This is a genomic window from Sphaerisporangium sp. B11E5 (assembly GCF_039871875.1).
Classification (GTDB): Bacteria; Actinomycetota; Actinomycetes; order Streptosporangiales; family Streptosporangiaceae; genus Sphaerisporangium.
The window spans coordinates 169,661-227,331 of record NZ_JBDPMD010000003.1 but is presented as its reverse complement, the minus strand read 5'-3'; the positions used below and the strand labels follow the sequence as shown (position 1 = coordinate 227,331).

General features: G+C 71.2%; 50 protein-coding genes (2 of these 50 running past the window's edge). 34 read left to right on the top strand and 16 right to left on the bottom strand.

Features of this window, described 5'->3' with window-relative positions; genetic code table 11:
• The 6 genes from ABGB17_RS04995 to ABGB17_RS04970 form a co-directional block, all read left to right on the top strand.
• Positions 1–682, top strand: partial view of a hydroxymethylglutaryl-CoA synthase gene (locus ABGB17_RS04995; RefSeq protein WP_347626573.1) — the 3' portion only. 557 nt of this gene lie to the left of the window's left edge; 682 of the gene's 1,239 nt are visible here — the last part of the coding sequence; the start codon falls outside the window, past its left edge; it ends in the stop codon at positions 680–682.
• A 2-nt stretch (positions 683–684) separates the two neighbouring features.
• Positions 685–924, top strand: a complete 240-nt coding sequence (locus ABGB17_RS04990; protein WP_347626571.1) for a phosphopantetheine-binding protein — start codon at positions 685–687, stop codon at positions 922–924.
• Complete coding sequence (locus ABGB17_RS04985; RefSeq protein WP_347626569.1) at positions 921–2,201, top strand: beta-ketoacyl synthase N-terminal-like domain-containing protein; 1,281 nt, start codon at positions 921–923, stop codon at positions 2,199–2,201. Before ABGB17_RS04990 ends, ABGB17_RS04985 begins: the two co-directional genes overlap by 4 nt.
• Positions 2,202–2,226: 25 nt before the next feature.
• The gene (locus tag ABGB17_RS04980) at positions 2,227–2,628 is read left to right on the top strand and encodes a DUF3224 domain-containing protein (RefSeq protein WP_347626566.1); all 402 of its coding nucleotides are present in this window, start codon (positions 2,227–2,229) and stop codon (positions 2,626–2,628) included.
• A 133-nt stretch (positions 2,629–2,761) separates the two neighbouring features.
• Positions 2,762–3,859 (top strand): NAD(P)/FAD-dependent oxidoreductase, encoded by a 1,098-nt coding sequence (locus ABGB17_RS04975; protein ID WP_347626565.1) that lies wholly within the window; start codon positions 2,762–2,764, stop codon positions 3,857–3,859.
• A gap of 7 nt (positions 3,860–3,866) precedes the next feature.
• Entirely contained in the window at positions 3,867–4,409 is a 543-nt protein-coding gene (locus ABGB17_RS04970; protein ID WP_347626564.1) for a DUF1697 domain-containing protein, read from the top strand.
• A gap of 81 nt (positions 4,410–4,490) precedes the next feature.
• Here the strand turns inward: ABGB17_RS04970 and ABGB17_RS04965 are convergent, their stop codons facing one another.
• Both ABGB17_RS04965 and ABGB17_RS04960 read right to left on the bottom strand, forming a co-directional pair.
• Entirely contained in the window at positions 4,491–5,573 is a 1,083-nt protein-coding gene (locus ABGB17_RS04965; protein WP_347626562.1) for a hypothetical protein, read from the bottom strand.
• A 47-nt stretch (positions 5,574–5,620) separates the two neighbouring features.
• A complete protein-coding gene (locus tag ABGB17_RS04960) occupies positions 5,621–6,844 on the bottom strand; it encodes an MFS transporter (protein WP_347626561.1) in 1,224 nt (407 codons plus the stop codon).
• A gap of 126 nt (positions 6,845–6,970) precedes the next feature.
• Here ABGB17_RS04960 and ABGB17_RS04955 point away from each other — a divergent pair, with 126 nt between their 5' ends.
• Positions 6,971–7,906: a LysR family transcriptional regulator gene (locus ABGB17_RS04955; RefSeq protein WP_347626560.1), complete on the top strand. Its 936-nt coding sequence runs from the start codon at positions 6,971–6,973 to the stop codon at positions 7,904–7,906.
• Between the two features lie 138 nt (positions 7,907–8,044).
• Here the strand turns inward: ABGB17_RS04955 and ABGB17_RS04950 are convergent, their stop codons facing one another.
• Entirely contained in the window at positions 8,045–8,269 is a 225-nt protein-coding gene (locus tag ABGB17_RS04950) for a DUF397 domain-containing protein (protein WP_347626559.1), read from the bottom strand.
• Complete coding sequence (locus ABGB17_RS04945) at positions 8,251–9,087, bottom strand: helix-turn-helix transcriptional regulator (protein ID WP_347626557.1); 837 nt, start codon at positions 9,085–9,087, stop codon at positions 8,251–8,253. Before ABGB17_RS04945 ends, ABGB17_RS04950 begins: the two co-directional genes overlap by 19 nt.
• A 244-nt stretch (positions 9,088–9,331) precedes the next feature.
• Here ABGB17_RS04945 and ABGB17_RS04940 point away from each other — a divergent pair, with 244 nt between their 5' ends.
• Both ABGB17_RS04940 and ABGB17_RS04935 read left to right on the top strand, forming a co-directional pair.
• Complete coding sequence (locus tag ABGB17_RS04940; RefSeq protein WP_347626556.1) at positions 9,332–9,634, top strand: hypothetical protein; 303 nt, start codon at positions 9,332–9,334, stop codon at positions 9,632–9,634.
• Positions 9,631–10,035 carry an ATP-binding protein gene (locus ABGB17_RS04935; protein ID WP_347626555.1) on the top strand — a complete coding sequence of 135 codons (405 nt, stop codon included), beginning with the start codon at positions 9,631–9,633 and terminating at the stop codon, positions 10,033–10,035. Before ABGB17_RS04940 ends, ABGB17_RS04935 begins: the two co-directional genes overlap by 4 nt.
• Before the next feature lie 218 nt (positions 10,036–10,253).
• Here the strand turns inward: ABGB17_RS04935 and ABGB17_RS04930 are convergent, their stop codons facing one another.
• Complete coding sequence (locus ABGB17_RS04930; RefSeq protein WP_347626553.1) at positions 10,254–11,681, bottom strand: fatty acid--CoA ligase family protein; 1,428 nt, start codon at positions 11,679–11,681, stop codon at positions 10,254–10,256.
• Between the two features lie 226 nt (positions 11,682–11,907).
• On the opposite strand from ABGB17_RS04930, the gene ABGB17_RS04925 reads away from it, so the two are divergent.
• The 8 genes from ABGB17_RS04925 (at position 11,908) to ABGB17_RS04890 (ending at position 21,764) form a co-directional block, all read left to right on the top strand.
• On the top strand, positions 11,908–13,377 hold the full coding sequence (locus tag ABGB17_RS04925; protein ID WP_347626552.1) for a DHA2 family efflux MFS transporter permease subunit: 1,470 nt from the start codon (positions 11,908–11,910) through the stop codon (positions 13,375–13,377).
• A gap of 112 nt (positions 13,378–13,489) precedes the next feature.
• A complete protein-coding gene (locus ABGB17_RS04920) occupies positions 13,490–14,704 on the top strand; it encodes a cytochrome P450 (RefSeq protein WP_347626550.1) in 1,215 nt (404 codons plus the stop codon).
• Positions 14,705–14,710: 6 nt separating this feature from the next.
• Complete coding sequence (locus ABGB17_RS04915; protein WP_347626549.1) at positions 14,711–16,087, top strand: carboxyl transferase domain-containing protein; 1,377 nt, start codon at positions 14,711–14,713, stop codon at positions 16,085–16,087.
• Positions 16,088–16,169: 82 nt separating this feature from the next.
• Complete coding sequence (locus tag ABGB17_RS04910) at positions 16,170–17,087, top strand: DUF6039 family protein (protein WP_347626547.1); 918 nt, start codon at positions 16,170–16,172, stop codon at positions 17,085–17,087.
• The gene (locus tag ABGB17_RS04905) at positions 17,084–18,859 is read left to right on the top strand and encodes an amino acid adenylation domain-containing protein (RefSeq protein WP_347626545.1); all 1,776 of its coding nucleotides are present in this window, start codon (positions 17,084–17,086) and stop codon (positions 18,857–18,859) included. Before ABGB17_RS04910 ends, ABGB17_RS04905 begins: the two co-directional genes overlap by 4 nt.
• A gap of 11 nt (positions 18,860–18,870) precedes the next feature.
• Complete coding sequence (locus ABGB17_RS04900) at positions 18,871–19,818, top strand: chlorinating enzyme (protein ID WP_347626544.1); 948 nt, start codon at positions 18,871–18,873, stop codon at positions 19,816–19,818.
• A gap of 20 nt (positions 19,819–19,838) precedes the next feature.
• Complete coding sequence (locus ABGB17_RS04895) at positions 19,839–21,005, top strand: alpha/beta hydrolase (RefSeq protein ID WP_347626543.1); 1,167 nt, start codon at positions 19,839–19,841, stop codon at positions 21,003–21,005.
• A gap of 75 nt (positions 21,006–21,080) precedes the next feature.
• The gene (locus ABGB17_RS04890; protein WP_347626542.1) at positions 21,081–21,764 is read left to right on the top strand and encodes a Crp/Fnr family transcriptional regulator; all 684 of its coding nucleotides are present in this window, start codon (positions 21,081–21,083) and stop codon (positions 21,762–21,764) included.
• A gap of 78 nt (positions 21,765–21,842) precedes the next feature.
• On the opposite strand, the gene ABGB17_RS04885 is transcribed toward ABGB17_RS04890, so the two are convergent.
• From ABGB17_RS04885 to ABGB17_RS04870, 4 genes are all read right to left on the bottom strand, one after another.
• Positions 21,843–22,556 (bottom strand): PIG-L deacetylase family protein, encoded by a 714-nt coding sequence (locus tag ABGB17_RS04885; protein ID WP_347626541.1) that lies wholly within the window; start codon positions 22,554–22,556, stop codon positions 21,843–21,845.
• A 275-nt stretch (positions 22,557–22,831) separates the two neighbouring features.
• Complete coding sequence (locus ABGB17_RS04880) at positions 22,832–25,759, bottom strand: LuxR C-terminal-related transcriptional regulator (protein ID WP_347626539.1); 2,928 nt, start codon at positions 25,757–25,759, stop codon at positions 22,832–22,834.
• Between the two features lie 137 nt (positions 25,760–25,896).
• The gene (locus ABGB17_RS04875; RefSeq protein ID WP_347626538.1) at positions 25,897–27,114 is read right to left on the bottom strand and encodes a hypothetical protein; all 1,218 of its coding nucleotides are present in this window, start codon (positions 27,112–27,114) and stop codon (positions 25,897–25,899) included.
• Between the two features lie 130 nt (positions 27,115–27,244).
• Positions 27,245–27,979, bottom strand: a complete 735-nt coding sequence (locus ABGB17_RS04870; RefSeq protein WP_347626536.1) for a LuxR C-terminal-related transcriptional regulator — start codon at positions 27,977–27,979, stop codon at positions 27,245–27,247.
• A gap of 125 nt (positions 27,980–28,104) precedes the next feature.
• Between ABGB17_RS04870 and ABGB17_RS04865 the strand changes: the two genes are divergently transcribed.
• The 4 genes from ABGB17_RS04865 (at position 28,105) to ABGB17_RS04850 (ending at position 35,099) form a co-directional block, all read left to right on the top strand.
• The gene (locus tag ABGB17_RS04865; RefSeq protein WP_347626535.1) at positions 28,105–29,211 is read left to right on the top strand and encodes a LuxR C-terminal-related transcriptional regulator; all 1,107 of its coding nucleotides are present in this window, start codon (positions 28,105–28,107) and stop codon (positions 29,209–29,211) included.
• Between the two features lie 71 nt (positions 29,212–29,282).
• Positions 29,283–33,944 (top strand): M48 family metalloprotease, encoded by a 4,662-nt coding sequence (locus ABGB17_RS04860; protein WP_347626533.1) that lies wholly within the window; start codon positions 29,283–29,285, stop codon positions 33,942–33,944.
• Between the two features lie 52 nt (positions 33,945–33,996).
• Positions 33,997–34,539 (top strand): RNA 2'-phosphotransferase, encoded by a 543-nt coding sequence (locus ABGB17_RS04855; RefSeq protein WP_347626531.1) that lies wholly within the window; start codon positions 33,997–33,999, stop codon positions 34,537–34,539.
• 104 nt (positions 34,540–34,643) lie between these two features.
• The gene (locus tag ABGB17_RS04850) at positions 34,644–35,099 is read left to right on the top strand and encodes a DUF488 domain-containing protein (RefSeq protein WP_347626530.1); all 456 of its coding nucleotides are present in this window, start codon (positions 34,644–34,646) and stop codon (positions 35,097–35,099) included.
• Here the strand turns inward: ABGB17_RS04850 and ABGB17_RS04845 are convergent.
• On the bottom strand, positions 35,077–35,934 hold the full coding sequence (locus tag ABGB17_RS04845; protein WP_347626529.1) for a hypothetical protein: 858 nt from the start codon (positions 35,932–35,934) through the stop codon (positions 35,077–35,079). The two genes, ABGB17_RS04850 and ABGB17_RS04845, sit on opposite strands and share 23 nt — an antisense overlap.
• 955 nt (positions 35,935–36,889) lie before the next feature.
• Between ABGB17_RS04845 and ABGB17_RS04840 the strand changes: the two genes are divergently transcribed.
• The 8 genes from ABGB17_RS04840 (at position 36,890) to ABGB17_RS04805 (ending at position 45,489) form a co-directional block, all read left to right on the top strand.
• The gene (locus tag ABGB17_RS04840) at positions 36,890–37,570 is read left to right on the top strand and encodes a zinc-binding dehydrogenase (RefSeq protein WP_347626528.1); all 681 of its coding nucleotides are present in this window, start codon (positions 36,890–36,892) and stop codon (positions 37,568–37,570) included.
• Positions 37,567–38,355: an SDR family oxidoreductase gene (locus tag ABGB17_RS04835; protein ID WP_347626527.1), complete on the top strand. Its 789-nt coding sequence runs from the start codon at positions 37,567–37,569 to the stop codon at positions 38,353–38,355. The genes ABGB17_RS04840 and ABGB17_RS04835 overlap by 4 nt, the downstream gene beginning before the upstream one ends.
• Positions 38,346–40,229 carry an IlvD/Edd family dehydratase gene (locus tag ABGB17_RS04830; protein ID WP_347626526.1) on the top strand — a complete coding sequence of 628 codons (1,884 nt, stop codon included), beginning with the start codon at positions 38,346–38,348 and terminating at the stop codon, positions 40,227–40,229. The genes ABGB17_RS04835 and ABGB17_RS04830 overlap by 10 nt, the downstream gene beginning before the upstream one ends.
• Positions 40,230–40,367: 138 nt before the next feature.
• On the top strand, positions 40,368–41,429 hold the full coding sequence (locus tag ABGB17_RS04825) for a LacI family DNA-binding transcriptional regulator (protein WP_347626525.1): 1,062 nt from the start codon (positions 40,368–40,370) through the stop codon (positions 41,427–41,429).
• A gap of 163 nt (positions 41,430–41,592) precedes the next feature.
• Complete coding sequence (locus ABGB17_RS04820; protein WP_347626524.1) at positions 41,593–42,339, top strand: hypothetical protein; 747 nt, start codon at positions 41,593–41,595, stop codon at positions 42,337–42,339.
• Between the two features lie 75 nt (positions 42,340–42,414).
• A complete protein-coding gene (locus tag ABGB17_RS04815; RefSeq protein ID WP_347626522.1) occupies positions 42,415–43,572 on the top strand; it encodes a mandelate racemase/muconate lactonizing enzyme family protein in 1,158 nt (385 codons plus the stop codon).
• A 25-nt stretch (positions 43,573–43,597) separates the two neighbouring features.
• Positions 43,598–44,497: a fumarylacetoacetate hydrolase family protein gene (locus ABGB17_RS04810; protein ID WP_347626521.1), complete on the top strand. Its 900-nt coding sequence runs from the start codon at positions 43,598–43,600 to the stop codon at positions 44,495–44,497.
• The gene (locus ABGB17_RS04805; protein ID WP_347626519.1) at positions 44,494–45,489 is read left to right on the top strand and encodes a Gfo/Idh/MocA family oxidoreductase; all 996 of its coding nucleotides are present in this window, start codon (positions 44,494–44,496) and stop codon (positions 45,487–45,489) included. Before ABGB17_RS04810 ends, ABGB17_RS04805 begins: the two co-directional genes overlap by 4 nt.
• Positions 45,490–45,534: 45 nt before the next feature.
• On the opposite strand, the gene ABGB17_RS04800 is transcribed toward ABGB17_RS04805, so the two are convergent.
• From ABGB17_RS04800 to ABGB17_RS04780, 5 genes are read right to left on the bottom strand one after another with little or no spacing between them, the layout of a single operon-like run.
• Entirely contained in the window at positions 45,535–47,862 is a 2,328-nt protein-coding gene (locus tag ABGB17_RS04800; protein WP_347626518.1) for a glycoside hydrolase family 3 N-terminal domain-containing protein, read from the bottom strand.
• A 35-nt stretch (positions 47,863–47,897) separates the two neighbouring features.
• Positions 47,898–48,860, bottom strand: coding sequence for an aldo/keto reductase (locus tag ABGB17_RS04795; protein WP_347626517.1), 963 nt, complete (start codon positions 48,858–48,860; stop codon positions 47,898–47,900).
• Position 48,861: 1 nt separating this feature from the next.
• Positions 48,862–49,752 (bottom strand): SMP-30/gluconolactonase/LRE family protein, encoded by an 891-nt coding sequence (locus ABGB17_RS04790; RefSeq protein ID WP_347626516.1) that lies wholly within the window; start codon positions 49,750–49,752, stop codon positions 48,862–48,864.
• A complete protein-coding gene (locus tag ABGB17_RS04785) occupies positions 49,752–50,771 on the bottom strand; it encodes an NAD-dependent epimerase/dehydratase family protein (protein ID WP_347626515.1) in 1,020 nt (339 codons plus the stop codon). Before ABGB17_RS04785 ends, ABGB17_RS04790 begins: the two co-directional genes overlap by 1 nt.
• Positions 50,772–50,802: 31 nt before the next feature.
• Positions 50,803–51,168 carry a tautomerase family protein gene (locus ABGB17_RS04780; RefSeq protein ID WP_347626514.1) on the bottom strand — a complete coding sequence of 122 codons (366 nt, stop codon included), beginning with the start codon at positions 51,166–51,168 and terminating at the stop codon, positions 50,803–50,805.
• A gap of 245 nt (positions 51,169–51,413) precedes the next feature.
• Here ABGB17_RS04780 and ABGB17_RS04775 point away from each other — a divergent pair, with 245 nt between their 5' ends.
• Positions 51,414–52,292 carry an NAD(P)-dependent oxidoreductase gene (locus ABGB17_RS04775; RefSeq protein ID WP_347626513.1) on the top strand — a complete coding sequence of 293 codons (879 nt, stop codon included), beginning with the start codon at positions 51,414–51,416 and terminating at the stop codon, positions 52,290–52,292.
• On the opposite strand, the gene ABGB17_RS04770 is transcribed toward ABGB17_RS04775, so the two are convergent.
• A complete protein-coding gene (locus tag ABGB17_RS04770) occupies positions 52,282–53,349 on the bottom strand; it encodes a LacI family DNA-binding transcriptional regulator (protein WP_347626512.1) in 1,068 nt (355 codons plus the stop codon). The two genes, ABGB17_RS04775 and ABGB17_RS04770, sit on opposite strands and share 11 nt — an antisense overlap.
• A 382-nt stretch (positions 53,350–53,731) precedes the next feature.
• Between ABGB17_RS04770 and ABGB17_RS04765 the strand changes: the two genes are divergently transcribed.
• The 4 genes from ABGB17_RS04765 to ABGB17_RS04750 form a co-directional block, all read left to right on the top strand.
• Positions 53,732–55,108 carry an ABC transporter substrate-binding protein gene (locus ABGB17_RS04765; protein WP_347626511.1) on the top strand — a complete coding sequence of 459 codons (1,377 nt, stop codon included), beginning with the start codon at positions 53,732–53,734 and terminating at the stop codon, positions 55,106–55,108.
• A 39-nt stretch (positions 55,109–55,147) separates the two neighbouring features.
• On the top strand, positions 55,148–56,101 hold the full coding sequence (locus tag ABGB17_RS04760) for a sugar ABC transporter permease (RefSeq protein ID WP_347626510.1): 954 nt from the start codon (positions 55,148–55,150) through the stop codon (positions 56,099–56,101).
• Positions 56,094–56,882 (top strand): carbohydrate ABC transporter permease, encoded by a 789-nt coding sequence (locus tag ABGB17_RS04755; RefSeq protein ID WP_347626509.1) that lies wholly within the window; start codon positions 56,094–56,096, stop codon positions 56,880–56,882. The genes ABGB17_RS04760 and ABGB17_RS04755 overlap by 8 nt, the downstream gene beginning before the upstream one ends.
• A 66-nt stretch (positions 56,883–56,948) precedes the next feature.
• On the top strand, positions 56,949–57,671 hold the 5' portion of the coding sequence (locus tag ABGB17_RS04750; protein ID WP_347626508.1) for a cellulase family glycosylhydrolase. 648 nt of this gene lie beyond the right edge of the window; the window shows 723 of its 1,371 coding nt (coding positions 1–723); its start codon is at positions 56,949–56,951; its stop codon lies off the right edge, out of view.

Below are 57,671 nucleotides of genomic sequence, written 5' to 3'. Positions count from 1 at the left end.
CGAGACGATGGACTCGGCGCGCCCGGCCCCGACGTTCGACATCGCCGACTCCGACCGCTCGCTGTTCGCCTACCTGGACTGCCTGACCAACTGCTTCGAGGACTACCGCTCCCGCGTCGAGGACGTGGACTTCGCGACCACCTTCGACTACCTGGCCATGCACACGCCGTTCGCCGGCATGGTCAAGGCGGCGCACCGCAAGCTCATGCGGGAGTTCGCCGGCACGCCGCCCGCGCAGGCCGAGGAGGACTTCACCCGCCGGGTGCTGCCCTCGCTGACCTATCCGAGCATGGTCGGCAACCTGTGCTCGGGGTCGGTGTACCTGGCGCTGTGCAGCCTCATCGACCACGCGCCTCTGGACGGCGGCGCCCGCGTCGGCCTGTACTCCTACGGCTCGGGGTGCTCCTCGGAGTTCTTCAGCGGCCTCGTCGACCACCGGTCGGCCGAGGAACTCGCCGCGATGCGCGTCGGCGACCACCTCGCCGGACGCTGCGAGCTGACGTTCGAGGAGTACGCCGGCCTGCTGCCCGCCAACCTGAGATGCCTGGTACCCGAACAGGACAGGCGTGTCGACGTCGAGGCGTACGAGGGCATCCTCGACCGGGCCCGCGCCGGCCGGGACCTTCTGGTCAACACCGGCACCAAGGACTACCACCGGACCTACGAATGGCTATCCATATGACTGTGAACGAGGACGTCATCTTCGCGGCCGTCAAGCGGAACGTGCTTGCGGTGCTGCCCGACCTGGACCCCGATCAGGTCACCATGAGGGGCACGCTGACCGACCTCGGCGCCAACAGCGTCGACCGGGCCGACGTGGTCACCATGACCATGGAGGACCTCGGGCTGGTGATACCGATCTCCGAGTTCCAGGAGGTGCACGACATCGCGTCGCTGGTGGCCCTCCTGAAGAGGCACTCGTGAAAGTGGTCGTCACCGGCATGGGCGTGGTCTGCTCCATCGCGGGGTCGGTGCCCGAGTTCGCCGTGGCGCTGCGCGAGGGCCGCTGCGGCATCGGGCCGGTGCCCGGCGACGGCGACGGCGGGCCGCGGCTCGCCGCGACGGTGAAAGGGTTCTCCTTCGCCGGCGCGGTCGCCGCGCTGACCTGCCTGCCCGAGGAACTGCGCCAGGGAGCGGCGCGGGCCGCGCACCGCTCCCCGGAGGCGCTGCAGATGGACCTCGTGTCGGCGATGCAGGCCTTCGGCCACGCCGGGCTGCACGAGAACGCGCCGCCCGCCGACCGGATGGGCCTGGTCGTCGCCGGCCACAACCTCAGCTCCGGCTACGTGCACGACATGGTGCCGAAGTACCAGGACCACCCGGAGTACCTCCCGGCCAGCTTCGCCATCCAGTACATGGACACCGACCGCGTCGGCCGGCTGAGCCAGGTGCTCGGCATCAAGGGCGAGGGGTACACCGTCGGCGGCGCCTCGGCCAGCGGCAACGTCGGCATCGTCAACGGCAGCCGGCTCGTGGAGGCCGGCGCCGTGGACCTGTGCCTGGTCGTCGGCGCCACCACCGACCTGTCGCCGATGGAGAAACGCGGCTTCGCGACGCTCGGCGCCGTGGCGGGCGCGGGCACCGACGAACCCGAACGGGTGCGGTGCCGGCCGTTCGACGAACGGCACGAGGGTTTCGTCCCCGGCCAGGGCTCGGCGTGTGTCGTGCTGGAGAGCGAGGCGTCCGCGCGGGCGAGGGGCGCGGAGGTGCTCGCCGAACTGGCCGGGTACGACCTCAAGCTCGACGCCAACAGCCTGCCCGACCCGAACGAGGACGGCGAGGCCAAGGTCATGACGGGCGCCATGGAGATGGCCGGCGTCGAACCCGGGCAGATCGACTACGTCAACGCGCACGCCACGGCGACGCCCCTCGGCGACGAGATCGAGGTGCGGGCCCTCGGCCGGGTGTTCGGCCCGGACATCGGCAAGCCGTGGGTGAACTCCACCAAGGGCCTCGTCGGGCACTGCATGTGCGCGGCGGGCGTCGTCGAGGCCGTCGCCTCGATCATCCAGCTCCGCGACGGATTCGTGCACCCCAACCTGAACCTGCGGCGGCCGATCGACGACGGCTGCCGCTTCGTCCGCGGCGCCGCCCAGCCCGCGGACATCCAGTACGCCCTGTCCAACAGCTTCGGCTTCGGCGGCTTCAACACGAGCATCGTGCTCCGGCGGCCGTCGCATGCGCCCGGCACTCACGGGTAGGGCGCGACCAACGGAAGGAGAGACAATGGCGACCCAGAGCAAGGGCACCTATCAGATCACCGGCTGGGACGAGAAGCCCTACTCGGAGGAGAAGGGCCAGGCCACGCTCGCCAAGGCCCACGTCACCAACACCTTCGACGGCGACATCAAGGGCGACGGCGTCGCCGAGTACCTCCTCGTCTACCCCAAGGGCGAGGGCGACGCCAGCTTCATCGGCCTCCAGGAGGTCAACGGCACCGTCAACGACCGCAAGGGGTCGTTCGTGCTGGCCATCGAGGGCTCGTTCGCGAACGGCCAGGCCAAGGGCGACTGGACGGTGGTCGACGGCTCCGGCAAGGGGGAGCTCGAAGGCCTCAAGGGCAAGGGCGGTTTCGTCTCCACCTCGGGCGGCGCCGTCGACCTGCACCTCGGCTGGACCATCGTCTGACCGCGCGCACCTGGGTACGCGGGGCCGTTGCGCCCCGCGTACCCGCATGTCGGGGGGTGCTCAGTGTTGAGCAGACCCTTCGGTGCCGCCGGGGTGACGATGGCACCACGACCGTACGAAGGGAACCTTGACCATGGCTGAGCGCACAGAGGTGGTCGTCGTCGGCGGCGGACAGAGCGGACTCGTCGCCGGCTACTACCTGAAGAAGGCCGGCATCCCGTTCGTCATCCTCGACGAGGAGCACCGTCTCGGCGAGGCCTGGCGCCGGCGCTGGGACTCGCTGGAGCTGTTCACCATCGCCGAGTACTGCGCGCTGCCCGGCCTGCGCTTCCCCGGCAAGAAGAACCACTTCCCCGGCAAGGACGAGATGGCCGACTACGTCGAGGCGTACGGCCGCGAGTTCGACCTGCCGGTCCGGCTCGGCACCAAGGTGACCTCGCTCGACCCGATCGACGGCGGCGGCTACCGCCTGGAGACCACCAACGGCGTCTACGAGGCGTCACAGGTCATCCTCGCCACCGGCGCGTACCGGCTGCCCCGCGTCCCCGACCTCGCGGCCGGGCTCGGCGACGACGTCTTCCAGATCCACACCGGCGCCTACCGCAACGCGTCCCAGGTGCCCGGGCAGACCGTCGTCGTGGTCGGCGCCGCCAACTCCGGCGCGCAGATCGCCCCCGAACTGACCCGCACGCACCGCGTGCTGCTGTCCCAGGGTTCCCACCTGCCCGCCTTCGGCCGCAAGTTCCTCGGCAAGGGCCTGCACTGGTGGGGCGACAAGTTCGGGCTCATCTCCAAGCCGCTCATCGGCGAACGCGACCGGCTGCACAAGAAGACCATCCTCGTCGGCCCGAGCCTGAAGAAGATCTCCCGCAAGTACGGCGTCGAACTGGTCGGCCGCACCATCGCCTGCGAAGGCCGCACCGTCCGCTTCGACGACGGCCGTTCCGTGGAGACCGACGCCGTGGTGTGGGCCACCGGCTTCCGCTACGACTACTCCTGGGTCCACGTCCCCATCCACGACGAGACAGGCACCCCCGTACAGGAACGCGGCCTCACCAAGGCACCCGGCCTGTACGTCCTCGGCATGCAGTGCCAGTACTCCTACGGTTCGGCGCTGATCTGGTGGGTAAAGGACGACGCGTCCTACCTGGTCGACCGGATCGAGGACTACCGCCGCCGCGGCCCGTCCCGGCACGCCGCGACAGCAGGAGCCCCCGTCCAGAGAGGGTGAGCCGCCGATGGCGTCCAACCGCCAAGTAGCCCTGCTGCGCGGCATCAACGTCGGCAAGAACAAACAGGTCCCCATGCCCGCCCTGCGCGAACTCATGGAGTCCCTCGGCTTCGACGACGTCAAGACCCACCTGCGCAGCGGCAACATCGTCTACACCACCGGCAGTTCCCCCGCCGCCGCCGCCAAGAAGATCGAGGCGGCCCTGGAGAAGGACATGGACGTCAAGTCCGCCGTCCTCACCAGAACCCACGACGACCTGGCCGCCATAGTGAAGTCCGACCCCCTCGGCGACGTGGCCAAGAACCCGTCCCTCTACCTGGTCACCTTCCTGTCAGAGAAGCCCCCCGCCAAACCCCTGAAAGACCTCGACCCCGACGACTACACCCCCGAGGTCTTCAAACACGACGGCCGCGAGATCTACACCTGGTCTCCCGACGGCGTCCGCAACGCCAAACTCACCTACCAGTACTGGGAAAAACTCCTCGGCATAACCGCCACCGCCCGCAACTGGCGCACCGTGACCAAACTCCTGGACATGACCTCCACCTGACCGCGGAACCGTCGTTGATGCGCCACTCCTGTGGAGTCGATGGGCCGGGCACGAGAGGCTGAGGTGCCGGCACGACCTGCTTCAGGGAAGGTTGCGGAACACGCCCGAAGCTCTGCCGATCACTCCGGTGGCCAGCAGCGGGCCGCCGGGGACGGCCGACAGCGAGGTCAGTTCGCCGCCGGACGGAACCCTGGTCCAGTGGCCGGAGGCGTCGCGGTGGACCAGGGCGGAGTCGTAACCGTTGATGTCGGTGGAGCCGAGGAACCAGTGGCCTCCCTTACCGTCGGGGACGGGGGGGAGGTCACGGGTCATGCGACCGGCCTTCGTGGAGGTGTCCTCGCTGCGCCAGCCGGAACCGGTCTGGGAGAGCAGGAAGGACGCAGCCCCGATCTCCCCGGTGATCCAGATGCCGGACGGGTCGGCGGTGATGGCGGTCAGCCGGGGACCGGCCGGGTCGGGCGGGAAATCGTCGGACGGAGGTGGGGCCGTCGGTAGCGCCGAGGTCACGTCGACTCGGGTCCAGGCCTTGCCGTCGAAGTGGTGCACCCAGGGAGCGTCGCCGTCGAGGGCCCAGACGTCGGAAGCAGACCGGGCGCTGACCCGGAAGGTGCGGAAGGAGATGTTCTGTTCCGACCAGTCGGCGCCGTTGTAGTGCCAGGCCTTGTGGTCGCCGAAGACCCACACGTCGTTCTCGGCGATGACGGCGAGGCTCTCAGCGGCAACGGGCAGTTCCTGGACGATCGTCCAGGTGCGTCCGTCCCAGCGCAGGACGGCGGTGTTACTCTCACCCTCGGCCAGGGCCCACATGTTGAAGGGGGCGGACGCGGCGATCGGGCCGATGTCGCCGCGTTTTATGGGGAAGTTGTTTTTCTTCCAGTGGTCGCCGTCCCAGTGGAAGGCCGTGGGGCGGTGCGGGCCGTCGACCACCGGGAGCCAGGCGCCGAGGCCGAGGATGTCCCAGCCGAAGGCCCAGGCGTCGTGCCGGCCGGTGGCGATGACTCGCCCGTAAGCGACCGACGAGTGGTCGGCCACCAGTTTCCAACGGTCGTTGCCGGCGTCCCGAAGGGTGGCCCACCAGAGCCACAGGCCGGCGGCGGCTGCGACCGCCGCGACGGCGGCTGCCCACCCAAGCCACATACCGGTGGCGGGCAGCTTCATGAACATGATCGAAGCCTATGCAGGCCGTCAGAACGGCGCATGAGTGTTTGTACTCAGGTGGATCGCCGATCACTTCCAGGCCGGCGGGGGAGCAGCAGTGGGGTCGCCAGCAGGAGTACGCCGGCCAGGACGATGGCCGTGCGGGGGCCGAGCAGGGTGCCCAGTACGCCCCAGACGGCGGTCAGGAGGGCGGTCGTGGCTTTGGTCGTCACCGACCAGGCGGACAGTGTGCGGGTGACCCGGTGGGGCGGGGTGCGTTCGAGGCGGTAGGTGGCGTGCACGGGGTTGAAGACGCCGCAGCAGAAGATGAGGCCGAGTTCGACGCTCATGACCAGCAGCAACCCTCCGGTGCCCGGCCCCACGAAGGCCAGGCCGGTGGGCCAGAGGGCGCGTAGCGTCCCGGCTGTGACCAGGACCCGGTACTGCCCGAACCGGGCGACGAGCGGCCGGGCCAGGCGCGAACCGAGCAGGCCGCCGATCGCGGGCGCGGCGAAGGCGAGGCCGTACTGCCACGGTGCGAACCCCAGGTGGCCGAGCAACAGGACGGCCAGCAGGGCGTCGGTGGCCATCACCAGGCCGTTGAACACGGCGGTGTTGAAGAACAGCGGACGCAGCGTCGCGTCGGCCAGGATGTACCGCCAGCCGTCGAGCAGGTCCCCGGCCCGCATGCGCGTGGCCTCCCGGCGCTCGGGCGGCGGCTCCTGGCCGCCCATGGCGCGGATGCCCAGGGCCGAGAGCAGGTAGCTGACCGCGTCGGCCGCCACCGTCGCCACCGGGCCGAGGAGTCCGATCGCGGCGCCGCCCAGCGGCGGTCCGATGACCGTGGCCGTCCAGGATGTGGACTCGAACCGGGCGTTGGCGACGAGCAGGTCCCCGGCCGGCAGCAGCGCCTTCAGGTACGCGCCGGAGGCGGCGCGGAAGGTGATGTCGGCCGCCGCGACGACGACCGAGACCAGCAGGAGCTGGACGAAGGACAGCACGCCGAGCGCGAACGCGGCGGGGATCGTCAGCAGCGCCGCGAACCGCACCAGGTCCGTCCCGATCAGCACCGGCCTCTTGCGGCGGAACTCCACCCACGGGCCGAGCGGCACCGCCACGGCCGCGCCCGCCAGAGCCCCCACGAAGGACAACGCCGCGACCTGCGCCGGCCCGGCGTGCAGCACCTGGACGGCGATCAGCGGGAACGCGCCGAAGGCGAGCCACGTGCCGAGCGCGCTGGTCCCGTACGCCCCCCAGAGCCACCCGAACCGCCGCCCCAGCCGGTGCCCGCTCCGCATGCCCGCCGCCCCCGCTCACACAACCGATCCGCGATCGCGAGCATCAAAGCGCGTGCCGTACCAGGAGATCAAACAACCGCGAGGCCACCTGGCCACAACCAACGGTTGTGTCAGTAGGGTGTCCGCGTGGACCTCGACACCGTCAGGACCTTCGTCGCCGCCGCCGACGCGGGCCAGTTCCAGGAGGCCGCCGCCGAGCTGGGCGTCACCCAGCAGGCCGTCTCCAAGCGCATCGCCGCGCTGGAGCGCGACCTCGGCGTGCGGCTGTTCACCCGCACCCCGCGCGGCGCCGAGCTCACCATCGACGGGCAGGCGTTCCTGCCGCACGCCCGCGACGTGCTGCGCGTCGCCGAGCGCGCCGTCGCGTCCGTCCGCACCGGCCGCCGCCCGCTGCGCGTCGACATGATCGCCTCCCGCAGCGCGGCGTCAGGCCTGATGCGCGCCTTCCACCGCGCGCACCCCGAGATCGACCTCGACGTGGTGATGCTGCTGGACATCGAGACGGCCGTCGCCGCCATCCGCTCCGGCGCCATCGACGCGTCCTTCCGCGCCGTCACCATGCCCGGCCGCCCCCTCCCCGAGGACATCAAATCCACCCGAGTCCTCGACGAGCCCCTCCACCTCCTCACCGGCCCCGCCCACGCCCTGGCGTCCGCCCGGTCGGTCCCTCTGCCCCAGCTCACCGCCCACCGCATCTGGATGCCCGGCATCGTCCCCGGCACCGAATGGGCCGCCTACTACGACGCCCTCGTCGCCGAGTTCACCCTCACCATCGAGGCCACCGGCCCCAACTTCGGCTCCGACGCCCTCCTCGACACCATCGCCGACACCCCCACCCTGGCCACCTTCATGGGCGAACAAACCCGCCTAGTCTGGCCCACCACCCACGGCCTACGCCGCATCCCGATAACCACCCCCACCCCCGTCTACCCCCACTCCCTCCTGTGGCACCGCGACAACCCCCACCCCGCCCTCCCCACCCTCCGCACCCACCTCGCCACCACAGCCCCCGCCCCCGGCACCCCCGGAACCTGGACGCCGGCCTGGGCCACTCCACGCTGAACGCCGCATCGCAGCAGGGTGCTGAAGTGTTCACTGAACCACCGGCTCGGGTGTGCCAAGGCTTGGACGAGCCTGCCGGTGCCCTGGACCACCTCGCCGGACAGCATGCGTGAACTGTGTGGGCTGAGGGGGATGGACTCAGGCTTCGAATGTGCCGTCCTTGACGCTGTTCACGAAGGCTGACCACTCGGCGGGAGTGAAAACCAGTGATGGGCCGTCGGTGTTCTTGCTGTCGCGGACGGCCACGCGGTGAGGGAGGTTGCCGGCGACCTCGACGCATTCACCGCCGTTGTTGCCACTGCGGGAACTCTTCCTCCACACGGCCTGGGAAAGGTCCGTGGCGGTCAGGCGGTTGGCTTCCATCGCTCTACTGCTTCCTTGATCATTTGCAGAGATTCGCCAGGGCGATACGCCTCTGTGTTGAGTCTGTCATATCGGTCCAAGATGGACATGACGAGATCGGGCTCCGCTGACACCTCGCCCCTACCTGCGGAGTCAACCGACACGGTCGTCGGAGCGTCCGCCAGTTCCGCGATGACGAATGCCGACGACAGACCGTCCGTGCATGCGGTGTCGTAAGGAACGAGCTGAACTGTGACACGGCGACGAGCTGCGACGGCCGCTAGATGGCTGAGCTGCTCATGCATGACCTTCCGGTCGCCTATAGGGCGATTCAGCACCCACTCATCCATGAGCACACGCAACTCTGGCGGGTTGTTCGGGTTGAGGGCTTCTTGACGTCGCATGCGGGTGGCTACCTGTTCCTCGACCTGTTCTTCGGGCATCGAGAAGCGCCCGAGGAAGACGGCTCGTGCATAGTTCTCCGTCTGGAGCAGGCCGGGAATCAAGAAGGGGGCCCAGATACGCAGCACGGTGGCCCCAGGCTCGATCTCCTCCAACCAGCGGCGGAACCATTCCGGCCCGGAGGGAGCCTGGCGGACTCGTCGGTGCAGCCGGACGAAGTGATCGCCGTCAGGTAGCGCGAAGACGCGGTCGCACGCCTCCGCGAAGTCGAGTTGCGGGTTGCGACTACCGGCTTCGATGTGTCCTACAAGGGACGGTGAGCACCCGATGCGCTCAGCCAGCCGTCTCTGCGACCACCCCCTTGCCTTGCGGTACGTGGCCAGCTCACGCCCGAAGCCGGCGACGGGGGACGCGCTGGGATCGGGGTCGTTGACCATGATCGACTCCAAGCGTTTCGTGAAGATGCTGGTGACGCACGCTTACAAATTGATGACACCCTATACATGGCCAGCGGTTATCTGTCGCCGAACTGTCCTTCAATCTCTTGCTCGCGGCGAGTGCTATCACCGGCATCCTAGGCGTACACCAGGCAGGCCGCCACGGAAGTCTCGTTAGGAACTCGACAACTCGCTCACATAGATGGAGTCGATAGTGACAGATCAGGATCTAAGGCGTCATCATATGCGCAAGAAGAGCGGCACACCGTCGACCACTGTGCGCCTCTCTGGGGCGGAGAGGGAGCAGCAGTACCACCACCTGGTTCGGCTGGCTTGGAGCCTGAACAGGCGAGGGCTGCGAACCTCGATCGATCTGCCGTTGCGGTCCGAGCCGGTATTGCTCGTTCAGCGGATGTCTTCTCCGCTGCGGGTCATGGCTTTCTCCAGCAAGGGGAGGTGGGTCTACACCTGGGGACGCGGCGACGGTCAGCGGGTGTGGGTGCTGAGTGACGACGCGGCCGACCGTGTCTGGGAGGCGGCGCAGTGAGGACCATTGACCCAGTCGGCTCTGTTGAGCTTCTCGGCAAGCTCAGCTCGGTCTCCATCGCACGGGCCTATGTCCGCATGGTGCTGTGGCAGGCAGGGCGTTGCGAGGTGAATGACGTCGAGCTGCTGGCTGGGGAACTGGTGGCCAATGCGGTGAAGTATTCGGAGTCGGGGCGCAGGCTGGGTGGCGCGGTGAGGTTGCGGGTGTTCGACGACGGAGAGACGGTGCGGGTGGAAGTGGTCGATGAGGGGTCGGCCGAAAGTGCGCCGCGGGATCCGGTGCCGGTTGACCTGCTGAGCGAGAGCGGTCGTGGCTTGTGGCTGGTCCGGGAGCTGTCTTCGGCGTGGGGGTGGGAGCAGGCCGGTACGCATCGAACGGTTTGGTTTGAGATCAGGTGGTGACTCGCTTGCCTGGCGCTGACGGTGTTCGGCAGTGCGAGCCAAGTCCGTTGCGGCCGGTGGGGGCCACGCCTGTCGGGCGGGAGGTGTGACCGTGGCGTGCGCGGCGGTGGGGTGTGGGTGCGATGAGGGCCGCCCTAGAGAAAACTGCGCCGAAGGCACCATTTCAAAGGGCGACAGCGGTGGGGCCGGGGGAATGGGATGCGTAGTGCCGGTGTGGACTAGTTCGGGGACAGTTGCCGGCGGAGTTCCCGCTTCAAGGTCTTGCCGATGGGGCCGCGGGGGAGGGAGTCGACCAGGGTGATTCTGGCTGGGCGTTCGTGGGGGGCCAGGTGGGTGGCGGCGGTTTTTTCCAGGGATTTGAGGTCGGTGGCGGTGCGGAGGATCACGGCGGCGGTCACGCCGTCGGGGCCGTGGACGGCGGCGGCTTCGGCTACGGCGGGGTGCCAGAGGAGGGCGTGTTCCACTCGTAGGGAGGAGACCAGGGGGCCGTCGGGGGTGGGGATGGTGTCGGAGGCGCGGTCGAAGAAGTGGAGGTTGCCTTCGGGGTCGAGGTGGCCCAGGTCGCCCATTTTGGTCCAGCCGTCTTGCCAGACCTTCGCGGACGTTTCCGGGTCCTTGTAGTAGGAGCGGTGGGGGGCGGCGGAGCGGAGGCGGATCTCGCCGAGTTGGCCGGGAGGGAGTTCCTCGCCGGTGGGTGAGGTGATGGTCAGGTCGGTGCCGGCGCTCGGGGTGCCCAGGTGGTCGGTCAGCGGGGTGCCAGGGGGGATGGGGCGGCTGACGAAGGCGGGGGCGGATTCCGTGGAGCCGTAGCCGAGGACGATCGTGGTGGTGGGGAGGGCTTCGGAGAGGGCGGACACCGTGGCCATCGGGACGGGGGCCGAGCCGAGCATGAGGATCTTCAGGCGGGTCAGGTCGTGGCGTTCGTGCAGGGCCAGGGCGACCATGCGGGTCGCGGTGGAGGGGGGCACTATGGCCATGGAGACCTGGAGCTTCTCGATCGCCTGGGCGACGGTCTTGGGGTCCTGGCGGCTGAGGACGTGGACGGTCGTGGGGGCGGTCATGGCGGTCATGATCGCGCTGTGGCCGGCGTTGGTGCCGATGGGGACGGCGGCCAGGACGCCGTCGACGCCGGTGAACAGGCGGCCGCGGCCCTCGTGGCCGAAGGTCAGGTTGCCGTGGGTCACCGCGACCGGCTTGGGGGTGCCGGTGGTGCCCGAGGTGTAGATGATCTCGGCGAGGTCGTCGTCGCGGGGCGGCGACGGGTGGCCGGCGCCGGGGACGTCCAGGGTGGGCAACGTCTCGGGGGACGCGGTCCAGACGCCGGACGGCGGTGGCTTCACGCCGTCGCCGTGCAGCAGGCCCGCGACCTCGCACCGCTCCATGCGGGCGCGCAGGTCGGCCCGGGAGAGATGCGGGGACAGGGCGACGACCGTGCCGCCGGCCATGCGGACGGCGAGGCCGGCGACGGCGTGGGTGATCCAGTCGGCGTCGTCGTGCAGCAGGGCGACGCGGGACGCGGGCAGGTGCGCGGCGGCGGCTTCTGACGCGCGGAGCCACTGCCCGGACGTCAGGGAGCGGTCGCCGTCCACGGTGAGCGCCACGAGGTCGTCGTCGCGGCCCGCGACCAGTTCCGGCAGGGTCGTCATGCCGTCGATGCTAGGAATCGGCCGCCGCCTCCCGATGCTCACTGTTGAGCAGACCACGTGCCACCGGGGCCGTTAGCTGGGTGATGAATACGCCCGCGTACGCCGGGCATTCGAGCACATCAGGTACTCGGACGACTACGCGAAGGCAGACACGGAATCGTTAGGGAGGCGATGGCCGGTGAGCCAGTCCGACATGAGTAGAGGTGGGCGCGCCGCACCCCAGGAGGTGTCACCCCGCGTCCAGCTCATCGCGACGATCGGCGCGATCCTGGCACTCGCCCTCGCGTCGATCGATGTGTCCGTGGTGGGCGCGGCCATGCCGCGCATCGCCGACGACCTGAACGGCCTCAGCCTGTACGCCTGGGTCGGGGTCTCCTACGCCGTCGCCGCCGCGGTGGTCGTGCCGATCGCGGGCAAGCTCGGTGACATGTTCGGCCGCAAACCGGTGCTGCTGGTGGGCCTCGCGGGCTTCGTGATCGCCTCCTGGCTGTGCGGGTTCGCCCAGACGATGCCCCAGCTCGTCGGTTTCCGCGGCCTCGCGGGCCTGTTCGGCGGCATCCTGATGGCCAACATCTTCACGCTGCTCGCCGACATCTACACGCCTGAGCGCCGCACCCAGATGCAGGGCCTGTTCTTCGGTGTCGCCGGCCTCAGCATGGTCGTCGGGCCGCCGCTCGGCGGGTTCATCACGGACGCCTGGAGCTGGCGGTGGGTCTTCTACGTCAACGTGCCGCTCGGCCTGCTCGCCATCCTCGCGGTGGTCGTCGGCGTGCCGTTCGTGCGTTCCGGCGCGAGCTGGCGTGACATCGACTTCGCCGGCGTCGTCACGCTGGTTGCGGGTGTGGTGCCGATCCTGATCGGCCTCACCCTCACCGGCGACGGCCACGCCTGGACGTCCCCCGAGGTGTTGTCGCTGATCATCGGTGGGGCGCTGCTGCTGGGGGTGTTCTTCCTGGTCGAGACGCGCCGGGCCGCGAACCCGCTCGTGCCGTTCCCCATGTTCCGCACCAACCAGTTCGCCGTCATGGTCGTGGTGGCGTTCTTCTCCGCGTTCGCCATGATGGGCGTCACGTTCTACGTGCCGCTGCTCTACCAGGGCGTCCTCGGCGTCTCCGCGACGCACTCGGGCACCCTGCTCATCCCGATGACGCTCGGCCTGATGCTGGTCGGCCCGATCGCGGGCAAGGCGATGACCGCCATGGCGCACTACCGCTACCTCGCGGTCTTCGCGATGCTGGCCATCGTGGCGGGGTTGTGGATGTTGTCCACGGTCGGCCCGCACACCGGCCAGGTCGTGCCGATCGTCGCGATGGTCCTGATCGGTGTGGGCATCGGCATCGCCTTCCCGATGGCGACCGCCGTGGTGCAGAGCGCGATCCCGATGAGCCAGATGGGTGCGGGGACCAGCCAGATCCAGTTCTGGCGGATGTTCGCCGGCCCGGTGTCGCTGGCCATCCTCGGGTCCATCCTCACCGGCCAGGTCGGCGTGCGGGGCCAGTCCGGCGTCCTCGGTGGCGGCGGCGTGTCGCCCGAGCAGCTCGCGGGCGCCCTGCACGACGTGTTCCTGATCTCCGCGATCGCGGTGTGCGCCGGGCTTGTCGCCACCTTCTTCCTCAAGGAGGTCCCGCTGCGCGACATGTCCATGGCCAAGAAGGCCGCGGGCAAGGGCCGCGAGGGCAAGACGGTCACCGCCTGACGGAACGGCGGTACAGCGGCGGGACGAGAACGTCCCGCCGCTTTCGTGTGCCGGTCGCCCGCGTGCTCAGTGTTGAGCAGACCGGCCGCCGCGCGCGGCCGATGCTGAGGCCATGGACGCTGCCGACATCGACGCCGCGAGGCTCCCCGACACCTATCCCATGGACAGGGCCAGGTCCTGCCCCCTCGACCCGCCCGCCGAGTACGGCCGGTTCCGCGCCGAGCGTCCCATCACCCGCATCACGCTGGACTTCGACGGCAGCGTGGTGTGGCTGGTGACGCGGTACGCGGACGCGCAGACCATCCTCGGCGACCCCCGGTTCAGCTCCGACTTCTCCACCCCGGGGTTCCCGGCGCGGCTCACCGCGAAGCCGCCGGGCCCGGGCACGTTCATCCGCATGGACCCGCCCGACCACTCCCGGCTGCGCCGCATCCTGCAGCCGGAGTTCACCCGCAGGCGCGTCGAGGCGCTGCGCCCGGCCATCCAGGACATCGCGCGGACGCTGGTGGACGACATGGCGGCCCGCACCCCGCCGGTGGACCTGGTGACGTCCCTCGCGCTGCCGCTGCCCTCGATGGTGATCACCGAGCTGCTCGGCGTGCCGTACGAGGACCGTGAGTACTTCCACGAGACCACCAAGGTCATCGGCGACCAGAGCGTGGACCCCCGGCGGCGCATCCAGGTGCGCGACGACCTGAAGACCTACCTGGACAAGCTGGTGGCCGTGAAGGAGGCCGAGCCGGCCGACGACGTGCTGAGCCGTCTCGGCGCCCGCCGCGAGGAGGCCGGGGTGAGCCGCGAGGAGGTCGTGGGCATCGCGACCCTGCTCATGGTCGCCGGGTACGAGACCATCGCCAACCAGATCGGCTCCGGGACCGTGGCCCTGCTGGAGAACCCCGACCGGGTGGCCGAGCTGCGCGCCGACCCCGCGAAGCTGCCCGACGCCGTCGAGGAGATCATCCGCCACCAGACCGTCATCGACTACGGCCTGCGCCGCGCTGCCACCGAGGACGTCGAGGTGGGCGGGCAGCTCATCAAGAAGGGGGACGGTGTCGTGGTGGTGGTCGCCTCCGCCAACCGCGACGAGTCGGTGTTCGAGTGCCCCGACCGGCTGGACTTCGACCGCGAGCGGCACGACCACTTCTCCTTCGGCTACGGCATCCACCAGTGCATGGGCCAGATCCTCGCCCGTGCCCAGCTCGAAGCCGCCTGGTCCACGCTGTTCGACCGTATCCCGGGCCTGCGGCTCGCGATCCCGGTGGAGCAGGTGAAGTTCCGCTTCGACATGTTCGTGTACGGCGTGCACGAGCTGCCCGTGACGTGGTGAACCCCCATGGAGGAGCGTGATCCGAGGGCCCGGCTGGGCGCGTTGTTCGACGAGGGCACCCTGGCGCCGCTGCCCGGCGACGACTCCTGCGGCGTCACCGGCGCCCGGGGCCTCGTGGCGGGCTGCCCGGTCGCCGCGTTCGCCACCGACCCGGCCCGCATGGGCGGTGCCCTCGGCCCGGAGGGCTGCGACCGCATCGTCGAGACCATCGACTTCGCCGTCGCGGAACGGATCCCGGTCGTCGGCGTGTGGCACTCCGGCGGTGCGCGGCTCGGGGACGGTGTCACCGCGCTGCACGGCGTCGGGCGCATGTTCGCGGCGATGGTGCGCGCGTCCGGCGTGGTGCCGCAGATCTCCCTGGTGCTCGGCCCGGCCGCGGGCGGCGCCGCCTACGGGCCGGCGCTCACCGACATCGTGGTCATGAGCGAGGGCGGGCGCATCTTCGTCACCGGCCCCGACGTGGTGCGTGAGGTCACCGGCGAGGACGTGGACATGGAGGTCCTCGGCGGCCCGGAGACGCACAGCCGCCGCAGCGGGGTCGCGCACGTCGTCACCTCGTGCGACGACGAGGCGATGGCCGAGACCCGGCGCGTCACCGCGCTGCTCGCCGACCCCGGCACGTTCCGGCTGGACCACGTCACCGACCGGATCGACCTCGGCAAGCTCCTGCCGAGCAGGCCCCGCCGCGCCTACGACGTCCGCCCCCTGGTGGACGGCCTGGTCGACGGCCCCGGGGTCGAGCTGCACCCCAGGTGGGCGCCCAACATGGTGACCACGCTGGCGCGGCTCGCGACCCGGACGGTCGGCGTGCTCGCCAACAACCCGCTGCGCAAGGGCGGCTGCCTCGACGCGGCGAGCGCGGAGAAGGCCGCCCGGTTCGTGCGGATGTGCGACTCGCTCGGCGTCCCGCTCGTCGTGGTGGTGGACGTGCCCGGCTACCTGCCCGGCGTCAAGCAGGAGTGGGACGGCGTGGTGCGGCGCGGCGCCAAGCTGCTGCACGCGTTCGCCGAGGCCGTGGTGCCCCGCGTCACCCTGGTGACCCGGAAGTCCTACGGCGGCGCCTACGTCGCCATGAACTCCCGGGCGCTCGGCGCGTCGGCGGTCTTCGCGTGGCCGTCCGCCGAGGTCGCCGTCATGGGTGCCCCGGCCGCGGTGGACATCCTCCACCGCAAGAAGCTGCGGGCCGTCCCGGCGGGCCGCAGGGAGGAACTGCGCCGCAGGCTCATCACCCAGCAGGAACGCGAGGCCGGCGGCGTCGCCAAGGCCGTCGAGATCGGCGTGGTGGACGAGGTCATCGACCCCAAGGACACCCGCGGCAGGATCGCCGGCGCGCTGCTCGACGCCCTGCCCTCGCGGGGCCGCCACACAAACATCCCGCTGTGAGGGCCCTGCTCAGTATTGAGCAGGCGGCGCGCGCGGCCCTGGTTAGCGTGACGAACAGCCGAGAAAAGACGGAGTCCAAGCGATGACAAATCCGAGTCCGGTCATACCGCCGGCCGAGCAGCAGACCTCGGTCCCCGCCGCGGACCTCCTCAATTCCGGGAACGCCGGGGTGATCGTCGAGCGTACGGCGCAGCTCAAGAACGGCTTCCACGCCGAGGGCCGCAAGTTCGCCCGCATGATGGCCGAGGTCGTCACCGCCAAGCAGGTGGGCGTCGCGAGCGTGTACGTGTACGAGGAGACGTTCGGCACCAAGGACAAACTGCACTGGCTCATCCACCTCAGCTCCCTGGACGCCTACGAGGCCATGGTGCACATGGGCACCGCCGACGAGGAGTACCGGGAGAACGTGTCCAGGCCGGAGCCCGAGGAGGGCCGCGGCTGGGACCAGATGTTCGTGGACGGCAGCATGCGGGAGACCGTGCTGATGCCGCAGTTCTGGGGCATGTACGGCACCAAGGTGGACGGCGAGCGCGAGCGCAGCACCGCGCAGTACACCCAGCAGGGCCCGATCACCGGGCTGCCCGGCGCCCGCGAGCAGGTGCCGCTGCCCGCCGAGCAGATCCTGCACTCGGGCAACTGCGGCGTGCTGCTGCACCGCACCGCGCTGCTCGACTACGACTTCAGGTCCGAGGGCCGCACGTTCGCCCGCGAGGCCGCCGAGTCCATCAACGAGAACCTCCCGGGCGAGGCCACGGTCTTCGTCTACGAGGAGGCCTTCGGCACCGCGGACCGCATCCACTGGTTCATCCACCTCAAGTCGCTGGCCACCTACTACAAGGTGCTCTCGCTGCACGTGAAGGACGAGAAGGTCCGCGACCTGTACTTCCAGGAGCGCATCGCCCCCGAGCGCGGCGGCGGCACGTGGGCCCGCATGTTCGTGCCCGGCACCATGGCGGACGTCGCCCTGACCCCGCACCACTGGGGGATGTACGCGACATGACCGGCCGATGCCTGCACCAGATCTTCGCCGAGCGCGCCAGGGCGCTGCCCGACAGGATCGCCGTGTCCGCTCCCGGCGAGGAGATCTCCTACGGGGACCTCGACGCCCGCGCGAACCGCCTCGTGCCGCGGCTGCGCGCGCTCGGAGTGGGTCCCGGCGTCCTCGTGGGGCTGTGCGCCGACCGGGGCGTCGAGATGATCGTCGGACTGCTCGGCATCCTGAAGGCCGGGGGCGCCTACGTCCCCATCGACCCCACCTATCCGGCCAGGCGCGTCGAGTACCTGCTCGCGGACAGCGGCGTCACGACGGTCGTGGCGGTGTCGCGGGTCGCCGAGGTACTGAGGGACCGCCCGGTGCGCACCGTCTGGACCGACCGCGACGACCCCGCGCCGGCCGCGGCGGCGGACGCGGCGGAGGTCACCGACCGCGACCTCGCGTACGTCATCTACACCTCGGGTTCGACCGGCGCGCCCAAGGGGGTGCTGGTCGAGCACCGCAACGCCGTGCGGCTGTTCGAGCGGACAGAGCCGTGGTTCGGGTTCGACGAGAACGACGTCGTCACGATGTTCCACTCGGTGAGCTTCGACTTCTCCGTCTGGGAGATCTGGAGCGCCCTGCTGTACGGCGGCCGGCTGGTCGTCGTGCCCACGCGGGTCGCCCGGTCGCCGGAGGCGTTCCGCGAGCTGCTGCTCGCCGAGGGCGTCACCGCGCTCAGCCAGACCCCGTCGGCGTTCCGCCACCTCGCCGCGGCCGACGCCCGCAGGCGCGAGCCGTCGCCGTTCCGCCTGCGCCACGTCGTCTTCGGCGGCGAGCGGCTGGACGTCGAGCTGCTCAGGCCGTGGATCGAGCGCTACGGCGACGAGAAGCCCGAGCTCGTCAACATGTATGGCATCACCGAGACCACCGTCCACGTGACCTACCGGCGCGTGCTCGGCGAGGACCTGCGCCACCCGGAGGTCAGCCCCATCGGCGTGCCCATCCCGGACCTGGACCTGCGGCTGCTCGACGCCGCCGGCCGTCCCGTGCCGGACGGCGTGGCCGCGGAGCTGTACGTCTCCGGTGCCGGCCTCGCCCGGGGCTACCTGGACCGTCCGGGCCTCACCGCGGAGCGGTTCATCGAGACCGCCGCGGGCACCCGGCTCTACCGCACCGGCGACCTGGCCGTGCGCCTGCCGGGCGGCGAGTACGCCTACATCGGGCGCGCCGACGACCAGATCAAGGTGCGCGGCTTCCGCATCGAGCCCCGCGAGGTCGAGTTGTGCCTGGCCGGGGACCCGCGGGTCGCCAGCGCGGTGGTCGCGCCCCGTGACTACGGCGAGGGCGACGTGCGCCTGCTGGCGTTCGTCGTGCCCGCCCCCGGCGCGGAGGGGGACGCCGAGGAGCTGTCCAAGGCCCTCACCGCGCGGGCGGCGGAGGAGCTGCCCGTCCACGCACGTCCGTCCCAATATCACATCATTTCGGAGATACCCATGACCCTGCAGGGAAAGGTGGACCGCGGCGCTCTGATCGACCAGGCGAAGCGGCCCGCAGCCGACGCCGCCGACGCCGTTCCACCCGTCCAGGTCGTGGGGCGCATCGCCGCGGACGTGCTGGAGCGCGACGACGTCCCGCCGGAGACCGACCTCTTCGATCTCGGCGCGACCTCGCTCGCGCTGACCCGCATCATCGCCCAGGTGAACGACCACTACGGTCTGGCGCTCACCGGCGCCGAGCTGGAGGAGGCGTCGGTGGCGAGCCTCGCCGCCTGTGTCGAGGAACGACTGAACGCGTAGAAGGGATCATCATGCAGGACACCCGGACACAGGCCGGATTCGCCATGACCCCGGAGGAGCTGGCGAGCTTCCACACCCAGGGCTACTTCGGGCCCTTCAAGGTGTACGAGATCGACGAGATGCGGGCCACGTGGCGGCGCGAGCGGCTGCGGCTGATGGACCGCAGCAACGCCGTCTACCAGGAGGAGGCCGCGGCCTCCGGCAACACCAACATCTCCAACTACGACCGGCACCTGGACTCGGCGTTCCTCGCCGACCACATCAGCCGCCCGCAGATCGTCGACCGCGTCACGAGCGTGCTCGGCCCCGACGTGCTGTGCTGGCGCACCGAGTTCTTCCCCAAGTACCCCGGCGACGAGGGCACCGACTGGCACCAGGCCGACACCTTCGCCAACGCCTCGGGGCAGCCGCAGATCGTCTGGCCGGAGGACGAGGAGTTCGGCGGCACCATCACCGTCTGGACGGCGTTCACCGAGGCCAACGAGGAGACCGGCTGCCTGCAGTTCATCCCCGGCACCCACCGGACGATGTTCTACGACGAGACCAAGAAGATGCACTACGACCCGGACAAGATCAACGCCGAGGAGAAGGACGGCGTCCGGCGGGGCTTCTTCGGCTACGACTACCGCGAGCTGCAGAAGGACCCGGACTGGAAGCCCGACGAGTCCCAGGCCGTCTCGATGGTCATGCGGCCCGGTGAGGCCATCCTGTTCTGGTCCACGCTGATGCACGCGTCCCTGCCGCACTCCGGGCGCACCGACGAGATGCGGCTGGGGTTCGCGTCCCGGTACGTGCCGACCAAGGTGCGGGTGTACCCGGACACCGACGAGATCGAGGAGTACGGCGGCCGGGTCAGCCTGGACCGCTACGGCTCCGTCCTGGTCGCCGGCCACAACGACAACCCGCACAACCGCATGGCGACGGCCACGACCACCGGGCACGCTTTCACGACGCGGTGATGCGGGTGACCTCCGAGACGATGGAACTGACACGCCTCGCGGAGGCCGTGCTGTCGGCGCGGCCGCTCGCGGGCGTCCTCGAACATCCGGTGCGCGTGGCCGGTCCGGCTGAGGTCTCCTCCCTGCTCGACCGGATGGCGGAACGGCTTCGCGCACCGGAGTTCCGGGTGACCGGCGACACCGGCGGGCTCGGGGTGTTCGAACGGGTGCTGAGCGAGCACCTCGGCCTCCGGCGGCGCGCCCTCAACACGGACGTGCCGCTGGAGGTCGTCGAGCGCACCGCCGACGAGGTCACCGCAAACGCCTTCGAGGGGTTCGCCGCCCGCGGGGAGGTGACCGTCCCGGGCGGCGGCCCCCCGCTGCCCGCCTACGCGGCGGGCCGGCGCGAGGACCCGGCCGTGGTCGTCGTCACGCCCTGCGGCATGCCGGCCCGGCTGGCCGAGCGGTGGATGCGCTACCTGGCCCGCGACCACTTCGTGGTCACCTGGGAGAGCAGAGGGCTGTTCGGGCACATCGACGGCGCGGGCGCGCTGCCCGCGGACATCGACGCGCAGGCCGGCGACCTGCTGGCCGTCATGGACCACTTCGAGGTCGGCCGCGCGCACCTGATGTGCCTGTGCGGCGGCGCGGTCGTCGGGCTGGCCGCCGCGCACCGGGACGCCGGCGGCGCGGACACGCGGATCGGGTCGCTGAGCCTGTGGCACGGCGACTTCGCCGGGGTGCCCTCGGCGGAGAAGACCTCGCACCAGCAGAACCTGGTGGCCCTCATGCAGATGGGCGCCGAGGGGCCGGACCGGGCCGCCGCGATCCACCCGGTGTTGTGCCAGACCATGTTGTCGGCGGTCCCGCCGGACCTGGCGCACCTGGTGGTCTACCCGTACGCCACGCCCGGGCTGCTGTACCGGTACTGCAAGCTGAACGGCACGATCATGCGGACGGACGTGACGCCGTGGCTGGCCGGTCTCCAGCGGCCCGTGCTGGTGGTCACCAGCACCGACGACGAGACGGCGTGCCCGGACGGGTCGAAGGTGGTGGCCCGCACGCTGCCGGAGGCGATCCTGCACGTCCGGCCGCACGGTGATCATATCTCGCTCTTCAAGGGCGACCCCGATTTGATGTCCCTGCTAGGAGACTTTATCGACTCCCTCCCCGGCCTCAGCCGCACGAGCGGCCGTACCTTCCTGTGACCTATTCCGTTTTTTCTTAGATGAGCGGGTATAGGTGGGTAGCTGGTAATAAGAACCCAGGTCAAAGGTGCGGGCATGACTTCTGTACGGACTGCGCAGTTCAAGGACGAGCTACGGTCTTTCGCGACGAGCGACAAGCTCGGTGCCACTTCGATCAGATATCCGAAAAGAACGCATATCTACAACTGTGGCGATCATGACGCGAACCTCTATCTCGTCGAGAGCGGCCAGGTCAAGACGCAGGCGTACGCCCGCTGCGGCAAGGAGTGTCTATTATCGATCTACACGGCCGGCGACATCTTCGGGGAGTCGTCGCTGCTGGGCTCAGAACGCACCGAGACCGCGACCGTGATGCGCACCTCCTGGGTCAGGAGGATCCCCGCGGCGGGCTTCCGCGCCGCCATGGCCGACCAGAGGGTGCTGGACGGCTTCATCGACCACCTCGCGCGGCGGCTCACCGAGCAGCAGCAGGTCATCACCACGATGGTGACGATGGACAGCGAGCAGCGCCTCGCGGCCGTCCTGCTCCGGCTGTCCAGGAAACTCGGCAAGAAGCGCGCCGACCACCTGCTGGCCATCGAGGACCGCATCACCCAGGAGGAGCTCTCCGGCATGGTGGGCACCACCCGGTCGCGGGTGGGCTACTTCCTGAAGAGGTTCAAGGACGCCGGCCTGGTGCTGCCGGTGTCGGGGCCGTTCCTGCTCATCAACGAGAAGCGCCTGACCGAGTACGTCAACAGCATCGGCGGCTGGTTCTGAGGACCCGGTACGGCGGAGCGCCCTGGAGTCCCGGGACTCCAGGGCGCTCTGTCGTTCTCGCCGCCGTCGCGCGGGCCGTCAGAGGGTGAGCAGCTCGAAGGGGATCGCGGGACGGCCGCCGAACCGCTCGCCCGTGGCGCGGGTGAACCCCTCCAGCGGCCCGCGGGCCGCGCCCTGCGGGAGGCCGAGGCCCGACAGGTAGGCCGCGTGCGCCTCCACCGAGGCCACCGCGGTGTCCAGCGAGTCCGTGACGTCCACCGCGTGCGTCGGGCGGGTGGAGCCGGCGATCGCGGCGTACTTGAGGCCTTTCCAGGGCTCCTCCACGTCGGGGAAGATCCACCGGTTGCCCGCGTCCAGGGCCGCGTCGAGTGCGGCGCGGCCGGTGTTGCGGTGGTCCGGCGAGTTCCACTTGCCGGTGTAGGTGATGTCGTGGTGGGTGAAGGTGACCAGCAGCTCCGGCCGGTGCCGCCGGATCGCCGCCACGAGGTCGCGCCGCAGGCCCAGCGAGTACTCGATGGTGCCGTCGGCGTAGTCGAGGAACTCCACGGACTCGACGCCGCAGATGGCCGCGCTGGCCCGCTGCTCCTCCTCGCGCACCTTGACGGCCTCTTCCGGGGACATGCCGTCGATGCCCGCCTCGCCGCGGGTCAGCAGCAGATAGCCGACGTGTTTGCCGGCCGCCGTCCACGCCGCCACGGCGCCGGCGCAGCCGAACTCCATGTCGTCGGGATGCGCCACAATGGCGAGCGCCCTCGTCCAGTCGTCGGGAACGGGTTGCAGGTTTTCGCTCATGAAGCTTCCCCTGACCACACGAAACAGTGACAAACCTGCTAATTGCCCGCAATCGACCAGGGAACGGATGCACCCTATTGACCCTGATTCGAATTGGGGTCGGCGACCGTGGCGGGTGTCCCGGTGCGGCATGGTTAGGGCATTCTTACCCTGCCGCAGGGAACTCCAGGAAAATAGCGCATCATCGCGGAGGAGAAATGGCGTGCGGCTCTTTCCGAGGCGAATCGGGGGCCGGTCGTCTGGGTGAACAAAAAGAACTTCAACGGTAGGGATTGTTAGGTTTTCTGGTACCCGCCGAGCACGAGGGCGAGATCGCGGCGCGTGGTGACGCCGAGCTTCGTGTAGACCTTCTGCAGGTGGTTGTCGACGGTGCGGACCGACAGCACCAGCGTCCTGGCGATGTCCTTGCTCGGCACCCCGCCCGCCGCGAGCAGGGCCACGTCGCGTTCCCGTGCGGTCAGGGGGACGGTCTCGTGGCCGGTGGCCAGCAGAGGGGTGACCGCGCCCTCGCACCCGGCCCGCAGGTCCATGGCGCGGGCGGTCGCCGCGGCGGCCTGGCGGGGGGAGCCGTCGCGGCGCCAGGCCGCGGCGGCGGTGGTGGCGGCCTCGGCGGCCATGAGGTCCGCACCCATGTCCGCGAGCGTGCCGGCGGCCTCGGTGAGCCGGTCGGGGTCGTTGGCGGCGAGGGCGGACGCCAGGCGCGCGCGTGCCTCCGTCAGGGCGCCGTCGCAGACCTCCGCCAGCTCGGTGAGACGTCCGGAGACCTGGCGGGCTCCACCGAGACGGGCGACGTCGGTGAGGAGCATCGCCTCGGCGGAGGGGCGGCCGGCGTCCCGCGCCGCCGCGGCGGCGGCGGTGAGGATCGTCCGTGCCTCGGCCAGGTGGCCCAGGGCGGCGGCCAGCCACGCCTCGCCGAGGAGGTCCTCGCCCACGAACAGGGGTGTGGCCGGGTAGGCCTGGAGCTCGTCGAGCGCCGCCTGCGCGGCTTCGGTGTCGCCGAGCACGGCCGCGGAGGCGCACAACCCGGAGAGGATGAGTCGCATCGGGCGCACGTGGCCGCGGGCCCGCGCGAGTGCCGCCGCCTCGGCGTACCAGCGCCGCGCGGAGGCCACCCGGCCCGAAAGCCATTCCACCCGCGCCCGTCCTGCCGCGGCCCACATCGCGTGGCCCGTGCCGATGCGTGCTCCGAGGTCGGCTCCGGGGCCCGCCGCGGAGCCGGCGACGCGGGCCGCCGGGCCCGTCGCGTGGCCCGCTCCGAGGCTTTCCGTGCCGCGTGCCGCGAGGGTGCGGGCCTCGGCCAGCCGGCCGTCCTCCGCGGCCGCGAGGACGAGCGGGGTCAGGGGGGTGAGGGCCGCGGCGGCCGGGTGCCGGATGCGCGTCAGGCGGGTGCGCTCGGCCACCACCTCGCCGGACGCGGTCTCCGAGGCGGACACCGCCGCGGCGAGGGTCCACGCCTCACGGGTGCGGCCGAGAAGGGCCAGGCCGGTCGCCTTCGCCGTCGCCGCCCAGAGCCACCCGGTCGCCTCGCCGTCGCGGGGGGCCCGCGGCGGGAGGCTGTCCAGCAGCGCCACCGCCTCGGCGGGACGGCCGGACATCGTGAGGATGGCGGCACGGTCGGCGAGCAGGAGGTCGCGGCCCGCTCCCCGGGGCACGCGGGCGAGGGCCTCGCCGTTGAGCCGGAGAGCCTCGTCGGTGCCCGCGCCCGCGCGGAACAGGTTGCGGGCACGCAGCCGCAGGGCGATCCGCCGTTCCTCGTCCGTGGCCGGTTCGCGGAGTCCCGCCAGCACGGCCTCGGCCTCGTCGCCGCGGCCCGACTCGAGGAGCGCCTCGCCGTACAGGAGCCGGAACGCGTTGGTGCGCTCGGCGGCGGGCACCTCGGCCAGCAGGCCGAGGGCCTCGGTGTGGGCGCCGGCGCGGCAGGCCTCCTCCGCGGCCCGGAGGAGCAGGTCCGCTCCGGCCGTGCCGGTGGCCGCGAGCCGCCACGCCGCGGCGCGCCGCGCGTCCCCGGTCCTGCGGGCGCCGTGCGCCTCGATCCGCTCGGCCTGGCCGAGCAGCGTCGCCCGGCGGCGGATCAGCGGCGTGCGCGCACGCAACACCGCGGCGTACAGGGGGTGTGCCAGGGTCAGGGACACCCGGCGGCCCTCGCCGGAGGCGCGGATCAGCCCGGCCTGCTCCAGCTCGATGAGGTGCCGCGGGGAGGCGGCGAGATCCAGCGGCCCGAGCGTCCCGCACAACGCCAGCGCCTCCAGCAGAGGCCGGGCCGGCTCTCCCGCCGCCGCGAGCCGCGCCCCCACCAGCTCGGCCAGCCTCGGCGTGACCGGCCACACGTCCCCGGCGGGGTCCCGCGACACGGCGCTGCCCCGCCACGCGTCCCCGGCGGGGTCCTGCGACGCGGCGGCCCGCCACGCGTCCCCGGTGAGCTCCCACAACGTGCCGTCGCTGGTGAGCGCCCCGGCGCGCAGCGCGCCGAGCACCAGTTCGCGCAGGTAGAGCGCGTTGCCGCCGGACAACGTGAACAGCTCGTGCAGGGTGCGGCGCCCGGCCGGGCCGCCGAGGACGGCACGCAGCAGGTCCTCCACGGCGTCCCCGCCGAGTTCGGCGAGGTCGGCCCGGTGCACCCCGGCGTCCCACGGCAGTGCCTCCACGGCCTCGGAGGCGGGGCCGCCCGCCCGGATCGCCCCGATGACGAAGATCAGGCCCACGTCCATGAGCTGGCGCATCAGGACCACGGACGCCTGGTCCAGCAGGTCGAGGTCGTCGACCAGCACCACCAGCCGGTCCCGCGTCCCGGCCAGCGCCCGGGACACCGAGACGAACCCCGCGACCGGGTTGGCGGGGTGCACGTCCGGCGGGAGCAGGTGGGCGACCGCCCCGAACGGCACCGTGGACGCCGCCTCGCTCGTCGCCGCCCGCACCGTCTGGTACCCCTGGGCCACCGCCGCGGCCAGGAACTCCTCCACCAGCCGGGACTTGCCGGACCCCCGCGGGCCGCACACCACGAAACCCTGGCTCCACCGGTCCGCGAGCACCTCGGCGAACCGGGCCGTCTCGGCGTCGCGGCCGACGAGCGGCCAGCGGCCGGTCAACGGGTACGGACCGGCGGGCGTCTCCTGGGCGGCGCCGTCCGTACGGCCCGCCGTGACACGCTTCGGCCCGCGCCCCGCCGGAGCTCCGGCGGGACGCGGGTACGCGACCTTGCTCATCACCCTTCGCCTTTCCGTGGGCAACCTCCCCAAGGGTGCGGAAGCCGGATTGGCGAATGGTTGTCGTTCACTTGGCGATCGTCCACCGGCCGCCGGTTCCCGTCGTGCGGTGCCGGGGAACCGGCGGCCCGAGCGGCTCAGAGACCTTCCGGGCCCTGGCCCGCCATCCAGGAGAGACCCCAGTGGGACCGCACGGTGCGGAAGTCGGTGAAGAACACCCGGGTCGAGCAGCGCCCGGACCAGCCGGTGCAGGTGGCGGGACGGCGGTTGTCCCCGCCGATGATGACCCCGGCCGCGAGCACGCTGCTGAAGTCGCTCGTCAGGGTGAACACCGGCCCGCCGCTGTCGCCGCCGCCCGCGGCGGCCTGACCCTGGAGCTGGTCGCCGATCGACACGGCCCGCGAGACGTGGGTCCCCCAGTCCAGCGTGGAGCCCGTCTTGGTGATCTTGATGTCGCAGTGGACGCCGCTCCACGCGCCCGAGGTGCACACCAGCGACCCTGTGCGCGCCTGCGAGGTGCCCACGACCGGCTTGGTGTACTCCGAGCCGTCCTGCACGCCGCCGTCCCACATCCAGCCGGTGACGAACCTGCCGGAGTCCACCGCGATGAGCGCGGTGTCGAGCTGCGGGTAGACCGCCTCGACGTGCCCGATGGTCACGATGCCGGTGGTGGAGTTCCCCGTGGTCACCGGGTCGCCCACCGAGTAGCAGTGCGCCGCCGCGATGAGCTTCGCCGGGTACACCCAGTCGGATCCCGCGGGCGACATCAAGCCGCCGAACGACGTGCTGCACGAGTTGATCTGGATGCCGCCCTCGAACGGCGACGCCCCGCCCCACCGCCCGTCATAAGGGTCAAGGGACTCGACCTCGGCTTTCACCACCAGCGGGTCCGCCGTGGCCTTGGCCACCTCCGCCTGCGAGGTGACCGCCAGTTCCAGCCCGCTGCCGTCCTCCAGCGGCGTCACGCGGTGCACGTCGCCCCCCGCGCTGAGCCCCCGCGTCCGCACGATCTCCTCGGCCCGCTCCCGCAGCTCGGCGGCGGTGAACCTCGCCGGGTGCACCCGCACGCTGACCCCCTCCGGCGCCTTGGCCGCCAGCGTCCCGACCGCCGGCGGCGCGTCACCCTTCCAGTACAGGTGCACCACCCCCGCCGGCACGTCCAGCTCGACCCCCGCGAACCCCGTCCCCTTCGTCCCCCCGGCGGCCTCCAGCTCGTCGGCCAGCGCCAGCATCGGCACCTGCTTACGCGCCAGCTCCGCGTCCTTCCCGGCGTACCGCGCAGGCTCGGCCCCCGCGGACGCCATCGGCATGACCATCGTCCCGGCCACGACCAGCGCCCCCACCAGAAGGGACACACCCCTGCGCGACCCAGAACCACGAACCACCATCGTTCTCGCCCCGTTTGCTATCGCGACGCCCCATCGGCGCCGGTGACGAGAAGAATCGTCGCCTCCGGTCATCCGCGACCGGATGAGTATTCGCTACTCAACTCCCGCCGGGCCGCGCGCGCGACCCGGCCAGCCAGAGGGCCGCCTGCACGTGGCTGTTCACGCCGAGCTTGCGGTAGATGCTTTCGAGGTGCTTGTCCACGGTCCTGACGGAGACGCGTAACCGTCGCGCGGCGAGCTGACGGGTGAGGCCCGCCCCGACGAGTTCCAGCACCTGCTCCTCACGTGGCGTCAGGCGGGCGGCGGCGGGGGAGCGTGCCTGGCGGGAGCGGCGGTCCAGGGTGACCAGCACGGGGTGCAGCCGTTCCACGAACTCGCGCTCCTGGCGGGTGAAACCCCCGTCGGGGCGGCCGAGGGCGAAGGCGCGCATGGTGCCCACGGGGGACAGCAGGGGGAGTGCCACGTGGTCGTAGAAACCGGTGACGGAACGGATGTCGGAACCCACCGCCGAGGAACGCCAGCGGCGCATGGTGGTCAGGTCGCTGACCGCCAGGGGGCGGCGGTCGGTGGTGCGCACGTAGTGCTGGATCAGGGGGTGCCGCTCCATGTTGCGGCGGGTGACCTCGGTCATCGTGGCGGTGGGCAGTCGGGTCTCCGGCCAGCCCAGGCCCTTGACGCCGTCCGCGCCGACCTCGGAGAACGTGGCGGTGGGGCATTCGAGCACCTGCCGGAGGGACTCGGCCACCCGGCCGTGGTCGACCGCGGCGGGGCTCATGGCCACCAGCTCCACGGCCAGGTCGATCACCTGGTCGTAGCGGTTCCTGGAAAGCATACGTCCCCTTCGAAAGTACGTACTTCCGCGTATACCGCGCCCTGCCCCGGTGTGCCAACAATTCCGGCAAGGGATCCGGCGCAGGCTGCTGAGGGGGTGACGACGTGGTGCCGTTCAGGGGACGCGTGAAGGAGCGCGACACGATCAGGACCGCGCTGCGGGAGAGCGCGGGGATCCTGGTCGTGGGGGAGGCAGGGTCCGGGCGGACCCGGCTGATGGCCGAGGCCGTCACGGTGTTCGACCGGCCCGGCACCGTCGTCCACCAGGCGGCGGGCGCCGGGGCCGGCGTGCCGTTCGGGGCGCTGGCGCACCTGCTGCCCGGCAGCCGCGAACCGGTCAACCCGGTGCGGTGGGCCGCCGAGCTGCTCTGCGGGGCCGCTCCCCGGCCGCTGGTGCTGGCCGTGGACGACGCGCACCTGCTGGACGGGCGCTCGGCCGCGACGATCGCGTACCTGGTGGCGCACCGGGGTGCCCGCGTCGTGCTCACCACCCTGACCGGGGCCGCGGTTCCCCCGGTGCTCCTGTCGCTCTGGACGGACGGCGGGGTGTCGCGGCTGGATCTCGCGCCGCTCCCGGTCCGCGACACCGCGCGGCTGCTCGGCGCGGTGCTCGGGGGCGAGGTGGAGATGACGACGGCCCGCTCGTTGTGGCACACCGCCCGGGGCAACGTGCGTCTGCTGCTCGAACTGGCACACTCCCAGTCCTTCACCCAGGTGGACGGCCGGGTCCGGTGGTCCGGCGAGCTGCTGCTGACGCCCCGGCTGCGGCAGATGGCCGAGGCGGCGATGGGCGAGCTCGACGACTCGGAACGCGAACTCCTGGAGCTGGTCGCCGCCGGCGGGCCCGTCGCCCTGGACACGCTGACCCGCCTCACCTCCCCCGGCGCCGTCGAACGCCTGGAAGCACGCGCCCTGATCACCGTCCACGCGCACCCGTCCGGCGTCACCGTGCGCCTGGCCCACCCCCTGCACGCGTGGGTGATCCGCTCCTGGTCCACCCCGATGGCCACCCGCAACCGCCTGCGCCGCGTGCACACGACCCACGAGGGTGAAGGCACCGTGCTCAGCGCCCGCGAGCTGGAGATCGCCCGCCTGGCCTCCTGGAACCTCACCAACCGCGAGATCGCCGACTGGCTCACCCTGTCGCACCGCACCGTGGGCAACCACCTCCACAACGTCTACACCAAACTCGGCGTCAACCGCCGCCTCGACCTGGTGCCTCTCCTGACCTGAGGCTCACGCCCCCACGCCGCACAGGTACGTCGGGTAGCGCGGGGCGAACCCTATGTGCATGATGTCGTGCCATGGGCGGACGGCGGAGGCGGCGATGGCGCGCCGTCGCGGCCGGAAGCCTGGCGCTCGGGCTGGCGGGGTTCGCCGTGGCGTTCCTGGTGGTCGCCGGGTCGGCGCCGGACGGGCCGGCGTTCGAGCGGCTGGTCGGGTACTCCAACCTGTACGCGTTCGTGTTCGCCGTGGTGCCGGTGGTCGGCGGGTTGTGCGTCTTCGTGGTGCGTGAGCTGCGTTCCCCGGAGCGGGCGGGGGAGACGGACCCCGAGGAGGAGGCGGTCGGACGGGCGGCGCAGCGGCTCGCGGCGGCGGTGGTGAACCAGTGGCGGCGGGAGCTGGTCGCCCGCGGGTTGTCCCGGGCGCATCCGCTCGCGGTCACCTGGTCGGTCACCGGGCGGCCGGTGACGGCACGCGGCGGGGCGATCCTGCCGGCCGGGGCGGCGAGCGGCGAGGTGGGGGAGCTCGCGGCGCGGTTCAGGGAGTTGCCGTACCGGCAGTTGGTGGTGCTCGGCGCGCCCGGGGCCGGCAAGTCCGTCGCGGCGATGCGGCTCGTGGTCGACCTGATCGAAGGGGCGGAGGCAGGCGAGCCGGTGCCGGTGCTGCTGCCGGTGTCGGCGTGGGACCCCAGGGAGCCGTTCGACGACTGGGTGGCGCGGCGGGTGCGGGAGGAGTACCCGGAGCTGGCCGGGGACGTCGCCGGGGCGCTGGTGGCGGCGGGGCGGGTGACGCCGGTGCTCGACGGGCTGGACGAGATGCCGCCGGGGGCGCGGGTGCCGGCCATCGAGGGGATCGACGTGGCGTGCGACGGGCGGCCGTTCGTGCTCACCTGCCGGGGGGACGAGTACGAGGCGGCGGTGGTGCGCAGCGGGCGGTTCCTGTCCTCGGCGGCGGTCGTCGAGCTCGAACCGGTGGGGGCGGAGCGGCTGGTGTCCTACCTGGAGAGCCGCGTCCGGTCCGGGGACGCACGGTGGGAGGCCCTGTTCGCCGCGGTACGCGAGGAGCCGGGGCTCGCGGCGGCGCTGTCCACGCCGTTGACGATCTACCTGCTGCTCGTCGTGTACGGGCCGCCGGGCGGCGAGCCGGGGGAGCTGCGGAGGCTCGGCCGGGAGGAGATCGAGAAGCGGTTGCTCATGGCGTGCCTGCCCGCCGTGTACTCGCGCCCCGGGACGGACGGCGCGGCGCCGTGGCCCGGCGTGGAGCGGGCGGAGCGGTGGGCCGGTTTCCTGGCGTCCCGGCTGCGCCACGACGGGGGGCACGACCTCGCCTGGTGGCGGTTCGCCACCCTGGACCCCCGCCTCGGCGACCCGGTGCGGGTGACGGCGGCCGCCGTCGCGGCGGTGGCGATCGCGGTGGCCGTCGCGACGGTGACGACACGCAGCGCCTTGGCGGGTGTCGTGACCGGGCTGTGCACAGGTGTGGTCGCCGGGTCCGCCGTCGCGGCCCTGTTGTCGGACCCCACGCCGCCCAAGTACGCCAACCTGGCGCTGCACGGCCGATCACGCCACCTGGCGCGGGCCGTCCGCAGCCATTTCACCTCGTGGTTCACGGCGGGCTTCGCGGGCGGCGCCGGCGCGGGGCTGGTGACCGTGCCGCTGGCCGGCCTGCTCGCCGGTGCGCCGTCCCCCGTCTCCGGCCGGCTCCTCGACGGCGTCCTGTACGCGCTCCTGGCCGGTGTCGCCGTCGGCCTGCTCGCCGGGTTCTGCGGCGGTCTGGTCGGCTGGCTCCAGGACCCCGCCGACGAGGTCCGCGCCCGCGACCCCGTCACCGTCCTGCGCGCCGACCGCGCCGTCGCCACCGTCAACGGCGCCGTCGCGGGGACCGTGTGCGCCGCGGCGGCCGGCCCGCCCCTCATCGCCTACGCCGGCCCCGTCACCGGCACGGTCTCCGCCCTGGCGGCCGCCACGTCCGCCGCCGTCGCGGTAGCCCTGGGCACCACCGCGTGGGGCCGTTTCTGCCTGGCCCGCCTCTGGCTGTCCACCCAAGGCGTCCTCCCCCTCCGCCTCATGCGCTTCCTCGCCGACGCCCACAACCGCGGCCTCCTCCGCTGCTCCGGCGGCTTCTACCAGTTCCGCCACGTACAACTCCGCGACCACCTCGCCGCCCCCGAGCCGGCGCACCCCGCACCCCGGAGCGACACCCCCGGCCACCGCCCGGGCGAGCCCGGCAACCCTCGGGAGTCCGGCATCCCTGGTGAGACGGCCGGCGATTTGCGGGACGGGAAGTCCGGCACCTCTGGTGAGGCGGCCGCCGATTCCCGGGACCGGGAATCCGTCACCCTTCGAGAGTCCGGCACCCCTCGTGAGAGGGCCGGCGATTTGCGGGACGGGGGGTCCGGCAGCTTTTGGGAGTCCGGCACCCGTGGTGCGGCGGCTGGCGACTTCCGGGACGGGGAGTCCGGCACCCCTCGGGAGAGGGGCGGCGAATCCCGGGGCGGGAGCGACGTGGGCCAGGACGGGGACGGTGGGCCGCCGGTCGGGCGCGGGGGGCTCACGACGCTGGCGATGCTCGCCGGAGCTGTGCTGGCGACGAGCGTCACCACCTACCTGACGCTGTACCAGGCGGTGCCGGCGAACCGCGACGCCTTCAAGCACGCCTACCTCGCGTGCGAGGCGCAGCTCGCCGGTGGCATCTCGCTGATCCCGGAGCGGGCCTTTCTCGTGTCCTGCTTGGGGCAGTTCTACGCCGACCAGGCGCGATGGGTGGGGTGGGGGCTGCTGGCGCTGGTCGTGGTGGCGGGTGCGTTGTTCTGGCTGCACCCGGTGTGGATCGTCATGCGGAACGGGTACCGCCCCCTTCCGATGCCCGCCGGGCGGGACGTGGCCGCCATGGTCGAGAGGCTGGCGCCGCAGGCGGGACTGGCCCGCCCACCTCACCTGTTGTTGTCCGTCCACCCCTGGCTGACCACGCGGGTCTTCGGCCGCCCCGGCCGTCGTTACCTGGCCGTGGGACACCAGATGATGGTTCTCGTCCGGTCGGACCGCCAAGCGGCCGAGGCCGTGGTGCGGCACGCGCTGGCGCATCTGCGCGACGGCGACGTGGACCGGACCTACCTGACCATCGCCGTCTGGCGGTCGTTCGTCCTGCTCGGCCTGCTGCCGTTCGTCCCCGCGCTCCTCCTCGTCGCCGACGGCTGGGCGCAGGCGCTGCGGGCCGCCGTCTCCATGGCCACCCTCACCGCCCTGGTGCTGCTCACCCGCGCCGCGGTGCTCCGCCGCTCCGAACTGCACGCCGACGCCGCCGCCGGACACCGCGAGACCCTCCACGCCCTGCTCACCCGGATCCCGTCCCCTCGCCGCCGCCTGCTCGCATGGCTGCGCTCCCACCCGGACCCGGGCCGCCGGATCACCCACCTCGCGGACCCCGCCGCCGTCCTCCGGCCAGGCACCTGGGCACTGGCCGGCGCCGGCATGACCGCCGCCATCATGGCCGGCAACGTGCAGAACTTCCTCAGCGGCCCGGCCCTGCTCTCCTTGCTCGGCACCGCCCTCGCCGGCCTGCTGTGCGTCCCCGCCCTGGTCATCGCGATCGTCGAAGCCGTCTGGCTGGAACCCTCCCGCCACTCACCCGTCCCGCCCCCGCGCACCTACCTCCGCCCCGCCGCCGCCGTCACCGCCGGCTTCCTGCTGGGCGACCAACTCGCCCTCGCGGTCGTCTTCGAGGAGAACCCGTCCCCGGTGACGCCCGCCCGGTTCCTCCTCGCCGCCCTGATGCTGCTGACCGGCGCCGCCCTCCTCGCCGGCTGGGCCACGTCGGCCGCCCGCACGCTTGCCCCCGCGCCGCCCCGCCTCCAGCGCCGCGCGCCGGCGGCCGTCGCCGCGGCCGGCACCTTGGCCGCCGTCCCGTGGTTCGTCGTCTGGTACGCCTTCCGCCGCAGTGAGGAACTCGGCGAGACGCGGCAGGCCGTCACCCCCGGCCCCGCCCACGAATGGTTAGAGCCGCTGTCCACGCTGGTGAGCCTGCGCTCCACCACCCTGGAGAACGTCCTCGTCAATCCCCTGACCCTCCCCGGCCTCCTGCTCCTCTGGCTGGTCCCCCTCTCCCTCGCCCGCCGCCGCGGCACCGCCCGCCCCCGCACCGACCTGGCCATGACGACCGGCCTCGCCGGCGGCGTCGCCCTCCTCCTGACCGCCGCCGCCCTCACCGTCTTCGCCGCGGATCTCATCCCTCCCGCCGTCCGCGTCGACAGGGCTCTCCCTCTGCTGTACATCGAGATCTACGGCCTCGCCGCCACCCTGGCCCAAGCCCTCGTGGCCTTCCTCGTCGCCACCCGCCCGACCGCGGCCCGCCCCGCCCTGGCCCTGTTCGCCGCCCTGGTCACCGGCGTCATGGCCGCCAGCGGAACCCGCTACCTCCAAGCCATGGCGGGCTGCGTCGGCCTCTACGTGGGCCCGTGCGGCGTCCCCCCGTCTGCCGCCCCTTCCTTCGTCGCCGCCCTGATCCACGACACCCTCGTCAAGGGCGCCCTGACCGCCATCCCCGCCACCGTCATCGGCATGGCCGCCGGCACCCTGTGGCGCCGGTTCCGCCCGCCCACCCGTCCCACCCCGCGCCCTCTCACCCGCCGCACGAGGCTCACCCAGGTGATCACCATGATCACCGCGGCCGTCCTCATCGCCGCCGCCATAGAGCGCATCCCGGACTTCCTCCATATGTGGGCGCTGTGGAGCAGCGGCCCCTGAGCCCCCCGAAATCGGCTGGCCTCGGACGATCCACCCCCGGAACACTGGCCGCATGGACCAACGACGATTGGTACGCGTCTCCAAGTACCTCTCCAAACACCTGCGGCACAGCCCCGACCGCATCGGCATCACCCTGGACCAAGCCGGCTGGGTGGACGTGGACACACTCCTCGACGCCGCCAGAACCCACGGCTTCCCCATCACCGCCGCCGAACTCCACCAGGTGGTCGCCGCCAACGACAAACAGCGCTACGTCCTCCAGGACGGCCGGATCCGCGCCAACCAGGGCCACTCGGTCCCCGTCCAGCTCGACCTCCCGGTGACCGCCCCTCCGCCGGTCCTCTACCACGGCACAGTGGCCCGCAACATCGCCCCCATCCGCGCGGAGGGCCTACGCCCCATGAACCGCCACCACGTCCACCTCTCCCCGGACCACGAGACCGCGACAAGAGTCGGCTCCCGCCGAGGAGCCCCGGTGGTCCTGGCCGTCGACGCCGCCGCCATGCACACCGCCGGCCACGAGTTCATGGTCAGCGCCAACGGCGTATGGCTGGTGTCCCACGTCCCCCCGGGCTTCCTCCGGTTCCCCGGCTGACCACTCGGGGCCGTCAGCGCCAATGCTCCTCCCCACGGGACGGGGGTACTTCAGAGTTGGCGATGCGATTGCTAGTCGTGACCATGCGTGAAAGGGTGCGCATCATGTCCACAACCGATCAGATGGCATGGGTCGTAGGCGTCGGCTATGAGGGGTACGACCTCGACTCGTTCATAAGGCGTCTGCGTGGAGAGGACGTCACGCTGCTGATCGATGTGCGGTTGACTCCGATCTCACGGAAGCGGGGGTTCAGTAAAAGCGCGTTGTCCCGCGCCCTGGCCGATTCGGGGATCGTGTACGAGCACATGCGGGAACTGGGCAACCCCAAGTGGAACCGAGCTGGATTCGCCGGTGGTCCCGGTGAACTCGGCACGGCGCGCGAGATCTATGAGAAGCTTCTCGATCAGGACCAGGCTCGCGGATGCGTCGAGCGTATCGCCGAAGCGGTCCGGCGGGAGAGGGTGGCGGTCATGTGCTTCGAGGCTGATGAGTGCCGCTGTCACCGCGATCTCGTCCTGAGAGCTGTTCGGGCGCGGTTCAGCTACGCGATTTCGGCCTAGACCGCCGAGGGTAGGCCACACCCAGGATGATGAAGCCCTGCGGGCGGGCCTGCTGATTCCCCACGAAGAAGATGGGGTCGCGCTCTGGTGCGCACATCATGTCCCAGAACTTCTCCTGTACGACCTGAATGAGCGCCTGATCATCGTAATGGTGGAATCTGCGCTGCAGAGCGACAAGCTCCCAGTCGTAGATCCCTTGGCGATGGGTCCGGCAGGAATCGGTGTGGCATCGGTAGCGATACCATGCCTTGAACCGTGGGGCCTGCAGTGCTGTGCGCGGTCCGGACTCGAACAGCTGAAGTTGATTCACGTATCTATCGATCTTGGCCCGTTCCTCTGGCGTCCACCCTGGATGGGGCTCGATGTCGAGTCCCAGGACTTCTTTCGGACGGATCGCTGCCAGTGAGCGTGCCCCTGGTCGTCCCTGAACTCCCTGTTTGAGATCACACATTGACCTCTCGACGTAGTCGTCGATGTACGCCATGCGTTTATCCCAGCCCTGGATCTGCTTCTCCACGACGAAGCTGTCAGTGCGGGGTCGCCAGCTCTCAGGGCGGGGATCGCCGGCATTCGGTTGGGCTTCCAGGGTGACGATGTCGTACTTCCTGAATCTGCTCTCGGTGTCCAGCTCGCGGTAGTTGATCGGATAGAGGCGGATCCACCCGGGGTTGTTGAGGTCAAGGTTCAAAGCGGCGACACATACGGTTTCGCCGTAGGTTTCTGAAGGATTTGGGGCGGCCTTTACCGTGATCAGTAATCTCAGTCGCTGGTATCGAGTGTCGCGAGGCTTCTCTTTCGTCGCTTCGAGATCGGGGCCGAAGAGAGAGTTCGCCATGGGGCACCTGGTCCTGACTGCCGCGGGGTCGACTTCACAAGAGTAGCTGGACGGATCCCATCCCGTTGCGGTGATTCGTGGGTAATCAAAAAGGCCGGAAGGTCGATAATAAGTCACAGTGGTTCTTGTACGTTTTAAAGGCCTTATTCGGGTGTCCTGATGGAGGAAGTGCCCCCGCTGCTCTGCGAAGGCTTGGTCGATCAGGTCGCACGCTCGGCGACGGGTGCTGCAGGACGGTTGTGTCGGCCGGTGGTCGGTGGAGTACGGGAAAGTTTCGATACTGACCCCTGGAGGGTTCGGTTCGCGGCGGAGGCAAATATCCAGCTCACAGGCATGTTGAGGGGTTGTGGATGCCAGTCGATCGAGGTGTGAAGGAGAGGTGCCGAGGCTTGCTCCAGGAAAGTTGCGAAACTGTTGACGACATGTGTTCGTAACACCTACGGTTGCAGCGATCGAGTTCAAGGCCCGGTAGAGGCGGCGGACGGTGTGCGGCCGTGGGCTTCGGGTGGGAGAAGGGGAACGGGGTCGGATGAGGGCTGCGCTGCTGGAACACGTTGGGGCGCCTCTCGTGGTGCGGGATCTTGGGCTGGATGGGCCTGGGCCTGAAGAGGTGCTGGTCAGGGTTGAGGCGGCTGGGGTTTGTCACAGTGATCAGCACTATCTGGTGGGGGATCTGCGGTGTCCGTTGCCTGTCGTGCCGGGGCATGAGGGGGCGGGGGTTGTCGAGGCGGTGGGGGCGGGGGTCTCGCGGGTCGCCGTGGGGGATCGGGTGTGTCTGATGTGGCGGCCTCGGTGCGGGGTGTGCCGGTACTGCCTTGTGGGGCGGCCCGCCTTGTGTGAGGCGGCGGGGATCATGGTGGGGTCGGGGGGGTTGCTGGACGGGACGACCCGGCTGCACGTCGACGGGGTTCGGGTGCATCACCTGCTGGGGGTTTCCTGTTTCGCGGAGCACTGTGTGGTTTCCGAGCGGGCTGTGGTGCCGGTGCCTGAGGGGGTGCCCGCGGAGATCGCGGCCATCGCGGGGTGTGCGGTGATCACCGGGGTGGGGACGGTGCTCAACGCCATCGAGCGGTGCGCGGGGGAGGCCGTCGTCATCTTCGGGGCGGGCGGGGTCGGGCTCTCCACCGTGCTGGGGGCGGTGCTCGCGGGGGCCGGTCCGATCGTCGTGGTGGACGTCGTCGCCGAGCGGCTGGAGATGGCGAGGAGCCTCGGGGCGACGCACACGGTCGACGCCTCGCGGGAGGACGTCGCGGCGGCGGTCCAGGAGATCCGGCCGGGTGGGGCCGAGTGGGCCGTGGAGGCCATCGGGCGGCCGGCGACGCTGGAGACGGCGTTCGAGGTGTTGCGGCCGGGGGGCACGGTCGTGGCGGTGGGGCTCGGGAAGGTGGGGCAGACGTTCCAGGTGCCGTTGAACCTGCTGGTGCAGCGGGAGAAACGGGTGGTGGGCAGCTTGTACGGGTCGGCGAACCCGCTGGTGGACCTGCCGCGGTTGTTCGGCCTGTACCTCGCGGGCCGGCTGCCGCTGGACAGGCTCATCGGCCGGCGGTATCCGCTCGGCCGTGTCAACGAGGCGTTCGCGGACCTGACCGGTGGAGCAGTCGGCCGGGGTGTGGTCCTTCCGTGGGAGACAGCATGACCGTCACACAGGAGCCGGAGTCCCGGTACGCCGTCTACCCCAGCTTGCGGGGGAAGGTGGCCTTCGTCACCGGGGGTGCCACCGGGCTCGGCGCCGAGTTCGTCGCGGCGCTCGCGGCGCAGGGGACGCGGGTCGGGTTCGCCGACATCGACGACGCAGGGGCCGCCCGGCTGCTGGAGAAGCTGGCCGGCACCGGATGCCCCGAGCCGCTGTACGTGCACGCGGACGTCTGCGACGTCGAGGGGCTCAAGGCCGCGGTCGCGGTCGTGGAGCGGGAGCTCGGGCCGGTGTCGGTGCTCGTCAACAACGCGGCCAACGACCTGCGGCAGGACTTCGAGTCCATCGACCCGGCCACGTGGGACCACGGCATCGCGGTGAACCTGCGGCACCACTTCTTCGCCATGCGGGCCGTATTGGCGGGCATGCGGTCCCTCGGCGGCGGGTCGATCGTCAACCTCGGCTCGATCAGCGCGCACACGGACTTCGTGGGCCTGCCCATGTACATCGCCTCCAAGGCCGCCATCGAGGGGCTGACGCGCACGATGGCGCGGGAGCTCGGGCCGGACCGCGTCAGGGTGAACTGCGTCGTGCCGGGGTGGGTCTTCACCGAGCGGCAGCTGACCCACTGGGTGACGCCGGAGGTACGGGAGAAACTGGCACAGGTGCAGTCGCTGCCCGACAACGTCATGCCGGGCGACGTGGCCCGGCTGGTGTTGTGGCTGGCGGCCGACGACAGCGCCATGTGCACCGGGCAGAAGTGGATCGTGGACGGCGGATGGATGTGAACGGGGACCCGATGGAGCAGGAACAGCACGGACGACAGGGACAGCACGAGCAGCCCGACCCGCCCGACCAGTTCGAGCGCCAGGAAGGACACGGCGCCGAGGGCGGCGGCCCGGACGGCCAGGCCGGACACGGTGCCAAGGGCGGGCACGCCACGCATCACCGGCGCAGTGCGCACTGGTTCGCGGCCGAGGGCCGGTCCGGCATGTTGTACCGCTCGTGGATGCGCAACCAGGGCTTCGGCCCGGAGGTCTTCGACGGCCGCCCGGTCATCGGCATCGCCAGCACGTGGTCGGAGCTCGCGCCGTGCAACGCGCACCTGGACCGGGTGGCCGAGGCCGTCAAGCGCGGTGTGTGGATGGCGGGCGGCTTCCCGCTGGAGTTCCCGGTGATGGCGACCGGTGAGACGCTGCTGCGCCCCACCGCCATGTTGTACCGCAACATGCTGGCCATGCAGGCCGAGGAGCTGATCCGCGCCAACCCGCTGGACGGCGTGGTGTTGCTGTCCGGCTGCGACAAGACCACCCCCGGCCTGCTCATGGGGGCCGCCAGCGTCGACCTGCCGGCCGTGATGGTCACCGGCGGCCCGATGCTGAACGGCAAGTACCGCGGCCAGGACGTCGGCTCCGGCACCCACGTGTGGAAGTTCGAGGCCGAGATCAAGGCCGGCCGCATGTCCGTGCAGGAGGGTCACGTCGCCGAGGGCTGCATGGCCCGCTCGAACGGCCACTGCATGACGATGGGCACGGCCTCCACGATGGCGTGCATGGCCGAGGCGCTCGGCATGCAGCTCCCCGGCTCGGCCACCTGGCCCGCGGTGGACTCCCGCCGCTTCGAGGTCGCGCAGGAGGCGGGCAAGCGCATCGTCGCGATGGTCGAGGAGGACCTGCGGCCGAGCACCATCCTCACCCGCGAGGCGTTCGAGAACGCCATCAGGACCAACGCCGCCATCGGCGGCTCCACCAACGCCATCATCCACCTGATCGCCCTCGCGGGACGTCTCGGCGTGGACCTCCGCCTGGACGACTTCGACGCCCTGGTCAGGGACGTGCCGACCATCGTGGACCTCATGCCGTCCGGCCGGTTCCTGATGGAGGACTTCTGCTACGCGGGCGGCCTGCCGGTCGTGCTGCGCGAGCTGGACGAGGCGGGCCTGCTGCACGGCGGCGCCCTGACCGTCACCGGCCGCGGCGTCGGCGAGAACGTCGCCGACGCGGTCTGCTGGAACACCGAGGTGATCCGCCCGCTCGGTGAGCCGCTGCAGCCCGCGGGCACCGGCACCGCGGTCCTGCGCGGCAACCTCGCCCCCGCCGGCGCGGTGATCAAGCAGTCGGCGGCCTCGCCGGAGCTGATGCGCCACACCGGGCGTGCCCTGGTGTTCGACTCGCCCGAGGACTACCACGCGGTCTGCGACGACGACGACCTCGACGTGTCGCCCGAGGACGTGCTGGTCATCCGGGGCGCCGGCCCGAAGGGCTACCCCGGCATGCCCGAGGTGGCGAACGTGCCGCTGCCCGCCAAGCTGCTGCGCGCCGGTGTCACCGACATGGTGCGCATCAGCGACGGCCGCATGAGCGGCACCGGTTTCGGCACGGTCGTGCTGCACGTCTCGCCCGAGGCGGCCGTCGGCGGCCCGCTCGCGCTGGTGCGCACCGGGGACCGCATCGAGCTGGACGTGCCGGCCCGGCGGCTGACGCTGCTCGTGCCGGACGAGGAGCTGGAGCGCCGCCGCGCCGAGTGGCTGCCGCCGAAGTCCGAGGACGAGAGCGGCTACCGGTGGTTGTACCGGGAGCACGTGCTCCAGGCGGACGGCGGCGCGGACTTCGGGTTCCTGCGGGGCATGCGCGGGAGCGAGGTGCCGCGCGATTCGCACTGAGCCGCCGTGCGGGGGCAGGGCAGCGAAACCCGGCGGAGGTCGTCAATACGGAGCAGACAGGGTAAACGACCAAGCGTTGGGTTCAGACGACCGTCGCCCTTTACCATGGTGTCGAGACAAAGAAGCCAAGTTTCGGTGATGGAGCAACGGTTGGTGTCCGACTCGATCGAACGGCGCGTCACCGTCGCCGACATCGCTGCCGAGGCCGGGGTGTCCCGCGCGACAGTGTCGAAGGTGCTCAACGGCCGTTCCGACGTCGCGCCCTCCACCCGCAATCAGATCGAGGCCATGCTCGTGGCGCGCGGGTACGTCCCGACCAAGCGCACCAAGCGGCCCGTGATCGCCGAACGCCGCGGCGGCCTCATGGAGATACTGTTCAACGACCCGAGCACGCCGTGGGCCGCCGAGATGATCCGCGGCGCCGAGGAGGCCGCCCGCGGCTCGCGCATCGGCGTCGTGGTGTCGGTGCTCGACGGCGGCCCCGGCCGGGGCCAGCAGTGGCTGGAGGACATCGCCGACCGCGCGCCGCGCGGCATCATCCTCGCGTTGTCCGAGCTCACGGCGGCCGACCACAAGCGCATCGCCAAGCTCGGCATCCCGGCGGTCCTGGTGGACCCGGTCGGCGACTCCGACGGCGACATCCCGTCCATCGGCGCGGGCAACTGGGGCGGCGGCATGGCCGCCACCCAGCACCTCATCGACCTCGGCCACCGGCGCATCGGCATGATCACCGGGCCCATGCGCTTCCTGTGCAGCCAGGCCAGGCTGGCCGGGTACCGCGCGACGCTGGAGAGGTCCGGCATCGTGGCCGACGACGCCCTGGTGGAGCACGGCGACTTCCACTACTCCTCCGGCTACAAGCTGGCCCTCGCCCTGCTGGACCGTCCCGAGCCGCCCACGGCGATCTTCGCGGCGAACGACGAGCAGGCGCTCGGCGTGTACGCCGCGGTGCAGCAGCGGGGCCTGCGCGTGCCCGACGACCTCAGCGTGGTGGGGTTCGACGACGTGCCGATGTCCCAGTGGGTGACGCCGCCGCTCACCACCGTGCGCCAGCCCATCGCCGAGCTGGCCGCCCTGGCCGTCCGCACCCTGCTCGCCCACCAGGACGGCACCGAGATGCCCGAGGGCCGGGTCGAGCTGTCCACCAAGCTGGTGGTGCGCGGCAGCACCGCCCCCCTGCCCAAGCGCAAGGCCCGCTGAACACCACCGCTCAGTTTCGACCGGTTCTCTGCTCGGTTTCGGCGGTGTGACCTGGGCCATCGCCCGAAAGGCCCAGGAACGCTACCATTACGGCAGCCACAGATCTCCGAAATTACCTCGAAACTCCGCTGGCGAGGATCTCCCGGGCGAAAGAGAGACCGACGTGATCGAGACGCACGACATCGTCCGCCCGGCGGCCGACCTCGTGGCCGGCCTGCAAGCCATCGGCAGCGCCACCGCCAGCAGCGAGCTGAACCGCCTCGGGGTCCGCAGCGCGCACATCAGCGGCCCGGTCGCGCACACCCCCGGCGTCTGCGTCGCGGGCCCCGCGCTCACCCTGCAGTTCATGCCGAAGCGCGAGGACCTGTACCCGGTGGACGAGTACGCCGACCCGGAGAAGCAACTGCACCGGCACGTGCTGTACCACACCAGACCCGGCGACATCGTGGTGGTGGACGCGCGCGGCGACATGGGCAGCGGCGTGTTCGGCGAGATGATGATGTTGTACTTCAAGAGCCGAGGCGGCGTCGGCGTCGTCGTGGACGGCTGCGTGCGCGACATCGGCAAGGTGCGCGACCTGGGCCTCGGCCTGTGGGTGCGCGGCGCCACCCCCAACTTCCACTCCCAGACCGGGATCTTCCCCACGGCCGTCAACGTGCCGGTGGCCTGCGGGAACACGGTCGTGATGCCGGGCGACATCATCGTGGCGGACGACGACGGCGCGGTGGTCGTGCCCATCAAGCTCGCCCCGGCCCTGCTGGCGGAGGCGAGCACCCACGCCGAATGGGAGGAGTTCTCCCGGTTGCGGCTGTCCCAGGGGGGCGACCTGCGCGCGTACTATCCGCTCTCTGAGGAGGCCAGGCCCGAGTACGAGCGCTGGCGGCGCGCCCGGTACGGTGCGGGCGCGTGACACCGGCCCGGCTCGGGGGCCGCGGGCGCACGCCGGCGGCCCGGCCCGCGGGCACGCCCTGAGAGGAGCGGCGTAGTGAAGATCACGGAGCTGGTGCCGTGGCTGGTGCGGTCCGGCGGCTCCTACTGGGGCGAGTTCCTGTTCCTCCAGGTGCGCACCGACGAGGGCGTGGACGGCTGGGGCGAGGTCACCACCACGACCCGCGCCGCCAACCGCGGCGTCGCGGCCATGCTGCGGCAGGCGAACGAGCTGGTCGCCGGGGAGGACCCCGCGCGCATCGAGGACATCTGGCACAAGGTGTTCCGGGCCTTCACCTACATGGGCAGCCGCGGCGCCGGCACCAACGTGGTCAGCGCCATCGACATCGCCCTGTGGGACATCCGCGGCAAGGTGCTCGGCGTGCCGGTGCACGACCTGCTCGGCGGCGCCGTCCGCGACGACCTGCTGCTGTACACCCATCCCGACCAGTCCCGGTTCGGCACCCGGGAGGGTGTCGCCGACGAGATCGCCAAGATCGTCGAGTCCGGGCACACCGCCGTCAAGTTCGACCCGTTCCCGCACGCGCCCGGCGAGCCCGAGGCCAACGACCGCTACCTGGACGGCCGCATGAGCCGGGCCGGGGAGCGCGAGGCCGTCGAGCTGACCGCGCTGATCCGCGAGCTGGCCGGCCCGGACGTCGAGCTGCTCATCGACGCGCACGGCCGCTTCGACGTGCCGACGGCGATCCGCCTCGGCCAGGCCATCGACGAGCTCGGCGGCGTCCACTGGTACGAGGAGCCGGTGCCCCCGGAGAGCCGCCACGCCCTGGCGCAGGTGCGCGACAAGGTGCGGGTGCCCATCTCGGTGGGGGAGCGGCTGCACACCCGCTGGGACTTCGTCCCGGTGCTGGAGAACCGGCTCGCCGACTTCGTCATGCCGGACGTCACCTGGACCGGCGGTGTCAGCGAGCTGAAGAAGATCGCCACGATGGCCGAGGCCTACTACGTGCCGGTCTCCCCGCACGACGCCAGTGGCCCGGTGAACCTCGTCGCCGGCGGCCATGTGATGCTGACCGTGCCGAACTTCTACCGCATCGAGTCGAGCGGTCACGATCTCGGCGCGTACAACCGCTTCCTGCGCACCCCGCTGGACAACCGCGGCGGCCGCCTCACGCTGCCGGCCGGCCCCGGCCTCGGCCTGGACTTCGACATGGAGTACCTGCGGGCCCACGCGCAGGACGGCTTCGGCGGCTGAGCAGGGAAGAACCGTAAGGAGTCGAGTGAACATCGTCAGGTACCGAACGCGACAAGCCGGGCCCCGGGTCGGGCTGCACGAGGACGGCGCGGTGGCCGAGCTGACCGGCGTCGCGTCCCTCGCGGAGCTGTGGACGCTCCCGCTGGACGAGCTGCGCGCCCGCCTCGGCGGCCCCCGCGGCGAGAGCGTGCCGCTGGAGGACGTCGAGCTGCTCGCCCCCGTGGACGGCCGCACCGAGGTGTGGGGCGCGGGTGTCACCTACGAGACGTCCCGTGAGGCCCGCGTCGAGGAGAGCGAGCACTCCGCCACCGTCTACGAGCAGGTGTACGACGCCGTGCGGCCCGAGATCTTCTTCAAGTCGGTCGGCTGGCGCGCCGTCGGCACCGGGGGAGACCTCTCCATCCGCCCCGACTCGGCGGTGGACGTGCCCGAGCCCGAGCTGGCCCTCGTGGTGAACTCCCACGGCGAGATCGTCGGCTACTCGGTGTGCAACGACATGTCGTCGCGCAGCATCGAAGGCGAGAACCCCCTCTACCTGCCCCAGGCCAAGATTTTCTACGGCTCGTGCGGGCTCGGCCCGTGGGTCACGCCGGTGTGGGAGGTCGAGGACCCCTACGACCTGCCCATCACGATGGCGATCCACCGCGACGGCGCCCCCGTGTGGCAGGGCGAGGCGAGCACCGGGCGGCTGCGCCGGCGCCTCGACGGCCTGGTGGCGTACCTGATGCTCGGCGACGTCCACCCCGACGGCGTCGTGCTGTCCACCGGCACCTGCCTGGTGCCGCCGGCGCCGTTCACGCTCGCCCCTGGCGACGTGGTCGAGATCGGCATCGGGGGCGTCGGCGTGCTGCGCAACCCCATCACGCGCGGCAAGCCGGGAGACCCCCAGGAATTCACCCCTTCTCTGGAGACATCGCTGCGATGACCACCTCATCCCCTCAACCCCTGCGCTGGGCCGTCGTCGGCACCGGCGGCATCGCCAAGGCCTTCGCCGAGGACCTGCGCCTGTCGGACGCCGGCACGCTGGTGGCGGTCGGCTCCCGCACCGCCGCCCGCGCCGAGGCGTTCGCCGCGCAGGTCGGCGCGCCCCGCTCCTACGGCGACCAGGCCGAGATGCTGGCCGCCGAGGACGTCGACGCGGTGTACGTCGCGACGCCGCACACCGGGCACAAGGACGCCGCGCTCGCCGCCATCGAGGCGGGCAAGGCCGTGCTGGTCGAGAAGCCGTTCACCATCAACCGCGCCGAGGCCGAGGAGGTCGTCAAGGCGGCGCGGGCCCGCGGGGTGTTCCTCATGGAGGCCATGTGGACGCGTTTCCTGCCCCACATGGTCCGCATCCGCGAGCTGCTCGCCGAGGGGCGCCTCGGTGACGTGCGCCTGGTGAACGCCGAGCACGGCGTCTGGTTCCGCCGCGACCCCGCGCACCGCATGTTCGACCCCTACCTCGGCGGCGGCGCGCTGCTCGACCTCGGGGTCTACCCGGTGTCGTTCCTGTCCATGGTGTTCGGCGCCCCCGCCACGGTGACCGCCTCGACGCAGTTCGGTGACACCGGCGTGGACGGCCACACCTCGGTGATCACCGGCTACGAGGGCGGCCGGCAGGGCGTCGCCGTGAGCACCATGGAGGCCTTCCTGCCGAACCGCGCGTCCATCGCCGGCACGGAGGCGCGCATCGACATCGAGCCCTGGTGGTACCGGCCGACGTCGTTCACCCTGACCACCCGCACCGGCGCGACCGAGCGCTACGAGTGGCCCGTCCCCGGCAACGGCCTGCGCTTCCAGACCGAGGAGGTGGCCCGCTGCGTCCGCGAGGGCCTGCTGGAGAGCCCTGTCCTCACCCTCGACGAGACCTGCGAGATCATGGGCACCATGGACGAGGTCCGCGCGCAGGCAGGCTTGCGGTACCCGAACGAGTAGAAGAGGGCGGCCCCGCCTGCGCGCGGGGCCGCCTCCTCCACGCCGTCACGCGGTGGTGACGGTCGCCTCCATGACCCGGTCGAAGCCGACGTGGCGCCGCGGGCCGGTCATCGTGACGGCGAGGGTCTCGCGGATGTCGGCGCTGGACGCGCCCACCCGCAGCTCCACCTCGCCGGCGTCCACCTGCCGCCGCCAGGACGCCCCGGTGTAGGACGTCTGGTCGGCGTGCAGCGTGAGCGTCACCTCGCGGGTCTGGCCGGGGGCGAGGTCCACCCGGTGGGCGGCGATCAGGGCCTGCACCGGGCGGGCGGCCTCGGCCACCGGGTCGTGCAGGTACACCTGCACGACCTCCGACACCTCACGCTCGGACTCGTTGCGCAGCGTGACCCGCACGTCGTAGGTGCCGTCGGTGGCCCAGGACGTGCCGCCCTCGACACCCGCCCAGGTGACAGGCGCGTACGACAGGCCGTGGCCGAACGGGAACAGCGGCGTCGGGTCGATGTTGCTGACCTCGCTGCGCCGGGCCAGCGGCGCGGCGAGGTAGGTGGCGGGCTGGGTGCCGCCGTCGCCGGGGAAGCTCACCGGCAGCCGTCCCGCCGCGTCGATCCGCCCCGACAGCACGTCGGCCAGCGCCGCCGCGCCTTCCTCGCCGGGGAAGAACCCGCACACCACGGCCGCGAGCCGGTCGACCTGCCGGCCGAGCTCGTAGGGCCGGCCGACCAGCAGGACCAGCACCACCGGCGTGCCGGTGGCGAGCACGGCCTCCAGCAGCTCCTCCTGGCGTCCGGGCAGCCGCAGGTCCGCCGCGTCGCAGCCCTCGCCGGAGGTGCCGCGCCCGAACAGGCCCGCCTGGTCCCCGAGCACGGCCACGCACACGTCGGCGTCCTCGGCCGCCGCGACGGCCGCCGCGATGCCGGCGTCGTCGCCGCCGAGCACCGGCACGCCCTGCTCGTACCGCACGTCGTACCCGGCCGGGTCGGCGCGCAGCGCCTCCACCAGCGTCGGCACCTCGATGCCGATGCCGGCCTCGGGGTGGTGCACGCCGACGTGCATCGGGAACGAGTAGCAGCCCATCATGGCCTGCGGGGTGTCGGCCCGCGGCCCCACCACGGCCAGCTTCACGGCGGGCGCCAGCGGCAGCGCGCCGGTGTTGCGCAGGAGCACGACGGAACGCCTGGCCAGCTCGCCCGCAAGCGACCGCACCTCGGCGTCGTCGAGCACGATGTCGCCGTCCTCGTCCAGCACGGACGACTCCGGCGTCCAGCCCTCGTCGAGCAGGCCGAGCGCGCACTTCTGCAGCAGCACCCGCCGCAGCGCCCGGTCGATCAGCGCGACGTCCACCTCGCCCCGCTCGACGGCCTCCACCAGCGGCGGGCCGTAGCAGTTCACCGTGGGCAGCTCGACGTCGATGCCGGCGGTGAGCGCCAGCCGGGCCGCGTCCGCCGGGGACGCCGCCACGCTGTGCAGCGTCTGCAGGAACGCGACCGAGAAGTAGTCGGCGACGACGGTGCCGGTGAAGCCGTAGGTGTCGCGGAGCCGGTCGGTGAGCAGCGCCGGGTCGGCCGCCACCGGGGTGCCGTCGATGTCGGAGTAGGAGTTCATCACCGAGCCCGCGCCCGCGCGCAGCGCCATCTCGAACGGCGGCAGCAGCACGTCGGCGACCTCGCGGGGGCCCGCGGACACCGGCGCGAGGTTGCGCCCGGCCTTGGACGCCGAGTACCCCACGAAGTGCTTCAGCGTGGCGATGACACCCGCGGACTGCACGCCACGCACGTACGCGGCGCCGATGGTGCCGACCAGCACGGGGTCCTCGCCGATGGTCTCCTCGACCCGGCCCCAGCGCAGGTCACGGGCGACGTCCAGCACCGGCGCGAGGCCCTGGTGCACGCCGAGGCGCCGCATGGTGGCGCCGATCTGCGCGCCCATGCGCTCCACCAGCGCGGGGTCGAACGTCGCGCCCCAGCACAGCGGCGAGGGGTACACGCCGGCCTTCCACGCGGCGAGGCCGGTGAGGATCTCCTCGTGCACCACCGCGGGGATGCCCCAGCGTCCGGCCGCCACGATGGACCGCTGGGCGGCGGCGAGGGTGGCCGCGCCCTTGGCGACGTCCACCGGCTTGGTGCCGAACGGCCGGGTGAGCTGGCCCATGCCGTTCTTCACCAGCTCGTCCCACTCGACGGGCAGCGCGGTGAACTCGTGCTGGTGGGGGGCCATCTCGCCGTCGGTGTTGTCGATGCCCACCCAGACGCCGTAGAGCTGGGCGATCTTCTCGGCCAGGCTCATGCGCGCCATCAGCGCCTCGACCCGCTCCTCGGGGGACCGGCCGGTGTCCTTCCACACCTCCGGGGCGGTGTCCGTGCTCACGGTGGTCATGTGTCACTCCGTTTCGTGTGGCTTCGTGAAGCCGGTCAGTCCAGCCACCCGCCCGGCGGGGGTGCCAGCCGGTCGAGTTCCTCCCACAGCTCACCGGGGATCGGGGTGGTGGCGAGCTCCAGGGTCGCGGCGATGCGCTCCGGCTCGGAGACGCCGACGATGGTCGACGTCACCCGGGGGTCGCGCAGGGAGAACTGCAGCGCGGCGGCGGCGAGCGGCACGTCGTGCGCCGCGCACGCCGCCTGCATGCGCCGGACGGCCTCGCGCACCGACTCGTCGGTGTCACGGTAGGCGTACCGGGGCTGGGCGTCGGGGCCCTTGACGAGCATGCCGCCGCCGTACGGCGCGCCGTTCACGAAGGCGACCCCGCGGGCCGCGGCGTCGTCCATCAGCGGCCCCGCGGCGCGGTCCACCAGGGTCCAGCGGTTGTGGTTGATGACGGCGGCGAACACGCCGGTGCCGACGTACCGGCGCATGAGGTCCACCGGGCCGCCCGCGATGCCGAGGTGACCGACCACGCCCTCGTCGCGCAGCGCGACCAGCGCCTCCACCGCGCCGCCCGGGGCCATGGCCTCCTCGAACGTGATGTGGAACTCGGGGTCGTGCAGGTACATCACCGGCACGCGGTCCACCCCGAGGCGTTCCAGGCTCTCCTCCACCGAGCGGCGCACCCGGGCGCCGGAGAAGTCACCGGTCTCGGGGTCGGCGTCGGCCTTGGTGGCGAGCACGAACCCGTCGGGCAGGCCGCGGCGGCGCACCACGGCGCCGATGCGGCGCTCGGCGGTGCCGTTGCCGTAGTTGTTGGAGGTGTCCATGAAGTTGAACGGGCCGTCGAGCACGGCGTCCACCGTGGCCTCGGCCCGCGCGTCGTCCACCTCGTAGCCGTACAACCCGGGCATGCTCGCCAGCGGGCTGGTGCCGATGCAGATGGGCGTCACTCCGAGCCCGGTGCGGCCGAAGGGGCGCCTGCCGGCCGGGCCGGTCGGGTGTCCTGCCATGTCAGATCACGAACCTGTTCGCGGGGAGGCCGCGGCGGCCGGGCTCGGCCCGGAAGATCGCGCCCGCGGCGGGCTGCCGGCGCAGCGCCTCGGGGGAAAGGGTCTCGGTGGAGGTGGTGATGTAGAGCTGGTCGAGGTCCGGGCCACCGAACGCGCAGGACGTCACCTGGGTCACCGGCAGGTGCACGGTCTGGTCGAGGCCGCCGTCCGGGGCGTAGCGGACGACGCGCGAACCACCCCAGAACGCTACCCACACCCCGCCGCCGGCGTCCACGGTCAGGCCGTCGGGCATGCCGGGCACGCCGGAGGTGTCGGCGAACACGCGGCGGCCGGACAGTTCGCCGGTCGCCACGTCGTAGTCGAACAGGTCCACCCTGCGGGTCGGGGTGTCCACGAAGTAGCACAGGGTGCCGTCGGGGGACCAGTCCAGGCCGTTGCCGATGGTCACATCGGTCAGCACGGTGTCCAGCGAACGGTCGCGGTTCAGGCGGTACAGGCAGGCCGCGCCCGGCGTGACGTCGTACGCCATGCTGCCCGCCAGGTAGCGCCCGGCGGGGTCGACGTTGCCGTCGTTCATGCGGATCTCCGGCCGCCCGGCCAGCGGCGCGGCGAGCCGCTCGGTGACGGCGCCGCCGGAGACCAGCGCCATGCCGTCGCCGTCCGCGATCAGGAGTGTCGCGGGGTCGGTGGTCGGGTGCACGGCGGTGACCGGCGCGGGCAGGTCCACCACGCCGGCCTCGGCGGTGGCCGGGTCGGCGTGGAAGACCTTGCCCCGGGGGATGTCGACGAACCGCACCAGGCCCGCGGCGTCGTCCCACACCACGCCTTCGAGGTGGACGCCGGACACCTCCAGCCACACCTCGGCGGTGCGGCCGGTGGGCTCGCCCGCCATCACGGCGCCAGGGGCGCGAGCGCGGACACGGCCGTCCGGTGCGCCGTGACCAGCCGGGCGAGCACCGCGTCGGTCGTCGGGTCGGGGCGGGTCTGCTCGGGGTGCGCCTCACGCCAGGCGTGCAGGCGCCGGGCACCCTCCGACCACGTCACGGTCGGCCGGAACGCGGGGACGAACCGCCTGATCTTGCTGTTGTCGAACACCGCGCTGTGCGCGAGGTCGCCGACGATCAGGTCGGACCAGAACCAGTCGGGTGCCACCTTGGGCAGGAGCTCCGAGGGCAGGTGCAGCAGCCGGGCCGTCCGGCCGGACGTGCGTGCGATGGCGTCGTAGATGCCGTCCCACGTCAGCGCCTCGTCGGAGGTGATGTGGAAGTCCTCCCCGATGGCCTGCCAGTTGCCGGTCAGGCCGGCGAGGCCGACGGCGAGGTCCTTGGCGTGCGTCAGCGTCCACAGGCTGGTGCCGTCGCCCGGCACGACCAGCTCGTCGCCGCGCGCGATCCGGTCCCACGCGGTCCAGTCGCCGGGCAGCGGCGGGTTGGCGTCGTCGTAGGTGTGCGAGGGGCGCACGATCGTGACGGGGAAGTCCCGCTCCTCGTACGCGCGGTGCAGCGCGTCCTCGGCGGCGATCTTGTCGCGGGCGTAGGCCAGGTACGGGTTGTGCCGGGTGGTGGACTCGGTGATGGGCACCTTGCGCACCGGCTTGTGGTAGATCGAGGCGGAGCTGATGTGGACGTACTGCCCGACGCGGCCGTCCAGCAGGTCCACCATGGCCTCGGCGTCCTTGGCGCCGTAGCTCAGGAAGTTGACCACGCTGTCGAACGTCTCGCCGGCCAGGGCCCGCCGCACCGACCCGGCGTCCTGGACGTCCGCGGTGATCGTGGTGACGCCGTCCGGCAGGGGGCGGCGGCCGGAGGTGCGGCCACGGTTCAGCACGTGCACGTCGTGCCCCTGGCGCACGGACTCGGCCACGCAGGACGAGCTGATCGTGCCGGTGCCGCCGATATAGAGAACCTTCATCGGATGGACTCCAACTGTCGCAGGGATCGCGTTAGCTCCGGGACTTGCCGGCGTACCAGTCCTCGAAGCCGTTCTCCACGACGCTGATCAGCAGGTCGTCGTTGCGGACGCCGATCTCCTCCAGCCGCTTGGCGATCTGGTCGAACATCGCCCACTTGGTGGTGACGTCGTACATGTGCACCATCTGGACCTGGATGCTGACGAGTGACCTGCGGTCGACGCCGTTGTAGGTGGGGTCGAAGACGATCTCGCCCGGCGCGTGGGTACGGAAGATCTGGAACTTGTCGGCCGGGTCCATCCCGAGCGCGTCCACCAGGGCCTGATGGATCCCGTCGCTGATCTGCTCTCCCAGCCGTTCAGCGAGGGAACGCTCTAGGTCGACTTGCACCAGAGGCACCGGGGACTCCTTCGGGAGAAAGTTTGCGCAGAAAGTTTCGGAAACTATCCGAAACTTCATCGGTACGGTGACAAAGTAGAACGGCCGACCCCAGACGTCAAGGTCGTGACCCCCATCAGCATGCCTGAGACCCGGGTTTCCGCTCGTCAGGGCTGCGCCGTCCATGAAAGCGGAACGGACGATAGTTTCGATGAACTTTCGGACGCCGATCTACTACGGTAGGGCTGCGATACCAGGACAGACGGGTGAAAGCGAGGCCGACCGTGAAGATCGCGGTGACAGGGGCGAGCGGCAAGGCCGGGCGTGGCGTGCTCCAGGACCTGCTCGCTCACGGGCACGAGGTGCGGGCCATCGACAACACGGGCGCGCCGGGTGACCGCGGCGACCTGGCCGAGCTCGGCGCGCCGCTGCTGCGGGCCGACCTCACCGACTACGGCGACGCCGTGGACGCGCTGACCGGCGTGGACGGCGTCGTGCACCTGGCGGCCATCCCCGCGCCGGGCTTCTTCACCGACGCCCGCACGCTGAACACCAACAACGCGATGAACGCCAACGTCTTCCTCGCCGCCGCCAAGACGGGCATCTCCCGCGTCGTGTGGGCGTCCAGCGAGACCGCGCTCGGCTTCCCCTTCGGCCCGGACGCCCCGCCGAGGTACCTGCCGGTGGACGAGGGCCACTACCCGTACCCGCGCTCCACGTACGCCCTGTCCAAGGTGCTCGGGGAGACCATGGCCGAGCACGTCTCCGAGTGGTCCGGCATCCCGATCGTCGCCCTGCGCCTGTCCAACATCCACGACGCCACCGACTACCCGAAGGTCCCGACCTACTGGGGCGACCCGCTGAGCAGGGTGTTCGACCTGTGGGGCTACGTCGACGTGCGCGACGTCGGCCAGGCCTGCCGCCGCGCCCTGCTCGCCGATGTCACCGGCGCCCCCGCCTACGTCATCGCCGCGGGCGACACCATCATGGACCGGCCTTCCGCCGGCCTCGTCGCCGAGGTCTTCCCCGACGTGCCGCTGAACCGGCCGCTGGAGGGACACGAGAGCGTGCTCGATCTCACCCGCGCACGCGCGGAGCTCGGCTACGAGCCGGAGCACTCCTGGCGCGATGTGATCAACGCCTGACGCGGTCGCGCGGCGCGGCGGTGCTCTCGCGCACGACGAGGCTGGTGGACAGCTCCAGGCGCAGGGGCTGCTCGCCGCCGGTGTGCGCCGGTTCGAGCACGTTGCGCACGGCGATCACCGCCATCTGGGCGAGCGGCTGGCGGATCGTGGTCAGGTGGGGGGACATCCACTCGCAGACCTCGGTGTCGTCGAAGCCCACCACGCTGAGGTCGTCGGGCACGCGCAGGCCGCGCACGTGCGCCTCCTCGTAGACGCCCGCCGCCTGCTGGTCGGAGCCGGCGAACACGGCGGTGGGCGGCTCGGGCAGGTCGAGCAGGCTCGCCGCGCCGCGCCTGCCGCCGCCGGCGTAGAAGTCGCCCTGCCGGATGAGGCTCTCGTCCACCGGCAGGCCGGCCCGGCGCAGCGCGGCGCGGTAGCCGTCCAGGCGCTCCAGGCTGCACCGCACGTCGTCCGGCCCGGTGATCACGCCGATGCGGCGGTGGCCGAGGCCGATGAGGTGCTCGGTCGCGGTGAAGCCCCCGGCCCAGTTGGTCGCGCCGATGGTCGGGATGTCGTGGTCGTACCAGCCGAACTGGTCGATCACCACGAACGGCGCCTCGATGGTGCGAAGGCGCGCGGCGGCGACGTGCCGGGTGCTCGACCCGACCAGGACCACGCCGTCGGTGGGCCGCGAGGTGAGCGTGCGCAGCCATTCGCGCGGGTTGTCCTGGCGGTCGTGGGTGACGGTGAGCACCAGCCGTGAGCCGAGGCGGTACGCCTCCTGCTCGGCGCCGCGCAGCAGCTCGCAGGCCCAGGCGGTGTCGAGCTCGGTGATCACGAAGTCGACCAGGCCCACCTTGCGCGGCTCCGACCTGGCCCTGCGCTGGTAGCCCGTCGAGCTCAGCGCGTCCTGGACCTTCCTGCGGGTCTCCGGTCCCACGGCGTCCCGGCCGTTGAGCACCTTGCTCACGGTCGGCACGGACACGCCGGCCTCCCGTGCGACCATCGCGATGGTCACGCGGTTCCGCTTGCCCGCGGCCCGCTTGCGTGTGCTCGGGGCCAACGGTTCGATCGTCACGACACCTCTTCACGCGTTCGGTCGGTCTGTCGAAACTTTCTCTAACCGTAGCATCGGTAAGGCCGGAGTGGTCCAGAGCACCACGGAGCAGGGGAAACCTGCCAGAGGTATGCTGCGGGAACCTCATGTGGCGGCGCGTCCAGGCCGAGACGACCGGCCGGAGGAGATCTCGGATTTCGAAACTCCCCGGAAACAATTCCCGCCAAGTTCTTGACACTGTATGGCAGCCGGTGTTTCGCTCTTGCGACGACCACTTTCGAAACTTTCGGAAGTGTCAACAGGTCCGGCTCTCGTTGTCCGGTCGAACCCGTCGGCGGTGCCCGCAGGGCGGAGCGGCGTCAAATAAACGGTGCGTGCCTAATCACGTGCAAGGAGAGATCACATGCTGGGATCCTCGCGAATCTGGAAGCGTAACCCCCTGGGAACCGTCGCCGCGCTGATGGCCGTGGGGTTGACGCTCAGCGGGTGTGCCGGCGGGGGACCGGCCGAGACGGCGGACAAGGGGTCGGCCGACTCGGGAAGCATCACCTGGTGGGGGTGGACGCCCGACGCGGCGCCCGCGGAGGCGTACATCAAGGCGTTCAACAAGGTCTACCCGAACATCAAGGTCACCTTCAAGAAACTGACCATCGACGGCTACGACGCGGCCATCCGCCCCGCGCTGGCCTCCTCGGTGGGCCCCGACGTGTTCGACGTCGCCCCCGGCGCCGCGAACGGCTCGGTCGACATCTACGGCGTGAACGCCGTGGACCTCAAGCCCGCCGTCGAGAAGGCCCTCGGCACGGACTGGCAGTCCAAGCTGGCCCCCATCGGCGTGTCCAGCCTCATGAACGGCGGCAAGCTCGCCGCGCTGTCGGTCGGCTCGGTGTTCTCCGGCATCGTCTGGATCAACAAGGACCTGTTCGACAAGTACCAGCTCACGCCGCCGAAGACGTACGACGAGTGGAAGAAGGTCTGCGAGACCTTCACGTCCAACAACGTCGGCTGTTTCGTGCAGGGCGCCGCGCAGACCGCGTTCAACGAGGACACCCTGCAGGCCATCACCGACAACGTCGCCCCCGGCGTGTGGGAGAAGGCGCTGAAGGGCGAGGTGCCGTGGACCGACCCGGCGATCGTCAAGGCGCTCGGCATCTGGAAGAAGCTGTTCGACGACGGGATCATGCAGGAGGGCGCCCTCGGCATGCAGCAGTACCCGGACGCCAACAACGGCTTCATGTCCGGCAAGTACGCCATGGTGATGATGGGCACCTGGTACATGCAGTACTCCACCGTCGAGGGCAGCACGGCCGCCATCTCCGGCGCCGGCGTGGCCGACCCCAAGCCGTTCACCCAGCTCCCCATCCCGTTCCCGGACGTCGCGGGCACCGGCAACGTCGGCGCGCTGTACGGTGACGCGGACTTCGGGCTCGCGGTGAACAAGAGGTCCAAGAACATCGCGGCCGCCACGACCTTCGCGACCTGGCTCGGCACCTCGGCCGAGGGCCAGCAGGTGGTGGCCGACGTCCTCAACGACATCCCCGCCCTCACCAGCGCCCAGCCCGACTGGGACACCGTGAAGCTGGTCAACCCCGAGGTGCAGCGCCCCGCGCTGGAGAAGCTGATCACCGACGCGGGCAAGTCCACCGAGCCGCGCCTCGCGACCGTGGTCGCCGACCTGCAGACCGCGATCGGTGTCGCGTCCACCACCGTGGCGGCGGGCCAGGCGACCCCCGAGCAGGCCGCCGCCACGCTGCAGGACACGGCCTCGAAGATCAAGTAACCCCCCCGGGCGGTCGTCCCATCCGAACCGAGGAGAACCATGACCTCCACGACCTCGTCGAAGACCGGGGCGCGCCGTCCGACGTCCGCCGCCTCTCCTCCCCAGGGCCGCCCCCTGGGGAGGACGCTGCGGCCCTCCGGCCTTCCGTGGATCATGCCGGCGTTCGTCTTCGTCGTCGGCCTGCTCTACTACTGCATCGGCGAGACCGGCTACCTGTCGACCCTCGACTGGGACGGCACCAGCCCGACGCCGACCTCAGTGGGGCTCGGCAACTACGAGCAGATCCTCCAGGACCCGATCTTCTGGAAGGCGATCTGGCACACGATCATCTTCTTCGCCGTGACGTTCACCGTGCAGACCGCGCTCGGGTTCGTCTTCGCGGCGCTGCTGCACTCGAAGGTGAAGCTCGGCACCCTCTACAAGGTCGTCATCTTCACCCCCGTGGTGATCGCCCCGGCGACGATGGCGCCGGTGTTCCGGCAGATGTTCGCCGCCGACGGGCAGCTCAACTGGACGCTGGACCACATCGGGCTCGGTTTCCTGTCCCAGCCGTGGCTGGCCCAGTCCGGCACCGCCATGCCGGTGATCATGTTCATCACCGTCTGGAACTTCACCGGCCTGACGTTCGTGCTGTACTACGCCGCGATGGGGCAGATCGAGCCCGAGACGCTCGAGGCCGCGCGCACCGACGGCGCGAGCAACCTGCGCACCCTGGTCAGCATCGTGTGGCCGGGGGTGCGGGGCACGACCGTGGCGCTCGCCATGCTGAGCGTGATCGGGGCGCTGAAGACCTTCGACGTGCCGTACCTGGTGACCATCGGCGGGCCCAACTACGCCACCGAGTTCCTCGGCACCTACATCTACCGGATCAGCATCCCGAGCGCCCACGTCGGCTACGGGGCGGCCCTGTCGATCATGTTGCTCGTCCTGGCGCTGGTCGGCGCCATCGCCGTCGCCGTCCGCGCCAACCGAAAGGACACCGAAGGTGTTTGAGGCACGCCGCCTGCCGGCCAAGCTCCTGCTGCAGGTCCTCGTCACGCTGCTGGCCGTCCCGTACCTGTTCCCGCTGGTCGTCATGGTGCAGGGCTCGCTGGCGGGTGAGGGCGTCGGCAACTACCGCGCGGTGTTCGAGGTCGGCGCCATCGGGACGTTCTTCCGGAGCAGCGTCATCATCTCCGCGTCCACGATCCTCATCACGTACGTCCTGACGATGCTCGCCGCGTTCGGGTTCTCCAAGCTGCACATCCGCCGCAAGGAGATCTACTTCTGGATGATCCTGGTCGCGCTCACCCTGCCCGAGGTCGTGCTGCTCACCCCGCTGTTCGCCACCACGCTGGCGCTCGGCGTGTACGACACGTACTGGGCGGTGGTGCTGCCGCTCGCGGCGCTGCAGATCCCGTTCACGGTGCTGATCGCCCGCCGGTTCATCGACGGCGTGCCGGACGCGCTGTTCGACGCGGCCCGCATCGACGGCGCGACCACGTTCACGGCGTTCCGCTACATCGTGGTGCCGATGACGCGGCCCATCGCCGCGGCGATCGTCGTGCTGACGCTGATCGGCTCGTGGAACGCCTACCTGCTGCCGCTGGTGCTCATCCAGGACCCCGCGCAGCAGACCGTCACGCTGTTGCCGCAGTTCTTCGTCAGCCAGTTCAGCAACGACCAGACCAAGGTGCTGGCCAGCGCCGTCATCACCGCCATCCCGGAGATCGTGGCGTACCTGTGCCTCCAGGGTCTCTTCGAGCGCGGCCTGTCGGCCGGCGCCATCAAGTAGCCCTCTTTCCTCACCCCCCGTGTCTCCACCCCCGATCACCAGCTATAGATATGAGGAACAGACCCCATGACGTTTCTTCGTACCGCGGGACGCCATTTCGTCGACGAGGCGGGCGACACGGTCCGCCTGCGCGGCGTCGCGGTGGGCGGCTGGCTCAACATGGAGAACTTCATCACCGGCTACTCCGGCAACGAGTCCCTCATGCGGAGCACGGTACGCGCGGTACTGGGCGACGACCGCTACGAGCTCTTCTTCGAGCGCCTGCTCACCTCGTTCTTCGGTGAGGCCGACGCGAAGCTGCTGGCCGACGCCGGCATGAACTGCGTGCGCCTCCCCGTCAACTACCGCCACTTCGAGGACGACGCCCGCCCGTTCGACTTCAAGAAGGACGGCTTCCGTCACCTGGACCGGGCGATCGAGGCGTGCGCCAGGCACGGCATCTACTCCGTGATCGACCTGCACGCGCTCCCCGGCTCGCAGAACCACCACTGGCACTCCGACAACCCGACGCACCGCCCCGCGTTCTGGGACCACCCGCACTTCCAGGACCGCGTGGTGGCGATCTGGGAGCACATCGCCGAGCACTACAAGGACAACCCCTGGGTCGCCGGCTACAACCCCGTCAATGAGCCCGCCGACGAGTCGCGCGAGGTGGTCGGCCCGTTCTACAGCCGCCTCGTCGAGGCCATCCGCGCGATCGACCCCCGCCACATCCTCTTCCTCGACGGCAACACCTACTCCACCGAGTTCGACGTCTTCGAGGAGCCGTGGGAGAACACCGTCTACGTC

Coding starts and splice junctions, on each gene's coding strand:
- ABGB17_RS04980 (WP_347626566.1), top strand. CDS start 2,227: ATGGCGACCCAGAGCAAGGGCACCTATCAGATCACCGGCTGGGACGAG.
- ABGB17_RS04975 (WP_347626565.1), top strand. CDS start 2,762: ATGGCTGAGCGCACAGAGGTGGTCGTCGTCGGCGGCGGACAGAGCGGA.
- ABGB17_RS04970 (WP_347626564.1), top strand. CDS start 3,867: ATGGCGTCCAACCGCCAAGTAGCCCTGCTGCGCGGCATCAACGTCGGC.
- ABGB17_RS04965 (WP_347626562.1), bottom strand. CDS start 5,573: ATGTTCATGAAGCTGCCCGCCACCGGTATGTGGCTTGGGTGGGCAGCC.
- ABGB17_RS04960 (WP_347626561.1), bottom strand. CDS start 6,844: ATGCGGAGCGGGCACCGGCTGGGGCGGCGGTTCGGGTGGCTCTGGGGG.
- ABGB17_RS04950 (WP_347626559.1), bottom strand. CDS start 8,269: ATGGAAGCCAACCGCCTGACCGCCACGGACCTTTCCCAGGCCGTGTGG.
- ABGB17_RS04945 (WP_347626557.1), bottom strand. CDS start 9,087: ATGGTCAACGACCCCGATCCCAGCGCGTCCCCCGTCGCCGGCTTCGGG.
- ABGB17_RS04940 (WP_347626556.1), top strand. CDS start 9,332: ATGCGCAAGAAGAGCGGCACACCGTCGACCACTGTGCGCCTCTCTGGG.
- ABGB17_RS04930 (WP_347626553.1), bottom strand. CDS start 11,681: ATGACGACCCTGCCGGAACTGGTCGCGGGCCGCGACGACGACCTCGTG.
- ABGB17_RS04920 (WP_347626550.1), top strand. CDS start 13,490: ATGGACGCTGCCGACATCGACGCCGCGAGGCTCCCCGACACCTATCCC.
- ABGB17_RS04915 (WP_347626549.1), top strand. CDS start 14,711: ATGGAGGAGCGTGATCCGAGGGCCCGGCTGGGCGCGTTGTTCGACGAG.
- ABGB17_RS04910 (WP_347626547.1), top strand. CDS start 16,170: ATGACAAATCCGAGTCCGGTCATACCGCCGGCCGAGCAGCAGACCTCG.
- ABGB17_RS04905 (WP_347626545.1), top strand. CDS start 17,084: ATGACCGGCCGATGCCTGCACCAGATCTTCGCCGAGCGCGCCAGGGCG.
- ABGB17_RS04900 (WP_347626544.1), top strand. CDS start 18,871: ATGCAGGACACCCGGACACAGGCCGGATTCGCCATGACCCCGGAGGAG.
- ABGB17_RS04895 (WP_347626543.1), top strand. CDS start 19,839: ATGGAACTGACACGCCTCGCGGAGGCCGTGCTGTCGGCGCGGCCGCTC.
- ABGB17_RS04890 (WP_347626542.1), top strand. CDS start 21,081: ATGACTTCTGTACGGACTGCGCAGTTCAAGGACGAGCTACGGTCTTTC.
- ABGB17_RS04885 (WP_347626541.1), bottom strand. CDS start 22,556: ATGAGCGAAAACCTGCAACCCGTTCCCGACGACTGGACGAGGGCGCTC.
- ABGB17_RS04880 (WP_347626539.1), bottom strand. CDS start 25,759: ATGAGCAAGGTCGCGTACCCGCGTCCCGCCGGAGCTCCGGCGGGGCGC.
- ABGB17_RS04870 (WP_347626536.1), bottom strand. CDS start 27,979: ATGCTTTCCAGGAACCGCTACGACCAGGTGATCGACCTGGCCGTGGAG.
- ABGB17_RS04860 (WP_347626533.1), top strand. CDS start 29,283: ATGGGCGGACGGCGGAGGCGGCGATGGCGCGCCGTCGCGGCCGGAAGC.
- ABGB17_RS04855 (WP_347626531.1), top strand. CDS start 33,997: ATGGACCAACGACGATTGGTACGCGTCTCCAAGTACCTCTCCAAACAC.
- ABGB17_RS04850 (WP_347626530.1), top strand. CDS start 34,644: ATGTCCACAACCGATCAGATGGCATGGGTCGTAGGCGTCGGCTATGAG.
- ABGB17_RS04845 (WP_347626529.1), bottom strand. CDS start 35,934: ATGGCGAACTCTCTCTTCGGCCCCGATCTCGAAGCGACGAAAGAGAAG.
- ABGB17_RS04835 (WP_347626527.1), top strand. CDS start 37,567: ATGACCGTCACACAGGAGCCGGAGTCCCGGTACGCCGTCTACCCCAGC.
- ABGB17_RS04830 (WP_347626526.1), top strand. CDS start 38,346: ATGGATGTGAACGGGGACCCGATGGAGCAGGAACAGCACGGACGACAG.
- ABGB17_RS04825 (WP_347626525.1), top strand. CDS start 40,368: ATGGAGCAACGGTTGGTGTCCGACTCGATCGAACGGCGCGTCACCGTC.
- ABGB17_RS04805 (WP_347626519.1), top strand. CDS start 44,494: ATGACCACCTCATCCCCTCAACCCCTGCGCTGGGCCGTCGTCGGCACC.
- ABGB17_RS04800 (WP_347626518.1), bottom strand. CDS start 47,862: ATGACCACCGTGAGCACGGACACCGCCCCGGAGGTGTGGAAGGACACC.
- ABGB17_RS04795 (WP_347626517.1), bottom strand. CDS start 48,860: ATGGCAGGACACCCGACCGGCCCGGCCGGCAGGCGCCCCTTCGGCCGC.
- ABGB17_RS04790 (WP_347626516.1), bottom strand. CDS start 49,752: ATGGCGGGCGAGCCCACCGGCCGCACCGCCGAGGTGTGGCTGGAGGTG.
- ABGB17_RS04785 (WP_347626515.1), bottom strand. CDS start 50,771: ATGAAGGTTCTCTATATCGGCGGCACCGGCACGATCAGCTCGTCCTGC.
- ABGB17_RS04765 (WP_347626511.1), top strand. CDS start 53,732: ATGCTGGGATCCTCGCGAATCTGGAAGCGTAACCCCCTGGGAACCGTC.
- ABGB17_RS04760 (WP_347626510.1), top strand. CDS start 55,148: ATGACCTCCACGACCTCGTCGAAGACCGGGGCGCGCCGTCCGACGTCC.